The organism is Dolichospermum sp. FACHB-1250 (assembly GCF_014696335.1).
Lineage (GTDB): Bacteria > Cyanobacteriota > Cyanobacteriia > Cyanobacteriales > Nostocaceae > Dolichospermum > Dolichospermum planctonicum.
In genome coordinates, this window is sequence record NZ_JACJPZ010000022.1 from 1 (window position 1) to 57,671 (window position 57,671).

The window sequence follows — 57,671 nt, forward strand, 5'->3', positions numbered from 1 at the left end:
GAAATAGTTGATAAAGTTATTTCTGTTGCTCTCGATTTGATGAATCCTCAACATTTAAAAAATTGGTTCACTAATTGTTGTTACTGTACCTCATAACACCGGGAAGTGCTGTAAATCAGGGATTCGTACCTTAGCCCTACGTCCACTTACCTCAATCATAATCTCTTTATATTTTAATAAATAAAGAGGGACTATTTTAGCCAATTCCAACAATAATCGCATTGATACATCGGAGTAAAAAATTGATTCTGGAGGCATTAAAACTAATTCTCCATCCACTAATTCATAGCGATTTCCAGTACCATCATCATAAGCATAGTAATCTGCAAAGGAAAAATAATTGACTGGTGCTTGAGTAATTTGAACCATAACATAAATATAATTCCATTCCCTTAATACATATTACTACAAAAAATGCAGTATAGTTGATCAATTGATCAATAACATCACCTAAAGCCATAGTCAGACTTTTCCGGGCTTGAGCCTGATTTTCTTGCTCAAGTTTGAATTAAATTGGTACTTTGTCGCTGAATAGCTATAGTCTTGCCACTACCTGCTTCATTATAGATTTTTATAGTATAATCACTGAGGAGGCCTGATAAACTCTGCCAGAACCCCCTTAAATATGTTCAATTTTCATTTTATCAGCTTTTTTCGTCACTTAAAATGGCGCACATTGAAAAAAACTTTTGCCAGGACAATAGAAACAAGACTGTTAGGATTAGCTGCGGAAATAGCCTTTAATACCATGTTATCCCTATTTCCGGCAATTATAGCCTTACTAACAGCAATTGGTTTATTTGCAGAATCTTTACGAAACACATTTATTCAACTAGCGACAGAACTGAGTAAAATTGTCCCCCAAGAAGCTTGGATATTAATTCGTGATTTTACTACTCATGAAATTGCTAATTCTAAAAATAGTAGTTTATTTTCTCTGAGCTTTGTAATTACCCTTTGGACAGCTTCTGGGGCAATTAATACCGCTATGACAGCTTTAGATCAAATTCAACAAATTCACCCCAAAAAAATGCGTCCTTTTTGGCAAGCAAAACTTATATCTCTTGGTTTAACAATCGGGACTATATTATTATTAATGCTGGCTTCTTTTTTAGTATTTATTAGTGATTTACTCCTGGGAATTGTCGTAAATAACAATACTTATTTAATCTTTATATCCCATCTTTGGCAATTTTTACGTTGGCCTTTAGCATTGGCTACAGTTGCAACCGCTTTTGCTTTTGTTTATCGCTATGGACCTAGCAAATGTAAAACAAATACACCACTAATACCAGGAGCAATTTTAGCAGCTATTTTTTGGGCCATAGTTTCTGCAATATTTCGCCTCTATGTTAAGAATTTCGGCAATTATAATAAAGTTTATGGTGCAGTGGGTGCTGTTATTGTTTTAATGTTATGGTTATGGATGAGTGCTTTTGTTCTTTTAGTCGGATACCAATTAAATGTAACTGTCGGTGAAGAAATGAAGAATTAAAAATTGAAAATTAAAACAGAAAAATCTGATTTTAAATTACAGTCAAGCAACAACTATATATTTCTCAAATAAATCTGAAAAATTTCAGTTAGAAAATGAGATAATAGGAAAGTCAATCACCCACCGGAAATCATGAATAATGCCTAATTCTCCTGAACACTTTTCTATCACAACTGATGGTTATGCACCTCGATTAAAACGTTTACGTCAACTTAGTAAAATACTAGATAATATAATTACCATTCCCGGAACACAAGTGGGAATCGGTTTAGATCCAATCATTGGATTACTACCTTTATGTGGTGACGCTCTAGGACTAATATTTTCCTTTTATATTATCATTGAAGCCGCACAATTAGGCCTATCTACAGCCACATTAGGAAGGATGGTCATGAATGTGATTATTGATTCCTTAGTTGGCTCTATTCCCATGTTAGGAGACTTCTTTGATTTTGCCTGGAAAGCTAATAATTATAATATCATTTTATTAGAAGAAGCCCTAAAAGATCCTCACAAAAACAAAAAAGCAAATAACTCCTTTATCCTCCTCTTGATTATCGGCTTATTTCTGATTGCTATTCTCTTAATATCCATCCCCGTGATATTAATAAGAATATTATGGCAAGTTATCACTGGTAGTTAAATTACTCCTACATAAAGTTATGAAAGATTGGTGGCAAGATAATTTTCCTCAAGGGCGGCAAAATCTCACTATTACCGATTCTCAAGGTTATCCAATTCAAATAGCCTATGGTGAAAAAGGTACGGGTAAACCCCTAATTTTATTACATGGTTTAGGCAGTTGGAGTTATAATTGGCGGCTTAGTATTAAGCCATTATCTCAACATTTTCGCGTAATTTGTTGTGATTTTAAAGGTTTTGGTTTTTCCGAAAAGCCATTATCCCGTCGAGAAAAAAATGGACATCAAATTATTGAATTAAAACGCATTATTCAGGGTTTATGTGATGAACCACCTATCATTGTGGCAGAATCAATAGGGGCATTAATTTCCTTGGGATTAGCAGGTGTCAGTCCTCATTTAATCGGACGTTTAGTAGTCATTAATGCTCCTATTTTCACGGAAACATTACCTCATTGGGCTATGGATTTGCTGGCACAAACACCAATAGAAATCATCCATGCAATTGATTATTTACGTCTAGCATATTGGTTTGCACCTTTAGTTAGACAAGTTATGGGAACAGAAAGACGCAAGGTATTATATGATCCCTCATTATTAACCGAAGAAGATATTTATTGGATTACGTACCCATTTATTGAAATTCCGGGAACTGTAGTCAAAGTTGCCGAAGAATTACAAATTGCTGCCAAAGAAATCGAGAATTTCCGCACAAATCAGCCTAATATGTTGAGTAATATTCAAAAAAATCTCAAAAACATTGAATGTCCAACTTTAATTTTATGGGGTGATCAAGATAGTTGGTTTCCTGTTAGTCATGCAGAAAAATTACATCAATATCTCCCCAATTCTCGCTTACAAATTTTGCAGAATTGTTATCATGATGCCTCCACAGGTGCTGCTGATGTTGTCAATGCAGCAATTTTAGGCTTTTTAAAAGATACTAATTAGTAATTACTAATTGACAATGAATAACCAACAACTAATCACTAATCACTTACGGTAAATTCATAGTAAACCTACTTAGAGCCAAATTTGAGATTTGCTTTAAAGCTAACCACATGAAAGTTGGGATAGTTGTACTGTAGCGACTAAATAGTCTCAATGGTTCTTGAATCAAACGATATAACCACTCACAACCTAAATGACGTATCCAATACGGCGCTCTTTTATGACTTTCTGCAAAGACAGGAAATGCCCCACCCAAGCCAATCATTACAGCCTGAATTTTGTTTTTGTGTTGGTTCATCCATAACTCCTGTTTTGGACATCCTAAAGCCACTAAAACTATTCCCGCCTCACTATCATGAATCTTTTTGATAATAGCTTCATCCTCTGCGTGTGTGAGTGGACGAAATGGAAAAGGCTCCATACCAGCAATTTTTACATTTGGAAAGACACGCTCTAACTTCCTTCTCATCTTCTCTAGAGTTACTACATCAGCACCTAAGAAAAAAAGATGAATGTTTCTTAGTGGAGTTAATTTACACAAAGATAAAAGAATATCCATACCAGCAACGCGGTTTTGAGCATGTACACCCATTAGTTTCAACATCCAAACCAGCGGCATTCCGTCAGGAGTCACAATATCCGCACTCTTTAAAACAGAGCAAAACTCTGGATGCCAATAAGCCTCTACAAGCATATGAGTATTCGATACGCAAATAACTTTGCTAACTTTATTCATCGCCCATTCTAATATGATATTTATTTGTACCTCAAAAGGTAAAGCAGTAACAGGAGAGCCAATAATATCAATTTTGGCAGGCTTTCTTGAAACTTCAAATTCCATAGATGAATTTAAGTATTGAATTTCATTTTTTGTAGTTAGCATCTTTTTATTTATATTGTTGAGTTGTAAAAATTTTAGGTTATTCGGTACTTGTTATGCTAAACCGAGAAGTTGAGAGAAGGGAACTCTTAACAGGGAACAGGCATTAATTAAACCAAATTCCTATATATTATCAATAGCAATCGCACCCAAAATAGGAGTAGAAGAGAAATTTAATTGCTCTAATGATTTGGCTAAAACAGAAAGGTTTGTTTTACCTACTCTTATAGCCAAAATACTTGCGTCTGTGTATTTACTCAGCAGATTAGTATCTGCAAAACCTAATAGATGCGATGTATCATATATGATTAAATCAAAATTTTGTTTAAATTGTTCTGTCAAGCTTTGCATCTGAGGAGATGACAGCAAAATTGTGGGATTTGGGGGAATTTCTCCAGTAGTCAATATAAACAAGTTATGCTCTAAAGATGATTTTCCCATATCTTTTGCAGTCGCTTTCGTCACATCATAATTTTTTTCTCCAATACTGCTACTGTTTGTGTGTATAACATTCTCAAAATTTAGTCCTTCAGAAATCAGATTGCTTAATCCTTTTGTATTCGGTAAGTCCAACATTTTATGGATACTAGGATGACGCAAATTTGCATCTACCAACAACACCCGTTTACCCATTGCTGCTGCTGTCTGAGCTAGGTAAAAAGCAATTGTTGATTTACCATCTCCAGGAGCAGCCGAAATAACTGCTAGAGAACGGAGAGAACTATCACCATTTAAAAAAGAAATATTTGTATAAATAGAGCGGAAAGATTCCCAGAAGTTTGAGCTATTCTGTTTTCGATAAAGCTTACCATTCTTTTCAAACCTAATATGAGGAATATTCCCTAATATTGGCAATTTAATTTTATCTTTAACTTCCTCAAAGTCATAAAATACGTTGTTGAGCTTATCTATAATAAAAGCAAATCCTGTGCTTAATAATAAACCTAAAATTGTTCCTAAAATTAAATTTTCTATGGTACTTGGTGCAATATTTTTAGGCTGACTAGGAGGAGTAAGTATCTGCCAAGGTATCTGCTTTTGAGCTGAGTCTATGCGTAATCTTTCCCGTTCCGTTAAAAAGTGATTAAGATTATCAACAGAAATTTTTAATTGCCGTTCTAAATCATCTTTTTGACGAATAATAAAGGGAAAGCGTTTAATTTGTTGCCCCAAAGAACTTTCAGCTTGATTAAGAGATTGGATTTCTGTTTTTAATACCTCAATTTGTTTATTTATCTCAAGAAATTTTTGAATTTCTCGCAGACGAGCCGAATTTGGTGTAACTGAATCTAAGGAATTCATTTTTGTGTTTGACAATTTTATTCCCAAAAGTCGCCGTTTTTCTCTGCCTACTAAATCCAGTAAATTTTGTTTTTGAATCAGCAGGGTTTGAATATTTGGACTATTTTCTGTATATTCAGATGATTTTATAGCAATTGCAGTTTCTCTATCTTGGAGTTGGCTTAATAGCTTCTGGTAATCAGGAGACTCACTCAATATGGAAATAGCCTCTGCTTCATCAGTTTCCAGTCTCAACTGTTTTTGCAGACTAGTATAGAGTGTTTTAGTTCTAGCTAATTGCATTTCTGTATTTAGCCGTTTCTGTACAATTTGGTTAAATTGACTAGCAAGTTCCTGTCCTTGAACTTCAGCATTAATCAGCCCATATTTTTGCCGAAAAATTTGTAGTTGTGACTGAAGATTTTCTACTCTCGTTAGTAGTTGTGGCAATTGTTTTTCAACAAATTTAATTCCCAATTTAGTTTCTGTTTGGCGTTCATCTAAACTGTATTTTAAGTATGATTCAGATACTTGATTTAATACAAACAAAACTTTCTTAGGGTTAGGATCTTGGTAAGTAACTTCTAAAATTTGAGTATTAGGTAGGATTTTGATATTAAGTTCAGGTGCGCTGCTACCTGGGTAATACATCTGGACTTTTTGAGTGATAGGATATATCAGTTTAGGACTTTGTAAAATATTTAACTTAGTTTCATCTATTTTGTTAGAATCACCTCTGTTATACCTGTCGTCTTGGGCTACTTTATCTTCAGCTGTTATCGGTTCAGTTAAAAGTCTAAATTGAGACACATACATTGGAGGTTTATTCAAAGCTAATCCTACACTAGCAAAGGCAAAAGTGGTTGTGCCAATGGCAATTATAATGATTCTGCGACGAATAACCGCCAATAATTTGCCTAAGTTTAATCCACCTTCATTACTCTCTTCTGACTGAACTGTGTCAATGAAAGGTGTAGATTGATGCTGCTGTCTATTTATATGAGACAAATTCTGGAGAGCATAGGTAGTTTTTATCATCTCAAACCTTATATAGTTTCTAATTTATTTTTAACTCGATATTTCAATTAAATATAGGACTTGCAGAGTTAACTGATTTGTAAATTAACACTGTTTTATCAGTTGTAGTGGACAACTTGGCAAAATCTCTGTAAGCTTTCATTTTCCTAAATATATTATTGATAAATTTGTCAGTAGATAAGTTACATATTCTTAGAATATTTATAATTTAACTGTTTTTGGTCAAAAGCTGTAAAGATTGTCTAAACTTAAAGAAAAACGGGAAATTAGATATTGACTTTGATCTTTAACTATCATTTAATTGCTTTCAATCTAGTATTTCTAAATTCAGATACACCACTCGATTAGCATAGTTTTTTACAAAAGTGAGAGATTGAATTATCAAATACATCTACTCAAGTCTAGAAAAGTTGATTTTTCCGATTCATCTGCAAGCCTACAAACCTTTTGCCAATTTGTCTACAATAAACTATGCAACAATGCTAATTTAAAACATAGTCTATTTTCAAAAGAATATAGGTGTAAAAAATTCTCTTTAAATGAGCCAATCAGAAAAAATTAGATAAGAATGTGAATTAAATAAAGTACAACTCTTGATTGAGTTAATCTAATCTTAGATTGCGCTGTCTTTACAAAGAATTGTAAATTAATAAATCCACGTTCCTAAGCTAAAAAAATTAATACCTCAAACAATGTTGAATCAGGAATTGGGCTTTGATGGTCTTTTTGATCTCAGTCCTTGCCATACAACCTTCTTAGGATCTATTTTTTAGTTAATGATCAGGAGGCCAAAGTGCAGAAAAGGTGTGATCGAAATCGGAAACGTTCTAAACGCAGAGCTATCTATTGTCCAATACATAACTGCTATATAGATAGTGTTAGCCAAAAATATGGACTATTTACCGAACAAGCTGGACAACTCCAAAAACGGGGTATTTCTCGTCGAGAAGCCATGATTTTAGTTAATACTAAAACCACGGTTTCTTTACATGGTGAGTGGCTAGAGGCTTTTTGGTGTGAAGAGTGCCAAGAAACAAAATGGTATCATGTCTATAAGCATGAATCTAGATATGAATTATCTCTTGCACCGGCAGAACTTTGGCAACAAGCAACAGGTGTAATTCATCCCCATCTTAATCCTTCTGTGGGAGAGTTTACTTATAGACAATCTCGGATGCTAGGCGATAAAAGTGTTAAAGATTTCCGGGTTATAAATTGATATTTCAAATATTATGAAAGAACCGAATTTTCACCCAGAATTAATAATTGAAGCAGGGCGTACAGAAAAGCAATATTGGCAAGACATCTGGCGTTATCGAGAATTATTTTATTTCCTAGCATGGAGAGATATTTTAGTTAGATATAAACAAACTGTCATTGGTATTATTTGGGCGTTAATTCGTCCTTTTTTGACAATGGTAGTATTTACAGTTGTATTTGGACAATTGGCGAAATTACCCTCAGAAGGTGCGCCCTATCCAATTCTTGTATTTTCCGCTATGTTACCTTGGCAGTTTTTTTCCAATTCTCTTTCGGAGTGCAGTAATAGTTTAATTACTAATGCCAATTTACTTTCTAAAGTCTATTTTCCTCGGTTGGTAGTACCGACCAGTGCGATAGTAGTTAGCTTTGTAGATTTTATGATTTCGGGAATGATTTTATTGGCATTAATGGCATGGTATAACTTTGTTCCTAGTTGGCGGATTTTGACTTTACCATTGTTTATTGGTATCGCTTTTGCTGCTTCTATGGGTGCGGGTTTGTGGTTAGCTTCATTGAATGTGCAGTATCGAGATTTTCGGTTTATTGTCCCTTTTATAGTGCAGTTTGGTTTGTACATTTCACCTGTAGGATTTAGTAGCAGTATAGTTCCTGAACAGTGGAGATTTATCTATTCCTTAAATCCAATGGTAGGAGTAATAGATGGTTTTAGGTGGACAATTTTAGGAGGGGAATCAAAATTATATTTACCAGGTTTTATTCTTTCGATGATGTTAGTAGTTTTACTATTATTGAGTGGAATTTGGTATTTTCGCAAAATGGAACAGACATTTGCTGATGTGATTTAGTTGATAACCTGACGGGATAACTAAATAGTCTAAAAAGATTATCAGATAAAGATTGTAGCAGTTTTTTGTAAAAAAAGATAGATCTACTTTTCTCAATAAGGACTATCTATTGATAATAGCACCTGGATTCTACAAAATTGACGGAAACTAATTTATTTTTTTAAAGATGTCTGATACAGTGATTCGCGTTGAAAATTTAGGTAAAAAATATATTATTGGTCATCAGCAACAGGAACGCTACACAGCACTGCGAGATGTGATTACTAATAAAGTTAAATCTCTCGGTAGTTTGATTAATCCTCAAGCTAAAAAGGAAAATCCCGCTTTTGAAGAGTTTTGGGCTTTAAAGGATGTTTCATTTGAAATTAAACAAGGTGATAGAGTTGGCATTATTGGGCGCAATGGTGCAGGTAAATCAACACTATTAAAGATTTTAAGCCGCATTACAGAACCAACTCAAGGAAGCATCAAAATCAAGGGTAGAGTTGCCAGTTTATTAGAGGTAGGAACAGGGTTTCATCCAGAGTTAACAGGGAGAGAAAATATATTTCTCAATGGGGCAATTTTGGGCATGGGTAAGGAAGAGATTAAACGCAAGTTTGATGAGATAGTTGCGTTTGCGGAGGTGGAGAAGTTTCTGGATACGCCCGTAAAACGGTATTCTTCTGGGATGTATGTGCGGTTGGCGTTTGCGGTGGCGGCACATTTGGAACCAGAGATTTTAATTGTCGATGAGGTTTTGGCGGTGGGGGATGCCCAGTTTCAAAAGAAGTGTTTGGGAAAAATGGAGGATGTGGGGAAGGAGGGAAGGACGGTTTTGTTTGTGAGTCATAATATGGGGGCAATTCTAAGTTTGACAAAGAAATGTCTTTTTTTAGAAAAAGGCTGTCTTGTATTCAATGGTAATAGTGAAGCATCTACAGAGAGATATCTTACTTCTGGATATTTGGGTGGACGTTTATGGAAGAATCCAGCCAGAAAAAATACTCCAATAAGAATTATGGAATGTAGACTTTTAGATGAAAATGGTTCGGTAGATGGTGAGTTAGATGTTCGTAGAGATTTCATTATTGAAACAGTTTATGAAGTATGCAACTCAGTTCGGGCGGCAGTCATTGCATTAAATTTTCATGGAAGTGACGGTTCCCATATTATGTCATTAGAAGATTGTGATCAGGATAATGGTCTTTTAGAATATCGTGAACCAGGTATTTACAAAACTCAAGTCAGAATACCAGGGTTGTGGTTAAATAGTGGACGCTACATTTTAAGATTGGGATCTGGAATCCCTGGGGTTGAGGTATACGAAAGCGTGGAAGCATTAATTTTTAGTCTTGTTGAGACTGGAGATGTAAATACGCGAGGATATCGCAAAGGTTATTTATTACCAATGCTTCCTTGGGAAACAAGAAAAACTGAAGTAGTTGGTAAATTTTAATAATGACTGTTATAGCTTGCATTCCTGCACGTGGAGGCTCAAAAGGAGTCCCTTACAAAAACATTCGTCCTCTAGCTAATAAACCTTTAATCGCCCATTCTATCCTAGATGCACAAGAATCCCATCTAGTCGATCGCATTTACGTTACCACAGACGATGCCGAAATTGCCCAAATTTCAACAGACTATGGTGCAAGTATTATTCACCGACCCCCTGAACTTGCCGACGATACTGCTTCTTCAGAATCGGCTCTTATTCATGCCTTAACAGAGATTGAAAAAGAGGGAATTAACCCAGAACTTATAGTCTTCCTACAATGTACATCCCCTTTACGCACCGGACTAGATATAGATCGCGCTATTGAGCAAATCAGAGTGGAAAACGCTGATTCTCTCCTTTCAGTTTCTCCAACCCATCGCTTTATTTGGCATCAAGTAGATGATGTTTCCCAGTCTATCAACTATGACTATCACCACCGTCCCCGTCGCCAAGATTTAAACCTCCAATATATGGAAAATGGTTCAATTTATATCTTTAAACCCTGGGTTTTAAAAGAATTAAATAACCGATTGGGCGGTAAAGTTTCTCTGTTTGTGATGGATGAAGATCAAAGTTGGGAAATTGATTCGTTAGAGGATTTTCAGTATATAGAGTTTTTAATCAATTACAAACGTAAACCTTAATAGTTCTAAAAAAAAACATGATTAATCTACCTGATTTTTCCAAGGCATTTGAATACGAAAATAACTTCTACCTATCCTGTGATAATAGCAGAATTGCTAAGTTATTAGCTCATTATGAATTATACAAAATGGTGGTAAACATACCAGGAGCAATAGTAGAATGTGGCGTTTTTAAAGGAACATCATTGACAAGGTTCGCCACATTTCGAGATTTATTCAGTAATTCCCACGCTAAAAAAATAATTGGTTTTGATATCTATGGTAAATTTCCTGAAACTGATTTTCAGGAAGACAAAGCACCTAGACAGCTTTTTATTGATAGTGCGGGGGAAGAAAGTATTGATGTAGATCAGCTTACAAAAGTGCTAAAAATTAAGGGAGTTGACAAGAATGTAGAATTAGTGAAGGGAGACATTTTAAAAACAGTCCCCAATTATGTGAATGACCATCCAGAATTAAAAATTTCTCTTCTCAATTTAGATACTGATATATACGAACCTGCCTCTGTAATTTTAGAATTACTGTTTCCTAGAATTGTCAGGGGGTGGGTACTAATTATAGACGATTACGGTGTTTTTCCTGGAGAAACAAAAGCTGTAGATGAGTATTTTCAGGATCAAGATGTGGTGATAAATAAATTTCCATTTTGTATGACACCTTGTTATATTGTGAAAAATTAACTTTTAAAATTTTTTAAAAATTAAAGTATTATGATCATTGACAAAAATTTATTAAAGTACATTGTTTTCGCTGAAGACGATATATTAAATGCCCTGAAAAAAATCAGCGACAACAAAAACCGCATTATTTTCTCGGTGACAGAAGCAGGTGTTTTAGAAGGTGTCCTCACAGACGGAGACTTTCGCCGTTGGTTGGTGCAACAAGAATCTATTAATCTCAATCAACCAGTCTCAAAAATTTCTAACAAAAACTATAAATTTGCTAATTACAATGATGATCCTGTAAAGATTCAATCTTACTTTTCTAATGAAGTTGAATTCATTCCCCTTTTAGACAATAACCGTCATTTAGTTGCAGTTGCTTGTCGGAAGTCAGCAGGTATTCGGATCGGAAATTTTATCATTGATGCCCAATCTCCTACTTTTGTCATTGCGGAAATTGGCAATAATCACAATGGTAGCTTGGAACTTGCTAAACAGTTAATTGATCAAGCGGTAGCGGTAGGTGCAGACTGTGCAAAGTTCCAAATGCGCGATCTCAAATCACTATATCGGAATGCTGGGAATGCTAATGATGCTAGTGAAGATTTAGGGTCACAATATACTCTAGATTTGTTAACTCGTTTCCAATTAACAACCGATGAAATGTTCACGGCCTTTGATTACTGTCAAAGACAGGGAATTTTACCCCTTTGTACACCCTGGGATATTGAGAGTTTATCTGTGCTAGAACAGTATGGAATACAGGCTTATAAAGTGGCCTCGGCTGATTTGACTAACTATGATTTACTCACGGCTTTAGCAAAAACAGGTAAGCCATTAATTTGTTCAACGGGGATGTCGGCTGAAGCTGAGATAATTGACGCAGTGGCATTACTAAATCGGTTAGGTGCGATGTATGTTTTGCTGCACTGTAACTCAACCTATCCAGCCCCCTTTAAAGATGTCAATCTAAACTATATAGACCGTCTAAAAGAAATTGGTAATTGTCCCGTTGGTTATTCCGGCCATGAACGGAGTATTCATGTAGCGATCGCCGCCGTAGCTAAGGGTGCTAAGGTAATAGAAAAACACTTCACCCTAGACAAAACAATGGAAGGTAATGACCACAAAGTGAGTTTATTACCAGATGAATTTCGGCTGATGATTGAAGGAATTCGCCAAGTAGAACAATCTCTGGGTACAAATGGAGAGCGAAACCTCAGTCAAGGGGAATTAATGAACCGAGAAAACTTGGCTAAGAGTTTGGTGATTAACTGCGATTTAGAGGTAGGACAAATCATTACTGAATCCATGATTGATGTAAAAAGTCCCGGAAAAGGTTTACAACCCAATCGGAAGACAGAGTTAATTGGTAAACGTTCCAGGCGATCACTAAAAGCAGGTGATTTTTTTTACCCTAGCGACTTAGAAGTGGAACAAGTCAAAGCAAGAGATTATCGTTTTAAACGACCTTGGGGTGTTCCAGTTCGCTACCATGACTTTAAAACTCTATTGTCACAATCAAATCCTGATTTACTAGAATTTCATCTGAGCTATAAAGATTTAGAAGTTGATATTCACCAGTATATTGATCAAGTCTATGATTTAGATGTAATTGTACACGCTCCAGAGTTGTTTGCAGGCGATCACTTATTGGATCTATCTTCCCAAGACAAAGATTACCGTCAACTATCAATTAAAGAATTACAACGAGTGATCGACATTACTCGACAATTAAAACCGTTTTTCAACCGAGCAAGTCGCCCCTGCATTGTTACCAATGTTGGTGGATTTACAAATGATACTTTATTATCTTTGTCAGTTCGCCAGCAACTATATAAAACACTTGACGATAGTCTATCTCAACTAGATGCAGATGGAGTCGAAATCATCCCTCAAACCATGCCCCCCTTTCCTTGGCATTTTGGAGGACAACGAAATCACAATCTTTTTGTAAATCCGAAAGACATTACTGATTTTTGTCGTCAACATAACTATCGTATTTGCTTAGATATCTCTCATTCCAAACTAGCTTGTACTTATCACAAAACATCATTCAAAGAATTTCTTGAACAAATTGGACCTTACACTGCTCATTTACACATTGCTGATGCTAAAGGTGTTGATGGGGAAGGTTTACAAATCGGTGAAGGTGAAATTGACTTTTATTCCCTAGCAGAAGACCTTGAAAAGTATGCTTCTCAAGCTTCTTTTATTCCTGAAATTTGGCAGGGACATAAAAATGAAGGTGAGGGTTTTTGGATTGCATTAGAGAAGTTAGAGAGACTACTATGAATCTTAAAAGTAAGGCTAAAAAAACAATCAAACAAATAGCATTCTGGACTTTACCTCCAGGATTTCAAGACATTTTCAGATCAATTAGAAATAAAACTATTTCTAACAATAGACACTCACATAAAGAGTATGCTATTACAAAACAAAATCGAGAGCTAAAAAATATTCATCAAGGAAACCGATGTTTTATTTTGGCAACTGGTCCATCAATTAATGATCAGAACTTGAAATTACTAAAAAACGAATTTTGTATTGCTGTTAGTAATTTTTATTTACATCCAGATTTTAGGTTAATTGATCCACAGTACTATTGTATTGCTCCTTGGCATCCACCCCATAACATAGAAAATTATTTACAATTATTAAAAGAAATTGGAGATATATCTAAAAAATGTAGTTTTTTCTTGGGCATAAATGAATATGCCAGAGTCAATCAGAACAATATTTTCTTAGATCATAATGTATATTATCACAATACAAGCGCAATAGAATTAGATAAAGATGTGGATTTATGTCAGCCTGTTTTATCTCCTATGTCTGTCACAATAATGGCTCTACAGTCTGCTATTTTTATGGGGTTTTCTGAGATTTATCTATTAGGATGTGATCATGATTCAATATTAAATTTTTCAGGGAAATTTGCTAATCAACATTTTTATCCAGAAGAAAAAGCAAAACTTATCACTGATATATCTACATTTAAACCTGAGTTGTTAAATTACATTAGACTTTGGAATCAGTATGAAATGCTAAATACAATAGCACAGTCAAAAAATATTAAAATATTTAATGCAACTAAACGTAGTTTGCTTGATGTATTTGATAAAGTTGATTATGAGTCCTTGTTTATTGTTTAGAGTGAAGCATGGAAAAAACTGGCTATGATCGGTAAAAGATCATACTTTCTATCAAAGTACCATTCAACTGGATAAAATTAAAATTATAAAACGACAACTTTAATCACAGTTATACCTACCCTGAACCCAAGAATATGAAACAAATCATCAAAAACATCCCATTTGCAAAAAAAATCTATCGCCTTTTTCAGTCCAAGAAATACGAGGGCAGATTTTCGGGTGAGTGCTATGGCTGCTTTCGAGGTGTATTTTCAACCGTTGAAGAAGCTATAGCATCTGCTCCAAAAACTAAATCAATAGGATATGATAATCTTGATTTGGCTCAAGAATACAAGGATAAATTGTCTACGAACATCGCTTCCTATGACTATCCAGTTTTATTTTGGCTAAGTCAAATCTTTAATCAATCCTCTAACAAACTTACTGTATTTGACTTTGGTGGCAATGTTGGCAATCATTTTTACAGTTATTCCACCATCTTAAAATATCCTGAGGGATTAAATTGGACAGTCTGTGATGTACCTGCAATTGCAAAAGCTGGAGAGAAATTAGCTCAAGACCTAAATTCTTCTCCATCTTTGTCTTTTACAACAGAATTTATAGAAGCTAATGGAAAAAATATTTTTATTGCTTCTGGTTCTTTACAATATGTTGATTCGCTTGCTTGCTTGCCTAGAACAACCACCTAATCACTTATTGATTAATCGCTTACCTTTATATGATGGAAAACAGTTTGTAAGCCTCCAAAATGGCGGAAAAGTATTTTATCCACAGTTTATTTTTAATCGGAAGCAGTTTATTGATTCACTAACTGATATTGGTTATAAGTTAGTTGATATTTGGGAAGATAGAGTTGATAGTTGTATAATCCCGTTTTACCCTGAATATTCTGTTCCTGTTTATTCTGGCTTATATTTCACATTACTGAATTGAGCAATATCTGCACTTATGATCAAACTTTGTATTAAGGCAAACTAAAATATTAATTTATTTAATCGCAAATGAATGATAGAAAAAATTACCCATCAAAACCAGCTACTTGCATTAATCCTATCTCACCGATTCAATCAACCCGGAATTCACTTTTTCACCCCCAATGAACTTTCCCAACAACTGGCTTATATGCGCCACTCCACAGGAAAAGTCATTCAACCTCATGTTCATAATCCTGTAATTCGCCAAGTTAGCTACACACAAGAAGTCCTGTTTATCAAAAGTGGTAAACTCCGCGTAGACTTCTACAACGACCAACAAAAATATTTAGAAAGTCGCGTTCTAGAAACAGGTGATGTTATCCTCTTAGTAACTGGAGGACACGGATTCAAAGTATTAGAAGAAATTGAAATGATTGAAGTTAAACAAGGTCCTTACGTGGGAGAACAGGACAAAACCAGATTTGTGGGTATTACCGCCGAAGAAGCAAAAGTTGTAGAATTTGTGTAGCCATAAAATGAACCCAATTCCCGTTAACCAACCATTATTAAATGGTAACGAAAAGAAATATCTGATTGAGTGTATTGACACAGGTTGGATTTCCTCAGAAGGACTTTTTGTCAAACAACTAGAACAGGAATTTGCCGCCCGTGTTGGTCGCAAATATGGTATTACTGTCAGTAATGGTTCTGTTGCCCTAGATGCTGCTATAGCTGCCCTAAATATTGGACCAGGAGATGAAGTCATTCTCCCCACATTCACCATCATTTCCTGTGCTGCGGCCATTGTCCGTGCTGGTGCTACCCCTGTAGTTGTGGACTCAGATCCCATCACCTGGAATATGGATGTCTGTGATATTGAAGCGAAAATCACCCCCCGCACAAAAGCCATTATGGTGGTTCACATCTACGGCTTACCAGTGGATATGGACTCAGTACTAAATTTAGCCGATAAATATGGATTATACATCATTGAAGATGCCGCCGAGATGCACGGGCAGACCTATAAAAACCGTCCTTGCGGTAGCTTCGGCGACATTAGCACCTTTAGTTTTTATCCCAATAAACACATTACCACTGGTGAAGGAGGAATAATTGTTACCGATAATCCTGAGTTAGCTGAACGCTGTCTATCTCTACGTAACCTCTGCTTTCAACCCCAAAAACGGTTTGTCCATGAAGAATTGGGGTGGAACATGAGAATGAGTAACCTCCAAGCAGCGGTGGGAGTAGCTCAATTAGAACGTTTAGATGAATTTGTTGCCCGTAAACGCTGGATGGGGCAACTGTATACTGAATTATTAGCAGATATACCCAATATTCAACTACCAATACTCAAGACAGACTATGCAGAAAATATTTATTGGGTATATGGTATTGTCCTCAAAGATGAAGTTCCCTTTGATAAACAAATAGCCATGAAAAAGCTGGCTAATCACAAGATTGGGACTCGTCCTTTTTTCTGGTGTATGCACGAGCAACCCGTGTTTAAAAAAATGGGATTATTTGCGGGTATTTCCTGTCCAGTAGCGGAAAATTTGGCGCGGCGAGGTTTTTATATTCCTAGTGGATTAGCATTGACTGAAGAACAAATCATCACTGTTGCTAAAACTGTTAACCAAATCCTGACTGAGACTTATTAAGGAGATGAAATTAATCATGTTAAATTAATCATGTTAATTAATTTCAAATATTCCTCCTGATAACCAAATAAATTTCAAATTCAAAAGCATCATAATTAATTATTCCCAACAATTACAATTAATTCGTTAATATGACTGTTTTTGGTAACTATGCACCCTACTATGACCTACTCTACCGTGATAAAGATTATGTAGGGGAAGCTGAATTTATCCATAGTCTGATTCAAACCCATGCACCAGATAGTAAAAACATTCTAGAACTAGGTTGTGGTACAGGAAATCACGCTACACTGCTGGCAAAAATGGGCTACCATCTTCATGGTGTAGACTTGAGCCAAGAAATGCTACACCTTGCCCATGAACGACTCTCTCAATGTCCGCAGGAATTATCCAAAAGATTGCAATTTACCCATGGTGATATTCGTCAAGTTCGACTTGATCAAAAATTTGATGTTGTCCTGTCTCTATTTCATGTCATTAGCTATCAAACCACTAATGAAGATTTATTAGCTGCATTTACTACAGTGAAAACTCATTTAAAACCAGGGGGGATTTTTGTATTTGATATTTGGTATGGTTCAGCAGTATTAACAGAACTGCCAACGGTGAGAGTTAAACATCTAGAAGATGAATTAATTCAGGTAACTCGCATTGCCGAGCCTGTGATTTATCCGAATGAGAATTGCGTAGATGTGAATTATCATGTCTTTATTAAAGATAAAAATAGTGGTGCTGTTGACGAGCTACGAGAAACCCACACAATGCGCTATCTGTTTAAATCTGAAATAGAATTTCTGTTAAGTGGACTGCAAATGCAGTTAGTTACTTCTCAGGAGTGGCTGACTAACCAACAGCCAGGACTCAAAACCTGGAAGGTTTATTTTGTTGTGAGGAATTAAATGAAAGTCGGTTTGTTTATTAGCAATCAACTCCCAGATGTAGGAGGAGGTTATACTTTTGAAAATCAGTTATTAGAAAGTATATTAAATTTAGCTCCTAAAAGTAGGCATACATTTGTTTTATACATATCCAATCAAAAAATCCCGGATTATATATTATCTTCGCCTGTTCAATCAGTCTCTCTCCATAGCTCATTCAAACAAAGAATGCAATCTAAAATATTCCTGATAACAAAAGCTATATTTCACAAATTAAGACATCCAAGATGTAAATTTCAAATTGAAGAATGGTATGAAAAATACATATTAAATTTATTAAAATTAAATCAAATAGATGTAACTTTATCTCTTGTACCAGGATGCCCTACAGTCAATTATCCCTATATAACTACTGTTTGGGATTTACAACACAGATTACAGCCCTATTTTCCAGAAGTGAGTATATCTGAACAAGAATGGGGGCAATGGGACTGGCGAGAAAATTTTCATTCCAAAATATTGAGACGTGCTACATTTATTATTACTGGAACAGAAGTAGGCAAAGCAGAAATTGAAAAGTTTTATCAGATTCCTAGTGAAAGAATTAAAGTTATTCCTTTTTTTACCCCCAAATTCCCATCAGAAGGGAGTCTGATAGATCAAGAGATTCTAAAAAAATATAATCTACCTAGTCAATACTTATTTTACCCCGCTCAATTTTGGCCACATAAAAATCATATTGGTTTATTACTAGCGATTAAATTGTTAAAAGAAAAGTACAATTTAGAGTTTTCATTAGTCTTTGTCGGCTCTGATAAAGGCAATCAGTCTCATGTCAAAGAAATGGTGCAAGAACTTGATTTATCACAACAAGTACATTTTCTGGGTTTTGTCTCTCAAGAGGATATAGCACCCCTGTATCGTCATGCTTTTGCTCTCACCTTTATGTCATTCTTTGGTCCTGATAACTTACCACCATTAGAAGCTATGGCTTTGGGATGTCCTGTAATTGCATCTAATGTGTCAGGTGCAAAAGAACAACTAGGAGATGCTGCTTTACTGGTTAATCCTAAACAGCCAGAAGAAATTGCTGAGGCTATTAAATATTTATCGGAAGATTCTATTCTCCGTCAAAGTTTGATAGAACGTGGCTGGGAAAAAGCATACAAGTGGACACCAAAGGATTATGTGCAAGAGATTTTTTCAGTTATTGATGATTTTGAGGCAATTAGACATTGTTGGAAGTAGTTTTAGTAAGAATATTATTAGTTAGAAACTATAGATGATGTTTGTTCTCAATGCCTAAGTTATAAGAATATCCCAGGAGATATAATGCTATTACAAAAATATCCTAAGCTTTCCATAATAACGCCTTCGTTTAATCAAGCCGAATTTTTAGAAGCTACGATTCAAAGTGTTCTTTCTCAAAATTATCCCAATTTAGAATATATCATTATTGATGGAGGATCGAATGATGGTAGCGTAGAAATTATAAAAAAATATGAAAAGCAGTTAGCTTTTTGGTGTAGCGAACCTGATGATGGTCAATATCATGCAATCAACAAGGGATTTTCACATTCTACTGGTGAAATCATGGCATGGATCAACAGCGATGATATGTACTGCCCTTGGGCATTTAGGACAGTAGCAAGTATTATATCTGAGTTGCCACAAATTGAGTGGCTAACAAGCCTTCAGCCAGGAGGTTGGGATTGGCATGGCTTTTGTCAGGGATTTGCTTTATATCCTGGGTTTTCCAAAACAGCATTTTTGGATGGTTATTACATTGGCTATGGCAGGAAAAGCGCAGGATGGATACAACAGGAGTCTACCTTCTGGCAACGTAGTTTATGGGAAAAAGCCGGTGGTTATGTTAATACCGATTTAAAACTCGCTAGTGACTTTGAACTTTGGTCTCGCTTCTTCATTTATGCAGAATTATATGGAACAAATTCACCATTAGGTGGAATTCGTCATCAATCAAAACAGAAAAGTCGCAAAATCGAAGAGTACGCCAATGAAGCAGAAAAGTCATTATCTACCATGAGAGATGGATTAGGGTATTCTACCAATATATGGAGGAACATAATTTATCATTTTGATATTCATCAAACCCCAAAATTGAAAAAAGTAATGCGATCATTGATCGGCTACACAGGTAAAAAGATAGTGAGGCAAAGAGCAGATTTACAAGATTCTTATTGGTATATAAAAGAATATAAGTTTATTTGAATTTAGTAGTCGGTCAAGAGCTTGCTGCTTAATAAACGTACTTTTTTCTGTTGGGAAATATTGCAACCTCGCTCGTTTCAGGAAATCAGCAATCTTACGCTTCAATAAGTTTTTGCTGTAAAAATTGAAAATATATCTAACTTTTGAATATTTGCAAACTGAGATAATCGCTGGGAAGAAAAAAATACCCTCCCCACACAAAATAGTTTCTACCCATGCCCATTTCTTTGTAATCTGTCATGAAAGATTTTATCTATCTTGTCCAAGGTAAAGCTGAGTTGATGAAAAATTACTTGCATCTATCAGAAAACCCAAATGCTGACGTTATCTTTTTAACCTATGATCAGCCCATTGAAACAGTAATAAATCAAGCCATTGAAGAATCAATATTTTTCCCCAAATCTACCTGGGCAGAAGGAAGAAACAAGCTACTGGAAATGGCTTTGAATAAAGGAGAATATCTCTACTATATATTTTGTGATGACGATATAAAATTCATCAAAGGAAGCTGGGAAACATTTGAAAAACAGCTATTGCAATACAAACCAGCGATCGCTGTCCCGATAAATCGCAAAACATTCCAGACTCCCCTCAAAGGAATGAAATCTCAATGCTTTTTAACTAATGATGAACAACTAATGGCATTTCATCAAGATGTAGTCAAAGATTTTATTCTGTTACCCTATCAAAATCAATTCGATAGTATCTATTGGTGGATTTCTTGCGAAATTCAAGAGGTGCTAATTCAAAATTTTTATTGTTCTGATATAATTCAATTTAACAACATTTTTATATCTAACGACTCAGGCGAAAACTATGTCAGACCTGAATCAGAGTCAGATCATAAAATGCTATATCAGCTTGTTGATGATTGGCTTTCTGATCAGTTTCTCTCTAAGTATAAGCATATGCCATATCCAAAAAGGATATTTATACTTGTACGAACATTCAGTTATTATTTTCATCGTTTAATTGCGACTCCTAAATACTCAGTTAGTGTCAATAAGCTTAAAGAATTATTGTCAACCGATTCAGAACTATATAAGCAGACTATAAATTTAAGAGAGAAATTTACTCACCTGAAATAATGGCAGGGTAGTAATCAGAAGAGAGAAAAAATGTCTTTATGCAAAGTCAGAGTTCTAACCTATAAACGACCAAACTTAATCAAACGAGGATAGTCCTATAAAATTAGTGATACTAAAAAATTAATGCAATCATCCATATCTGTATGTATCCCAACATATCAAAGACCTAAGTTTCTTCAAGAAGCTTTGTATTCAGTATTTGCACAAACTCTCCAACCAATCGAGATCGTCATAGGTGATGACTCTCATGATAACATAACTGAGAACCTAGTTTTAGATATTAAGAATAAATGCAAAATTCCTATTTCTTATACTAGGCATTCTCCTTCTCTAGGTCAGGCAGGAAATATCAACTTTATATATGAGATAGCAAAAGGAGATAAAATAGTTCTTCTTCATGATGATGACTTACTACTACCAAATTCCCTAGAAGACTTAAATAGTTGCTGGGATATTCATCCCAATTTAGTCGCAGCTTATGGCAAGCAGTATTTTATTTCCGAGGAAGGTACTATTGACCATAATCTTAGCTCTAAGCTTAATCAATTCTACTTTCGTACTAGCGATAAATCTGGATTACAAAAATCTTCCATAGAGGCTGCCTTACTGCACCAGTTCCCCAACGATTGTTTTATGATTCTGGCATCTGCCGCTAAGGCTATAAAATGGCGTTCTTATGAAGAAGTAGGAAATGGAGGAGAATTTGATTTTAGTTTACGACTGGGCTTTGCATACTCGAATTTCTTTTTCTTGGACAAACATACTGCTAAGTATCGAATGACTAAAAATTCAATGTCTAGCAATATCAATGATGATTCCACTGCACAATCTTTCCATATAATTCTCAATACTGATTTTCCAGAAGAACTATCTTGCTCTAAAGACTATGAACTTAAAAAAGAAGCCTCAACTGCAATCATTCAGCTGATTAATGTGGGGAATAAGAAGCAAGCTTTAGATATTTATTTTAGCCAATACTATCCATTGTCTAAAAGATTGAGTTTAGGTGGAATTCGTAGGTTGATGAAATTATTTTTACCGCCCGCAATTGCTAAATTAATTTAGAAAACTATTAGCCAATTAGTAATATGCAGGTTCAACTATTTATTAGTATCATCATCAATAACTATAACTACGATCGCTTTCTCCCACAAGCAATCAATAGCGCCATTAACCAAACCTATCCTCATACTGAAATTATTGTTGTTGATGATGGTTCAACTGACAATTCCCGTGATACTATTGCTGGATATGGTCAACGCATCATTCCCATTTTCCAACCCAATGGCAAACAAGCTGCGGCTTTTAATAGCGGATTTGCTAAAAGTCAGGGTGATATCATTATTTTTCTTGATTCCGACGATTATTTATTTCCTCACGCCGTTGCACAAATCGTTTCTGTTTGGAAACCAGAACTTTCTAAAGTCCACTATCGTTTAACAGTTGTTGATAAGATTGGCAAATCTCTTGGCTACTCTTGTCCCCAAGGATCTGCCCCTCTTTCCACTGGAGATGTGTGGAAAGTCCTCTTAGATAAGGGTGAATATGTTAGCACTCCCACTAGTGGTAATGCCCTGAATCGGCAGGTTCTGGAAAAGCTTTTTCCCATTCCTGATGAATATAAACTCACAGCAAATGACTATTTATCTTTCCAAGTTCCTTTTTATGGTGATGTAGCAGCAATAGAAGAACCATTAGGCACTTACAGAATTCATGATACAAATCAGTGGGCATTGGCAACTGTCACCGCTGCTCGATTTCAACGCTTTGTGCGCCATGACTTACAAAACTTTTCCCTGTTAACTCAGAAAGCCAAAGCATTAGGTTATGAAGTTCCTACTGATTTAGAACAACGCTCACTTGGACGTTTATGGTCGCGGATTATTTCTTTACGCTTAGATCCTCAAAACCATCCAGTTTCGAGCGATCGCCCACTCAATTTAATTTACTACGGAATTCGCTGTCTATGGAAATACTCAGACTTTAATTGGCAAAAGCGACTTTTCTACAGCCTCTGGTTTATCTGGGTGGGATTGATGCCATTACCTCTAGCTGAACCAATAATTACATGGTTGTTTGCGCCCCAACATCGTCCAAAGTTAGTTGATTGGACTGTGACTAAAATCCGGGCGCTGATTGCCTAAAAAACTTAGTTAAATAAACTCCTAACTTGTTTCTTGAGTTGCTATTGTCTATTTTGGAGATATTTAATGTTAAAACTTAATCTTGGCTGTGGTTTTCATACTCCGAGTGGTTGGTTAGCCGACGAAGTGCTTGATCAACTTTATGTCTATGTCACCTACAATTCCCCCACAGATGGGGTCTTAAAGCGGATAATAGCACCATTCATTCAATTAGACTCTCTGGCAAACAAGACTGGATGGTTATATAGGGGATAAAAGTTATAATGACCAATTCTTCATCCATACGCATACTTTTTGTGAGTCACACCTACGTTGTCGGTATCAACCAGGGCAAATTGAATGCTATAGCTTCCCTCTCTTCAAGACGCTGTGCGAACTCCGTAGGCATTGCAGAAATTGATGATATTGAAGTAGGTCTTCTGACTCCAAGTAACTGGAAGGCTTTAGAATGGAATCGCCACATCCCCCTGGAAACACCCTACCCTCATATCCGCACCTACTCCGCTCCTGTTTTATTTAGTGGTCGTGGAGGCGCACATATCTATCCACCCTGGAAAATCTGGCAAGTGCTGAATGTTTTTCGCCCCGATATTGTCCAGGTTGAGGAGGAAGTATTTTCTCTATGTGCTTATCAATTTGCCCTCTGGAGTAGATTTACAGGTAAACCCCTGGTTATTTTTGGTTGGGAAAATATTGATCGGCAACTATCCCTTCCCCGTCGCTGGATCTGTCAATTTGTTCTTAATACTGCTAGTGCAATTATCTCAGGTAATCACGATGGGGCGGAAATTATGTGCCGTTGGGGTTACAAGGGTTTATTAACCGTGATGCCGCAAATGGGTGTTGATCCTGAATTTTTTGCCCCTTGCCCACACCGGATCACTAGAGGCGATAGCGAAGCGCTGCTGCAAGCAGTTCGCCCATTCCAGATTGGATTTCTGGGACGATTAACCCACAGTAAGGGAATAGACCTGATTTTTGCTGCTGCTCACCAGTTGCGGGAACAGGGTTTCAACTTCCGCATCCTGATCTGTGGATCTGGTCAACATGAAGCGGAACTAAACCAGATATCCCAAGAACAAGAGGTGGCAGATTGGGTAATCTGGCAGGGCGCTGTCCGTCATGAACAAGCACCAGAGATGATTAGTCAGTTTGATGTCCTAGTGTTACCTTCCCGTACCACTCCTGAATGGAAAGAGCAATTTGGTCACGTCCTAATTGAAGCTATGGCAATGGGAGTTCCCGTAGTTGGTTCTAACAGTGGGGAAATTCCCAATGTCATTGGACGAGAAGATTTAATTTTTCGAGAAGAAAATACTCAGGAATTGGCCGCCATATTAGCACGTCTGATTAGTGAACCCCAGTGGTGTCAAGAGATTAGTAATTATTGTATTCATCGCGTCAATCAACTTTACTCCCATGAACGGATTGCTTCTCGTCTAAATATTTTATGGCAGAAAGTATTGGGGCAAAAAAACAGTGAACTTGTTCTGAATTAAGAGGTGAAATAAATGCCACAGTATGTCTTTTGGGAGATAGATCATCAATGCGGTTAGTGATCGTTCGTAGAGAACCTGGTGTTGCTCTGAGTATGGATGTCTATGCTGACAATTTAGTTACCGAATTAAAGGCAATCCGTCCAAATTGGGAAATTATCGAAGTTGCACCCCAACCTTGGAGCAAAAGCCAAGAAAACCTGTGGCACTCTGGCACTGGTATCCGCAAGTTTTATGAACGCTATTGGCATCATCCCCAACAAGTTTGTCAGCTAGAAGGAGACATTTATCACATTATTGATCATACCAATGCTCATGTTGCTTATTGGTTGAAAAAGAAAGGCAAACCTATTATTATTACCTGTCATGACTTAGTGCAGTTTGTCTATCCAGAAATTCTCAAAGGACAATCCCGTTTTCCCGCTTTCAGTATGGCATCCTGGCAATTTTCAGTTAAAGGAATGTGTTATGCTAATTGTGTCATTGCTGTTTCCTCAAATACAGCTAAGGATGTTCATAAAAGGCTGGATATTGAATTAGAGAAAATTTTGGTAGTTCCTAATGGAGTTGAAGCATCGTTTCAGCGATTACCATCAGAGGAAATAAAATATTTTCGGCAAAAATATCAGAGATCCCCTGAAGAAATCTGTTTACTTAATGTTGGTTCAACTCACCAAAGAAAGAACATTATTACTGTGTTGAAAGTGCTAAAAACTCTAAAACAGAGCGGACTATCAGTGAGTCTTTGGCGTTGTGGTGGTAAATTCACACCCAAGCAAATAGACTTTATTAAAGAACATAATCTTGGGCAAGATATTCTGGATTTTGGTATTGCTGATAAAAACATTCTCATTCAACTTTACAATGCAGCCGATGTTCTCTTAGCACCATCACTTTATGAAGGTTTTGGTTTGACAGTTATCGAGGCAATGGCGTGCGGATTGCCCGTAATTACTTCTAACGTTTCATCCATCCCAGAAGTAGCTGAGAATGCTGCTATCATGCTTAATCCCATGGATATTAAAAGTATGGCTTCTGCTATCTATCATCTTCACATTAATCCTGTCTACCGCAAGCAATTAATAGATCAAGGGCTACTTAGATCAAAATCTTTAACATGGAAAAGGACATCTGAACAAATAGCTTTAAATTATGAAAAAATAATTGGCTTTTTTCCGCAAAGGTTAACTGAAACAATTTTCTAACTTTGTATTACCAGTCTAGATAAAACTTAATGGGTCAGGTTTACATTTTTATCAATAAATTGACTGCATTTAAAGGTTATCAAAATAGCTGATTAGGATTATAAACAAAATTAGGAGTAGAGATAATTTTATGATGAAACTACCTAGACTAAAGATGGTTAACCGAGATGATTGGTTAGTGGATGCCTGTCGTAAAAAACGGGTATTACATATTGGGTGTACTGATTACCCAATTACCACATACTTATGGTTTTTCAGGATATGAATATGTTCATCCTGATCATAGTGCTTATTATTCAGTCGCAACCTTGTCTTGCTTATTGTCTCGTTATGGACTAAATGCCAAAGAAATTTATATGTTTCAATGGCATAACCCAACAATCAAAAATAGGTTAGTAAATACATTCTTATGGCCTATTTTGTACTTATCTGGAGGACGTTTATGTGATGAAATTGCCTTAGTTATTGACTAGTATTACCAACTGTCAAAATCTCAAATCCTGAAAATTGTATCAATGATTACTAGCCTGCCAAATATGGATTTATCAAATCATAAAATATATTTTCAAAAATCAGAAAATTAAGGTTCTGAGGTATTCAATATCATGTATTTGCAGTCACCTACAAGTAAGAAACAGAAAAAAAATGGAGTAATTGATAATACCAGCTTAATTATCTTGGCCTTTTCTGTAGTTTTTTACTCTCGCATTTTTTGTGCAATTACTCATGCTCCCTCAATTCTTAACCTTGCTCACTTCGTAGTTGTTCCCTTTGTTTTAGGAGTTATATTATTCACAAGTCGCTCAAAAGATCACAAACAGATTGCAATTGCCTATTCTTTCTTATTGGGAATTTTCATTTTTCTCGTCGGAGTATTGGCTAGTGCTTTATGGAATAACACAGGCTTAATTAATGCCATTGTCTCTTTCATGATGCTTTGCGAACCCTTCATTTTCCTCTTGTCCATCGCGTGTATTCCCATGTCGGCTAAATCTGTTACACGCATCAAAAATTGGTTGATCTGGTCTGTTTTAATTAACTTTGTTCTCGCTGCTGTCCAAAAACCCCTAATTGATGCCGGAAAACTCTATGCTAACGGATTTAATGGCACCGATGGATGTGGTGGAGTCTTTTTCGTTTCCGGTGCGGGAAATTATGTATCGGCTTCGGTATCAGTTGTCTTTGCTCTTTACTTCTTCACTAATGAAAAAACTTTTCCATTATGGATGAGAATCGTGGCTATTATCGCCGCTTTCTGGCAGATTCTATTTTCTGACTCCAAACAAATTGTACTTGCTTATTTGATTGCCTGGGTTCTTTTAATCTTGGTGAATTCAAAGGATTTTGGTAAAACTATCAAACTTCTGAGTGCGATCGCTATCTTCGGATTTGGATTTGTTTGGTGTGTACAAAACTTAGAGGCATTTGCCGCATTTACATCTTGGGCGCGACCGGAACTTTATGGAGCAGATGGTTATGCTTGGTATACAAAATTTTACTCAGTGCGTTCCATTTTATCTCATTACCAATCCCCTCTAGATTGGTTATTTGGTCTAGGTCCAGGGCATACTGTCAGCCGCCTTGGTGTATGGTTTCTTAAAGATTATTCGTCTATACTCGGACCACTAGGTGCTACCACCAATCCAATTGGTCGGGAAGGAATGGAATTTTGTGTTAGTTCTTGGCTTTGTTCTGGTTCAAGTCTCTTCAGCCCCATTTTTGGCTGGGCTGGAATATGGGGAGATTTAGGACTTTTGGGTCTAGGAGCATACCTATTCCTATCCTATTTAGCTTGGCAACACTTTCGTTTAAATGATTCTTTAAAAGTTACTTTACTGGCTGTTTTTGTCATGGGTTTTATTTTTACTCAAATGGAAGAACCAGGCTTCATGCTTTCTATCGCTTTTATTCTAGGACTAGCATGGCAAGAACGACAATTGAAGAAAAAAATACAGACAGTCAGGAGAGAGAAAGAATTTCCCAATTACCAATTACCAATTACCAATTCCCTATGAAGATTTTAATGTCTGCTTACTCCTGTGAACCAGGTATGGGTTCTGAGCCTGGTGTGGGTTGGAATATTGCCCGCGAAGTTGCCAAATATCATGAAGTATGGGTACTTACCCGACCCGATGAGAGTCAGGATATTATTAACGCAGAATTGGCACGCCACCCCATTCCCAATCTTCACTTTGTTTACTTTACTCTCCCGTTCTGGCAGGATAGTAGACGCTGGGGACAGTCTGGGGGAATGCAGCTTCACTATTACCTCTGGCAAATTCAAGCCTATTTTGTCGCCCGTGACTTACATCAGAAAATTGGCTTTGACTTGATCCACCATGTCACCTTTGTTAAGTATTCCAGTCCTTGCTTCCTGTCACTCCTACCCATTCCCCTGGTTTGGGGTCCTGTAGGCGGTGGAGAATCAGCACCAGCGAGCTTTTGGCAGGATTTTAGCTTAAATGGCAAAATTTATGAAATTGCTCGTAGTGTTGCTCGCCGGCTAGGAGAGCAAGACCCATTTGTCCGTCTTACTGCTCAAAGAAGTGCTGTGGTCCGAGCCACAACTAAGGATACAGCCCAGCGCCTCTATAAAATGGGTGTGAAGTATATGCAGATTTTGCCGGAATCAGGGTTATCAGCAGCAGACATAGAGCATCTAAATCAATATGAAATCCCTAATGAGCCAATAGTGAAATTTATCAGTATGGGTAGACTGTTACACTGGAAAGGGTTTCATCTGGGACTACGTGCTTTTGCTCAAGCAAATCTACCAAATACAGAATACTGGATTGTGGGAGATGGACCACAATGGCATCAACTCCAAACTTTAGCATCACATTTAGGAATTGCTAAAAAAGTTAAATTTTGGGGTAGGTTGCCCCGTGAAAAGGCTTTAGATTTGTTAAAGGACTGTCATCTACTAATTCATCCCAGCTTACATGATTCTGGCGGGTGGGTGTGTATGGAAGCAATGGCAGCGGGTCGTCCCGTTATCTGTCTAGATTTAGGCGGACCTGCTGTTCAAGTTACTGAGGAAACTGGCTTTAAGATTGCTGCTGATGAACCATATCAAACTGTCCGTGACTTAGCGGCCGCAATGATTTATTTAGTTCAAAATCCAGAACTCATAGTTAGTATGGGTCAGGCTGGCCGGAAATTAGTCAATGAAAACTACAGTTGGCAAGTTGTCGGAGAACGGTTGCACAAACTTTATTTAGAGGTTGTCACCAGAAAAGTTTCAAAAAACTCAAGTTGGACTCAAGTTTTTTGAAACTACTTTTAAGTAATTAATTTTTCGGACTTTGACAATATGCACATACTAATTCCCGCTTTACATAGGCCTACAAAACCAACAGGTGTTTGCCGATATGCTGCAAATCTGGCTCAATGTCTGGCTGATAGTCCAGAGGTTAATAAAGTGACCTTAATTGTCGGAGTATGGCAAAAAGATTACTTTGAACTATTCTTTAATTCCCACAAAATTCAGTTAATTAGTATAGAGATTCAAAATAGTTCATTGGCAAGAAATCTCTGGTTTTTATTTGGTTTACCAAAATTAGCAAAACATTTTAGTCCTGATATTGTTCATTTATCATTCCCATTTCCTTTTATACGTCCACTTTTTTCTTGTCCTGTTGTTGCGACAATACACGATTTGTATCCTTATGAAAAACCAGAGGTTTTTGGATATCCAAATGTTATCTTTAATCGGTTTTTTTTAAAACAATGTATAGAAAGTAGTGATAGTCTTACCTGTGTTTCTAAATCCACACTCAGCAGTCTTAAATCATACTTTCCAAATATTCAATTAATCAAACCCATGAGTGTTATTTATAATTATGTAGATTTTAGTGCTGTTATTGCTGAACCACCTACTAAGTTAGATATTAGTAATAATGATTCTTTTTTGTTATGTGTTGCACAACACCGAAAAAACAAAAACATAGATTTGTTAATTCAAGCTTTTTATTTTTTGTATAAGAATGAATCTCTAAAAAATGATACCAAACTAATTATTGTTGGTAATACAGGACCAGAAACAGAGAGGTTTTTCAAGCTAATTCATGATCTCTCTCTTCAAGATCAGGTGATATTTATTCATGCAATTAAAGATAACGAATTATGTGGGTTGTATCAAAAATGTCAACTTTTTATTGCTGCTTCCTCTCAGGAAGGATTTTGTTTGCCTTTAGCGGAAGCTCTATACTTTTCTTCTCAGGTAGTTTGTTCTGATATTCCCATATTTAGAGAAATTTGTGGTTTTAACTGTTGTTATTTTGATCTTCAAGGTAATGCTGTTAAAAATCTCTCACAAGCCATTATTTCTACTTTAGAACTGCCTTTAAATAGAACTACTGATAATTTTCATTTTTCTAAATTAGATATAGCAGATCAATATCTAAAATTTTACAGTAACACTTATCGGCTCAACAAGTAGCGGTAGTAGAGGAAAATAAGTGAAATAATGAATCCCTTAATTTTATTTTTTATATTATTTTTTATACTGCATAAAAATACATTTTTTTAGGACTTACGGACAAGTTACGGAATAAACGAACAGAGAACCCAGAGAAATGGGGGTTTAGGGAGAGATATTTTGCGTAAGTCCTGTTTTTATCAAAAATTTAAGTTTTAATACTTAATCATTAAACCCTTATTAAAAATAATTCTTGTAATTCTTGAAAAGGCTCATACTACATTGTGAAGTGCGGAATGTGGGTTTTTAGTCTAAAGTCCACTAACCACTATAAATAAAAAGAGAGTGGGAGAAGGCATACCAAAAGCCTAAAATCTCCCACTCTACATTTACTGCTGTAGCGTTCAGGAATATATAAATACTGCCAGTTATTTAGGGGGGTTGATATAATAAAGACAGTATTTATAGGGGGTGAGTAGATTCCCATTGCAGTAAATGTCAAACCTGATTATTGTTATTATTTTTGAGCCAATAAATGCCAAATTAATTATCTACAAATCATTGTTATTTATGCTTAAAAAATGTTACCATAAACTATGGTGTTGCCTAAAAAAAATCAATATGTAATAGCCTTTAATAACCACAACATTGAATTTCTTTATCTGGAATCAATGTAACTTAGGTAATTAAAACTTGGTTGCCAAGTTGGCACTTTCTCAAAAGTCTTATATTTTCAGGTTTTTAGCGGTGTGTTGAGATATATTCAACAAGTCTCTGACTGATTCCACATTGGTAATGGGGGGTATGGGATTTTCTCAGGTGGCAAAAAAAAATTATAGCGGATTTTTGCTGTCAGATGATGAAGAGGAGGAATTTCTGGATTTATGACGTTTTTGGGGGTGCAATTTTTGACTGTTGCGAGTGCGTTGAGTGGTTTTTTGTGTCTCTATTGAACTTTGAAGTGAGTAAAAAATTACAAAAGAACCCGCAGCACAACAAACAGCGATCGCTATTACCAACCATGGAGGGATAGAATTACTAGAATCGGAAAATGTGGCAATAGGGTATTTGTGAATAGATAAAAATGGGGCTTCTTCCTGTGCTTTCTGTGGCACATAGCCAACATAACTCAATTGCTGATAGGCAAAAATCGTCATTCCTATAGGAATGAGAAATAAGCTAAAGAACCAGATCCAAGGGTATTTTATCACTATATTTCCTATAGTTTTTATCCATCACCTTAATCTTAATCACACAAATCATAGTCAAAACAAGAGGAAAATAAATATTTCCCCTTGCTAGTCTTTGTTAATTAACTGGAGAATGTCTTTCAATTGCTAGTTCAATCAATTGATCTACTAATTGGGCAAATGGTATACCAGTATTAGCCCAGAGTTGGGGATACATACTTGTGGAGGTAAACCCTGGTAAGGTATTAATTTCATTGATGAAAATTTCTCCCGTAGTTTCCACATAGAAAAAGTCTACTCTAGATAAACCAGCAGCATCAACAGCAGCAAAAGCTTGTAAGGCCATTTCTTGAATTTGCTGTGCTACTAACTCTGGTAAATTTGCGGGAATGAATAAATCCGCTTTACCAGGTGTATATTTAGTTTCGTAGTCGTAAAAATCACTATCAAAAGTAATTTCACCTATGACTGACGCTTTCGGGTTATCATTACCTAAAACGGCACATTCAACCTCTCTAGCGACAACTCCAGCTTCAACGATAATGCGTCTATCATAAGTAGCAGCATTATCTAATGCTACCTCTAATTCTTGACGCGATCGCACTTTAGCAATTCCCACTGATGAACCTAGATTAGCAGGTTTGACAAAACAAGGATAGCCCAATGTGGCCTCAATTTCATCACACAATTTCGGAAATACACAAGGATTTGACCAAATTTCCGCTCTGGTGACAGTTTTATATTTTACTTGAGGTAATCCCGCTTGAGCAAAAGCCATTTTCATGGCAATTTTGTCCATTCCCGTTGCTGAACCCAATACCCCAGAACCGACAAAGGGAACTTGTGTTAAGGTTAATAAACCCTGTATTGTACCATCTTCTCCATTCGGACCATGAAGAATGGGAAACCAAAGCTCAACTTGTGCGGTTTCGGGTGGGAATTGCCATAAATTAGGGGTTGTAGATAGGATTTCTTGGGGAACACCAGATTCTAGAACTTGTTGGGCCATAACTCCAGATTGCCAAACTCCATCTTTTTGGATATAAAAAGGCAAAATTTCGTATTTATTAGCATTTGCTTCTAATTTTAGACCTTGAGCGATCGCCCTTGCAGAAATTATTGAAACTTCATGTTCCCCGGAACGTCCACCAAATAGCAAACCCACCCGTAGCTTATTCATTTTCTTATATATCTCCAAAACCCGCAATTTCCATTATTACCAAAGAAGAGCCACTGTTAATTAACCCCCCCGTCATGGATCTCTACCTCATCTATATTATCTTTTATAGATATTTATTCGCATTCGCGCTCATGATAACAGATTTTAAATCAATTGTCAACTCTCCTAAGTAGGGGAAACGCAGCTAAATTGTACAATCCTAATATAACTAAATCTTGTGGTGCGGGCATCCTGCCCGCTAAATTATACAAATTAAATGCAGTACAGCTTAATACTTTGTTCTCTATTGGAGGCAGAGCCTCAAAGTCTACTTCCCAGCCGGAGGCTGGGAAGTAGTAAATAAAGCTGTGTGACAACTAATAAAAATCTTGACTCTCACAAAAAAATCCAGGTTCAGTGGCAAAGTGAATATATTTGTGTTACCCTAGTACAGTTGTCAAAAATTCCGCACATCCAGGAATTCGGGTGTTTCTTAATTTGAGAAATGCACCTGGGTGGAGGTTTAACCCGAATAGGAGTAACAAAATATGCCAGTAGTTTCCTTGGCTCAATTGATGGAGTCTGGTGTTCACTTCGGTCATCAAACCCGACGTTGGAACCCGAAAATGGCTCCTTATATCTACACCTCACGCAATGGTGTACATATCATAGACTTGGTGCAAACAGCCCAGTTGATGGATAACGCGTATAATTATATGCGAACCCAATCAGAGCAAGGTAAAAAATTCCTGTTTGTGGGAACTAAGCGCCAAGCAGCGGGAATTATTGCTCAAGAGGCTCTGCGTTGTGGTTCTCACTATATTAACCAACGTTGGTTGGGGGGAATGCTGACGAATTGGGCAACAATTAAAACCAGAGCAGAACGTCTCAAAGATTTAGAACGGAGAGAAGAAACCGGCGCACTGGATTTATTACCCAAGAAAGAAGCTTCCATGCTACGTCGGGAAATGACGAAGCTACAAAAATACCTAGGCGGTATTAAGAATATGCGGAAAGTCCCGGATATTGTGATTATTGTTGACCAGAAACGGGAATATAACGCAGTTCAAGAATGCGAAAAATTGGGTATTCCCATTGTGTCTATGTTGGATACAAACTGTGACCCAGACGTAGTTGATATTCCTATCCCAGCCAATGATGACGCAATTAGATCCATTAAGCTAATTGTTGGTAAATTAGCAGATGCTATTTATGAAGGTCGTCACGGTCAGCTAGAAGTGGAAGAAGATTACGACGATTACGAAGATTACACTGACGAATACGACGAAAGTGATGTCACTGAGTCATCAGACGAAGAATAAACATCTGTAATCAGGATTTAAAGATTCTAAGATGAGTCCTGATCATCTTAGAATCTTAATTAATATTTGTATCTGTCAAGTTAGGAATTGAGGCAACATGGCGGAAATATCTGCAAAACTCGTCCAAGAGCTACGCCAAAAAACCGGTGCTGGCATGATGGACTGCAAAAAGGCGCTGAAGGAAAATGATGGTAATATCGAGGCGGCCACAACCTGGCTACGGCAAAAAGGTATTGCTAAAGCCGACAAAGGTAGTGATCGTATTGCCGCAGAAGGTCTGGTAGACACCTATATTCAGCCCGGTGGTCAGGTAGGTGTACTCATAGAGGTAAACTGTCAAACGGACTTTGTTGCCCGAAATGAGGCTTTTAAAGCCCTAGTGAAGAACTTGGCTCAACAAGCTGCAACTGCTGATAGTATTGAGTCTTTATTGGCTCAACCCTATACTGAGAAGCCCAGCGCCACTGTTGAGGAATTCATCAAAGAAACCATTGCTACTCTTGGTGAAAATATCCAGGTACGCCGCTTTGTCTCTTTTGCCCCAGCACAAGTCACACCCGGAATAGCAGACAGCTATATTCATACTGGTGGTCGTGTTGGTGTATTAGTGGAATTAACCGCTGAAACTGCTTCAGCAGTTGCTAATGAAGAATTCCAAGGCTTGGCCAAAAATGCTGCCATGCAAGTTGCCGCTTGTCCCAATGTGGAATATGTTAGCGTGGACAAAATTCCTGCCGAACTTGTCCAAAAGGAAAAAGACATTGAAATGGGTAAGGACGACTTGGCTAACAAACCAGAGAACATTAGGGAAAAGATTGTTCAAGGCAGAATTGAAAAGCGCTTGAAAGAAATGACTTTACTAGATCAACCTTATATTCGTGATCAGAGTATTTTGGTAGAAGATTTGGTGAAGCAAGTACAATCTCAAGTTGGTGGAGAAGTTCAAGTAAATCGCTTTGTCCGCTATGTCCTGGGTGAAGGCATTGAAAAGAAAGAAATTAGCTTTGCTGAGGAAGTTGCCGCCCAAATGGGTGCTAAGTAATTTAATCAGTATTCAGTAGTCATTAGTCAGTTGCTAAGAATATATACTTAATGGGTTGCTGTTGATGATAGACTTTTAGTTCTGATTCATGACTATTTGTATTTACAGGTCAGGGAGAATGCGCTGGCCTGTATTTTATTAAGTAATGATTATTTTCTCAGAAATACCTATATTTGTAGTAGGGGGCAATTAATTGATCGTTGACAACGGACAAAAGACAAAGGACTATTACCAGTCTAAAATTATGACGAGAGCAATTGAACGGATAGAAAAAGACATTATTGCATTAAAAGAGGCGACCAGAGCGATCGCTCAACAACTGAATTTAGCTTATGCTAGATATATAAATACCTTGGGACTGGCTTTACAAAAACAATTGATTTTAGCCAGTTATTACCTGTGTACCCAAGGATATCCTGATGAATTTCTTAACTTATCACTAAATCAGCGGCAAAAATTACAACAAGGTATTCGTAAATTAAGTCAACAAGCCGCTCAGGAATTAATTAGTTATATTCAGCCCCCAGAAGTTACCCAAACAGAAGTAGTTTTAGAAACTGAGGAAGAAGAAGAAAAGGACGAACAAGAAGAAAAGGAACAACAGCCTCAAGCTTTAGATCCTTCTAATCCTATAGAACTGGTAGAATGGCAACAAGAGGTAGAAGAAGGAATTGAAGAAACTTTAAAAAAAGTCTCCCAAGGGGCTAATATTCTCATCCAAAAAACAGGGGTTTTACCCAAAAAACTACCAGAACCGATTTTAACCGCTGCAACTGCTGCCTCAGAATCTTCTAGTGATATGATGCCCAGTCTTCCCAATATATTAAACTTAGTTATAGAAATTAGTGATCAGGAAGATTCGGAAGATTCTATCACTCAGATTATGGCTATTCACTTGCGACTGGGAGAAATAGAATTTGCTGATGTGACACTATTGACAGAGCGCAAGAGAATTCGTAATATCTTAATGCAACTGAGTAAAGTAGGAAAAGAGTATCAAAAAAGACAAAAAGAACTGAAAATTGCTGAAGCTGAAGCTGCTTGGCGTGCTAGTTGGTTCGAGGATTAGTCAGCCTTTAGGGGAATTAAAAATGTAAACTTAAAAGTTAAAAAATATATGAGAATATCTATGAAGAAAGTCTATTTTTCAAGCCTCGATAATCTCTTAACTAATAACTAATAACCAACAAGTAATAACTAATAACTAATAACCAATGACCAACAACTAATGACCAATGACTAATAAAACACCTGATTGGATAAGATTGCATAAAGCCTTAGCATTTGAAGCGGAAAATGGCTTTATAGATTTACTAGGTAAGCAACACCGCTTTAGTGAATTTTTGAGTTTGACCTTTGGTAAATTTCCTCCAGGTTTACCCCAAAAAGAACGTTCTCGTTGGCAAGAAATAGCAATACAATTTGCCAATTATCCAAATTTGGCATTAGCAGAAAAAAAGGATTTAGTAGCAGAAGTTAGAAAATATCTGAATCAACTAGAAGAAGAATTAGAAACAAAAACTCCCCCCAAAATTTACGAACTTAAAAATCAAAATCCCACCACTCCAATTGTTGCCGAAGTCAGTAAAAAACCAGTTCCCAAAATTGATCAAAAACTCAGCATTTTACCAGAAATCGGTATTAAAAAAGCTGAAAGTTTAGCCCGATTAGATTTACATACCGTCCGTGATTTATTATTTTATTATCCTCGTGATCATATTGATTATGGCCGTCAGGTAAATATTAGTGAATTAACGGGAGGGGAAACAGTAACTATCATAGCGACGGTAAAACGGTTTAATTTCTTTACCAGTCCTAAAAATAAAAAATTATCAATTTTAGAATTAATTCTCAAAGATAATACAGGACAAATTAAAGTTAGCAGATTTTTTGCAGGTGCGCGTTTTACTAGTCGTGGTTGGCAGGAAACCTTAAAACGCAACTATCCCGTAGGTAGTATGTTGGCAGCTTGTGGATTAGTCAAAGGCAGTAAATATGGATTAACTTTGGATAACCCAGAATTGGAAGTTTTAGCAAATCCTGGAGATCCTATTGATTCTTTAACTATTGGGCGAGTTGTGCCTATTTATAGCTTAACTGAAGGGGTAGTAGCTAATACTGTCAGACAGGCTGTAATGGCGGCTTTAACAGCAGTAGTTAATTTAAAAGATCCTTTGCCTAAAGGTTTACGAGAAAAATATGATTTAATGGAATTAAAAGAAGCTATTCCTAATATTCATTTTCCTAAAGATAGTGACTCTTTAAAAACTGCTCGTCGTCGCTTAGTATTTGATGAATTTTTCTATTTACAAGTTGGTTTGTTACAACGTCAAAAACAAGCTAAAGCAATTCAAACTGGTGCTGTTCTTACACCCAAGGGAAAATTATTAGAAAAATTTCAGAAAATTCTCCCCTTTAAATTTACCGGCGCACAGCAACGAGTTATTAATGAAATTCTCACCGATTTACAAAAACCTACACCCATGAATCGTTTAGTTCAAGGTGATGTTGGTTCAGGTAAAACTGTTGTTGCTGTTATGGCTATTTTAGCTGCAATTCAATCAGGTTATCAAGCGGCGTTAATGGCTCCCACGGAAGTATTAGCAGAACAGCATTATCGTAAGTTAGTTAGTTGGTTTAACCTGCTACATTTGCCTGTTGAATTATTAACAGGTTCGACAAAAATAGCTAAAAGACGAGAAATTCATTCTCAATTAGAAACCGGTGAATTACCTTTATTAGTTGGGACTCATGCCTTAATTCAAGATAAAGTTAATTTTCAAAGATTGGGTTTAGTGGTAATAGATGAACAGCATCGTTTTGGGGTACAACAAAGGGCAAAATTACAACAAAAAGGCGAACAACCTCATGTTTTAACAATGACCGCTACTCCTATTCCTCGCACTTTGGCATTAACAGTACATGGAGATTTAGATGTTAGTCAAATTGATGAATTACCACCAGGAAGACAACAAATTAAAACCACTTTATTGACTGGTCATCAAAGAACCCAAGCTTATGATTTAATCCGTCGAGAAGTTGCCCAAGGTAGACAGGTTTATGTAGTTTTGCCTTTGGTAGAAGAGTCGGAAAAATTAGATTTGCGTTCCGCTGTAGAGGAACATCAAAAATTACAAGAAAGCGTTTTTCCTGATTTTCAAGTTGGGTTATTACATGGACGCATGACTTCAGCGGAAAAAGAGGAAGCTATTCACAAATTCCGCGATAATGAAACTCAAATTATCGTTTCTACCACTGTAATTGAGGTGGGGGTAGATGTGCCTAATGCTACGGTAATGTTGATTGAACACGCGGAAAGATTCGGTTTATCACAATTACACCAATTACGGGGGCGTGTAGGAAGGGGTGCAGCGCAATCTTACTGCTTATTAATGAGTAGTTCCAGAAGTGCAGATGCCCAACAACGTTTAAAAGTATTGGAACAGTCTCAAGATGGGTTTTTTATCTCTGAAATGGATATGCGGTTTCGCGGTCCGGGGGAAGTGATGGGAACTCGCCAATCAGGTGTAGCAGATTTTACCTTAGCTAGTTTGGTGGAAGATGAGGATGTTTTGCTGTTAGCACGACAAGCAGCGGAAAAAGTGATTGATATTGATGCAAGTTTAGCCCGTTGGCCATTAATGCAGGATGAGTTAAAGTATAGGTATGGGCGGTTAATGGGTGGCGCGATTTTGACTTGATTTAGTAAGTTCAAATCATTATTTTAATTTGTGTATTGACATACTCACCGACCTAAAGGCACGATGATTTTTGACACTTCACAGAAAAAAGTAAAGTTCTCTGGTGTCGTTTCTTGTTGTTTTTCTTTTCTATACATTTTAATTGACTTTGGTGCAGGGATTTTTACTTATTTTATCCTTTTTTCTCCCACTTTATTCACTTTTTATCCTCCTGTATCTCTTCCTTTGTCTAGCTTTTCAGCTTATTCAGCAAGCCCTATTTAGCATAATTTAAAAATTGAAAAAATTAAAAAAAAATTGAAAAATTAGTGATCTTTTCTTGATCAGATCAAGAAAAGATCACTTTTCTTTTCTTCTTTACCCCCGACTTTGAAAACCCGCTGCCAAGGAGGGGGTGAGGGAGGGGTTAACCACGGCTAATTTTAGAAAGTGAAAGTGGTCCGTAAAGTACCAACGTATTCGGCGCTGTTCCTGTCGTTATGCTCAGGATTCAAGATGACTATTACACCTGGAGTAACAAGGATATTATCAGAAAGCTTCACTTTGTAAAGACCTTCTATATGATAAGAAGTGTTAGCATCTCTGGTAACATCTTTACCACCGGTCAATTTAGGTGATTGACCGACGATTAAACCCAAAGTATTACCTTCTCTAATGAAGTCTTTGATACCCAAAGTACCAGCCCAGTACCAGATTTCTCCACTCCTGGTAGTACCGGATAAAGTGCTGGCAGCGGTATAACCACCCCAGCCACCTAGGGTGATATTCTTTGTGGGTTGGAGCGTAGCTTGTATACCGTAGTTACTTGCCTCTGCCGCAACATTTGTTCCAAAGGGATTATTTGCCTTACCGCTGCCAGTAGAACCTAAGAGATTGGTTTTTAGACCAATTCCGCGCTGATAAGTGTGAGCGTAGGTCAAACCAATGTTGATAGCTGGGTTAGGCTTCAAAGCTAACTGACCGAAAATAGTATTATCACCGTTGAATAGCCCATTACCAGGAGCAGGATTATTAGCCAGAGTCCTGTCGTTACTTCCATCTTTCAGTGCTTGAGCCATATAAGCTGCACTCAAGCCCAATTTACCATTAGGATTGATGTTAACAGTAATACCTGCTCCGTCACCTGCTTGACGATAAATGGGGCTGAAACGTCCGTAGCGAGATAAGGCACCTGAACCACTGCTTCTAAAGTCAGGGTTGAAAACATTGACGTTCTCGTTTAACTCAGCACCAGTAGCATCAATTTTGACACGAATGTTGTCTTTTAAATTGAAAGCGTAGTTGAGTTTGTCAATAGTTACGGCGTTCTTGTCCTCTGCACTACCGTCATAACCCAAACGGGTCATGTTAGTACCAGTGATATCTTTATTATTGATAATATTCCGACCTTGCAAACGAGTTTGCAATTGGTCTGTACCAGTGAAACTGCTGTTCAAACTCAACCGCACCCGGTCAGATAAGGTTGAGCTGTTGCCTAACTTTTGATTCGGTGTGTTACCAGATTGAACCGCTACCTTATCCCCAAAGGCTTGGGAGACGCTGAAAATAGCTTCCCCAGATAGTTTGGTGGTGGTAGAAAATTGATTAGCTTCTAGTTCGCCGGTACGAGCTTCTAAAGCATCTACTTGACCGCGCAGAGTTGCCAATTCAGTAGAAAATTCTTCTTGTAACCGCTGTAAAGTGGCTAAATCCTGCTTACTTACCATTTCAGCAGTAGCAGTAGCAATAAGTTCATTAACGCGGTCTAAGCAGGAATTTAAACCAGCGGCAAATTCATAACGAGTTAAAGAGCGATTACCACGGAAAGTACCGTTGGGATAACCAGCCGCACAACCATAACGTTCAACTAAGGATTGTAAAGCTTGAAACGCCCAATCTGTGGGCTGTACGTCGGAAAATTTAGAAACAGATGTTACTTGACTCAGGTTGTTGGACTCTTGGGACAACTCAGCAACACTTGTCACTTTACCATTAACTTCACCAGCAAAGGCACTGTTACCGGCCAGTAAGGTTAAGGCCACAGCAGGGCTAACTTTGAGGATATTCCAGAAAGCTTTTTTCATAAATTTTAATTTCTCTCACACCTAAACGAACTAAGTTTATGGTAAAGTCCCTCTTCAGGAAGTTACACATAAGTTTTATGATTTGATTCTACATCATAAATAACACTTAACACAACTGAACATCAAAATTTTTATACGAAGTTATAATTTTTGTATTTTTTCATCTTATGATTATGATTGGGTAAACACAGGGTTATGAACCAGACTTTATTGTCAAAAATAGTCTATAACATGGGGGGGGTGAAAATCAAATCCGTAACCGATAATTATCAAGCGTTGGGTGCGTCAAGCGTTGGGTACGTTACTAATCGCTAACACACCGGACGTGATGTATAAGATTTTGGTGCGTTACTAATCGCTAACACACCCTACGTAAATTAATTTCTGCCCGAAATCCAATTTAACAACGTTGACCAGTTACAATATATGTAACTCGTTGGGCAATGTTGGTAGCGTGATCTGCCATGCGTTCTAAACACCGAATTGCTAAGGTTAAGAGTAAAATTGGTTCAATTACTCCCGGAAAATCCTGAATGTGGGCAAAAGTTTGATAAAGATGCTCATAAGCATTGTCTACAGCATCATCTAACTGATTCATCCGTTGTCCACCAGTTTCGTCCAAATCGGCTAAAGCGACTAAGCACGTTGCTAACATTGCTTGGGCGTGTTGAGACATAATAGCAATCTTTGGTAAAGAACTATGGGGGGGATAGGGAAAGATTTTAATGGCAATATCTGCTAGATCTTTGGCATAATCCCCAATGCGTTCTAAATCACGGACTAATTGCATAAAAGCACTTAAACACCGTAAATCCTGTTCCGTGGGTGATTGATGGGTGATAATGGTGGTGCAGTCTGATTCTATTTGCCGATAAAAGCGGTCAATTTTTTTATCTAGTCGGGGTATTTGTTCCGCTGCCATTAAGTCGCGGTTAAATAGGGCTTGGTGACAGAGCCGAAATGATTGTTCTACTAAAGCACCCATACGTAATAAATCCCGCTCTAAACGCCTAATGGAACGTTTTATTTGGGGTGTTTCATGATTTGCTGTATAAAGTACAGTTTCCACGCTGATCATATTAAAAAAAGTATATATTGTCTTAACTATAGTCAAGACTGAGGTGAATTTGTGATCATTTGCGGAAATTGAACTTGTATCCAAGCACCACCAGTGTCTGGATGGTTCATGGCCTGAATTGAACCACCATGGGCAATAACTATTTGCTGGACAATGGCCAAACCTAAACCACTACCAGCAATTCCCGTGGGAGAATTTACTTTATTGACTGGTGAACGATAACGAGCTTTATCCCCTCGATAAAACCGTTCAAATACATGAGGTAAGTCACTAATAGCAAAACCAATACCGGAATCAATAATATTGATTTCCATTATATCACCATTATCAGTAGAAATTATTTTAGTCTCAATGCGAATAGTTGTCGCAGGGGGACTATATTTAATGCTATTATCTAGTAAGTTGACAAATACTTGATAAAGTCGGGATTTATCTCCTTGAATTTCAATACTTTCTAAACCAGAATAGGCTATACTTAGAGATTGAAGTTGGGCAATTGGTTCTAGGGTTTGCCATGCTGAGGCGATAAGCGATCGCATTTCCACCATTTCTAAATTTAACTGCATGGAGGGGTTATTTTCTATTTGTGTCAGTTCTAACCAACTTTGTACTAAATTAATTAGTCGGTCAACTTCTTGCATCAGCCTATTAACCCAACGATCTAAGGGTGGTTCTAACCGAGTTAAAAGGGTTTCCACTACTAGACGAATTGCAGTCAGGGGTGTTCTCAGTTCGTGAGCTAAATCGGAAAAAGAGCGATCGCGTTCTTGCTTGATATCTAACACCGGCTGGCAATTTTCCAAAAATACGCCTACTTGTCCGGTTGGTAAAGGTAAAGTAGAAGCCCGTAGGAACATAGACTTTAATTGTGTCATCACCTTAGCATCTTCACAAGGGGGATGAAAAACCCATTCTTGTACCTGCGGTTTTTGCCAATCACGAGTTTGTTCAATTAACTGATCTAATTCGTAGGATCTGACCAGTTCTAATAATAACCGGACTTGTCCTGGTTGCCATCTTTGGAGATATAATATTTCCCGTGCTTGCTGGTTACACCACAGGAGTTGGTTCTCTTCGTCTACCTGTAAATATCCCAGGGGTGCAAAATCCAGCAATTCCTGATAGGTAGATAGGGACTGCTGTAGATATTGTCGCTGTCTATTGACTATGGCAATTTCCTGACGTAAGCGAGGTCTCAGCAGCAGTTTGATATTCGTCATTTTCTGGGAAGGAGAATTGAACGGTTGCAGTAATCGCTCTAGATACCAGTTCAGATGAACTAGTTGCCAAACCCAAAAACCAAGGCCGACAGCTAAACCCAGTAAAAATCCCAGTAAGAACATGGAAGTTGTTAGTTGGTGTATTATCACTCAAAGCTAACAACTATCTTGACCAATTACCCAAATCTGTAACCAAAACCTCTCACAGTAACAATACATTCTGGATGACTGGGATCTATTTCTAATTTTTCTCGTAACCAGCGGATATGAACATCAACGGTTTTACTATCCCCAACAAAATCAGGTCCCCACACCTGATCTAGTAATTGCTCCCGTGACCATACCCGACGGGTATAATTCATAAAGAGTTCTAACAGCCGAAACTCTTTAGGAGACAAATTTACCTCCTCTCCACGCACCATAACCCGACACTCTCGAGCATTTAAAGTTATATCTTTGTGCTTGAGGATAGGGATTTGTGGTAGTATGCTTAAACGTTGGCGACGAAGTAACGCCCGACACCGCGCTACTAATTCCCGCATACTAAATGGTTTGGTGAGATAGTCGTCAGCACCGACTTCTAACCCTAGCACTCGGTCGGTTTCACTACCTTTAGCACTGAGCATTAAAATCGGCACTGAGTTACCTTGATGACGTAAAAAACGGCAAATATCGAGACCATTGATCTGGGGCAACATTAAATCTAATATCACTAAGTCTAAAGATAATTCCTCGGAATTATGTTCATAACTTTTGAGATATTCTACCGCTGCCCGGCCATCACTAGCTGTGATGATATCATATCCTTCCGCCTCTAAGGACACAACTATCATTTCTCGAATCAATTCTTCATCTTCGACTATGAAGATACGGCTGGTTTTTCCAATGTCCGCTTTCGCAGAATATTTAGCTAATTCGCTGGTATACATTAATTTTTTAAGTGTATAACAAAGCCTAGTATATGGGAAATCATGCCCAGAAGATATTGATTTTAATTTTTTCTATTTGGTTTATTTGTAAATTTTTGTAGCAGTAATTTTCCTTTGTCAGTCCAAATTATCATCCTTTTGTAGTCAGGGCTTTAGTTAATGTCCGGGATTGAAGTATCTGAATTAACTATGTATGCTACCATCAGGCATAATCGCACCTGTTAAGAATGTTTCGCTCATATCTGTAGCATTTAAATTTGCACCTGTTAAATTAACTTCGCACAAATTAGCCTCGCTTAAATCAGCACCGCTCAAGTCTGCTCCTTGTAAGTCTGCTTTCCACATTCTCACACCCCCCATTTTCGCACCACTCAAGTTTGCACCCCGGAGATTTGCAGCAGAAATTGAGGCCATGTGTAAATTAGCATCACATAAATTAGCACCACTTAACAATGCCCCGCTGAGGTCGGATTCGTTTAAATGTGCCATTTCCAATGTAGCTTGAGTTAAATCAGAACCACAGAGAATAATTTCAGATAAGTGCGCTCCTTTTAACTTTGCTCCTTGTAAATTGGCTTTACTCAAATTAGCTCCACTTAAAAAAGCATCTGTCAGATTTGCTCCTCTTAAATCTGCTCTACCAAAGTCCACACCACCCAAGTTGACTCCTTCTAGGTTTGCTCCTTTTAATACAATGCCATTAAAACTTCTTTCTCCTGTCGCGTATCTAGCTAAAAGTTCTTGAACATTCATATATAGACCTTGATAAAGGGAACAGGGAAATTAGTATACATCTTTGATTATCAATTAAATGATACAATATAACAGCTAACCTTAATGCTTCTGTATTCATGAATAATAGCAGTTTAAAACTAGGCAAATATCTAACTTTAGAAGAATTTTGTACCTGCACTCAAACTTATCATAAATACGCCCAAAATATCAACCCCTATCCACAAAATCTACCGGAAGTAATTCCGGCTTTACAGGATTTAAACAAATTTATCATTGACCCAATTATAGATTATTTTGGTAGAGATAAATTTGATCTTACCTACGGTTTTTGTTCTTCAGACTTAAAAAAGTATCTTGAGAAAAAAGACCCAGTTACAGGTCAAAAAAATGGGCGTGTAGCCCCAAATCTTGACCAACATATTAGTCATGAAATTAACAAGAATGGTCAATATTACTGTCAAAGATTAGGTGCGGCTTGTGATTTTTTGATTAGAGACTTACCCAGCACAGAATTAGTACAATGGATATTACAAAGTAAACTACCTTTTGATTCCCTATATTTTTATAGTAACTATCAACCAATTCACATTAGTTATGGACAACAACATAAACGGGATATTTGGACATTTAATAACTTAGGAACACCGACAAAAAAAGGAATTGAAACCTGGATAAAACTAGCAAAACAAACAAAACAAACTTAAAGAAACCTCTATTCCTCCTCTGTGCGACTCTCGGAGCGTGCGTGAGTAACATTCTTCTTTTTTTGTCGAGTTTTCAAAGCTGCTTTAAGTGCTTTTAACTTATAAGCATCCGCATCCTTGCACCAACTTAACCTATAACCGTTAATAACAGTGCAATTTTCTTTTAAGCATTTTTTCCAACCAGAAAGATGACTAATACTGTGCCAATTATCCAAAAGTCCTCTATTTTCTTCTTGACGAGTTAATTTAGCAAATTTCTCATATTGGGGATAATCGGGAGTGACTAAAGTATCTATTTGGTGTAGTATTGGTGGGTCATCTTCTAGATCATAATCTTGATAAGTAACTTGCAAGTCTCTTAAATCAATTGTCATCACTTTTGATAACACTGGGTGGGGGTTGGTATCAAAATCAGGGTAAAATAAATAGGATATTTTCGGTGTTTTTAGATGGAATTTAATCACATTTGCGGATTCTAATCTGCCAATGGTACGACTAGCGCAGCCTTCATAAAGCCGTAATAAGGGGTCTATTGCTTGTAATGCGGAAATATGTACCAAAAGGGAATTAGGAAGTTTTTTACCTACTTTGCTTTCTTGACAACGTTTAATGATTAGTTCTGTATTTCCTAAACTACGTAACATTTGATCAGCGTCTAAACAAGCTTGTTTATAACTACTATATAAACCAATTATGTCCTCCTTTACCGCTGGTGCTAATTGTCCTAATCTGGGACGACGGCTAAAATTACACAGTGCTAAATAAACCATTAGATCTTGACGGCGTTTGTCAGCGATCGCTTGCCATTCTTCTGAGTCAGTTGCCTGTATAATGACATTAAAAGCCCGGCGTAAACTCCCAAATTCCTGAGCAATTTCCGCCTCTTGGGGTAATTCACCTTTAATCGGAAGTCTTCCCCGTTCTGTGATAAAATTCATCAGGGGAGTCAATAATTCTTGGTATTCCTGAAACTGTTTCACACAATTACGTATTCTAGGGGTAGTAGCACGAGACCGGAAACGAGAAACCCGAAATAACTCCGCGTTAGCTTCATCTCGAAAGACAAAATAAATACCCAAGTCCACGGGAATAGCATCCACTCCTAACACTTGGTCAATGTAAATTTTTAATTCTTCTTGTTCATAATATTTCTGAAATGTGTTACGATTAGTGATCACTCCGTCGCCATAGGCAATGACACCGCGTTTAATGTCGGCTATCAACACCTGAGCGGCTACTAACAGTACCCTTTGAGTGAGTTCCCAGGCTTGAATTAGGGCTTCCCGGCGCTCGCTAGTATTTTCAATGACATTGATCACAAAACCAATATTAACAATATCCGCAGCCATGCGGGGTGTGTCTGGGGAATAGTACGGGTCCCAGCCAGAACTTATATAACCTTGTTCAGCCATACGAGTCACATCTCCACCATGTCCACAACCGTAGTCAAAAAAGGTGGTTTCTGGACTAAATAAGCCAGATTCCAGGGCTAAACGGACGGGACGGGATAAATCAGGACGGATAATTGCGGCTTTGTGACGCTCTATTTTTGGGACTATGGTTGTGGCTACAGAACGGCTTTCCCGTTGAATTAAGTGATGTCCCTGAATTTCCACTCCAAAAATTTGTAGCCTTTGTTCCCAACCTAACTTAGTACCAATGCCTTTAGTATGATTAAGTAGACCTAAAGCTACTTGAGTGCGAGTTAAGGCGGCGAACTCTGCATACAAAGGATATTCTGGGGTAACAAAAGTTTCTTTGCGGTGTAAAATGGGGGGATTTTCCGAATCGCTGTAATCCCGATAACCAACCTCTAGAGTTGCTAAATCCACCTGAATACTATAGTGTAAAGATGGATGAGGGTCTGTATCAAAATCAGGATAAAATAAATAGGAAATTTTCGGTTTATTGGTGCTAAATTTAACTATAGTTGCTGACTGAACTTGAGGTAAAGCCCTACGAACGCAACCTTCATATTCTTGCAGCCAAGGGTCAAGAGTATGTAATGCTAAAACATGAATGTAAAAAGCATCAGGTAAAATTTTGCCAAAGGGACTATTTTGGCAATATTGAATTATGTTACCGAGTTCAAGAGGATAAAACTTGGAGAGGTTTTCCTCAAGGGTATGGGTGATATTGTCAGGTTCAAACATGAATCTGTCATCTTGTAAAAATAGAGATAACCTGATTAAAATTACTTTAGTACAAAAAGCTGAAAATGGGAATAAAAAACGTAATAACTTAGACAAAAACCGATCAAAGCCTGATTTCTCTCCGTCCTCTGTGTCCTCTGTGTCCTAGTAGGTTCGTTCTTATATTCATCAAATATAGCAAAAAGAGCGAAAAGGCCAGAAACAAAAATTTGAGATGAGTAAAGTTTTGTTAATTCATATAAATTGACAATTCTTGATTAAAATTAAGATATTTGTCTAATTATTAAATTTTTAATAATACTTATATCTAGTTGTGGATTTATGCAGTCACTTAATATGAGAATTGTGTAATCTGAAAACAACTAACTAATGATTAAATAGAGGTCTAATGACTCCCACAATCATGCGTCAGCTTTGGTCTATAATTGAAGCTACCCACACAGTAACGCTTTTGCAGCTTGATGATGATAGTTTAGTGCAGTGGTTGGTAAAACAAATCACTAATCAAGCCTTCTTAGATGCCAGTGAGATTGATTTCCTCTGTGATTATATTCAATCTCGGCTGAGTCTGATTCGTGATTTAGCTTATGAACGTCAACAAACATGATTAAGTGTCTATGCTATTTATTTAATTACTGATGGTAAATAACCCTCTACTAAGCAGTCAGAACCAACAATTCGCCAACTTACCCGTTCCAGAGGTAAAGCTTGAGTCATACTGGTTAAACCTAAATCTCCTACAGGTGTGGGAGCATGATTTCCACCAATAATTTTGGGGGCGATAAATGCCATAATTTTTTGGACTGCGCCTTGAGCGATCGCATTAGCTGCTAAAATACCACCACATTCCCATAGCACGCTACAAAAACCGCGCTCATATAAATGAGTCATAACTTGTTCTGGAGTCAGTGATCTAAATTCCAATACCTCCACCCCTTTTTCCCGCAGCATATTTTGAAAAGTCTGTGAGCTACCAACCTCCGTAAAAACTAAAGTTGGAGCTTCCCGAGTATCCCACAAGCGAGCTTGTTCTGGTAAATTCAGACTTCGACTCATCACTACTCGCAGGGGATTGTGAGCATTACTGTTATGACTAGTTAAATAAGGGTTATCTTGTATCACAGTGTTTCCACCGACAACAACAGCATCACAAGCGGCTCTGAGGCGATGAACCTCCGTGCGGGCATCTTGATTTGTTACCCAAGTACTATGACCGGAAGTAGTAGCAATTTTGCCATCTAAGGTCATAGCATATTTCAAAATCCCTAAAGGCCGCTGATAGAGAATACGATGAATAAACCCTTCATTTAATCGCCGACAAGCTGCTTCTTCCACGCCGACGACAACTTCTATACCAGCGGCACGTAATCGCGCCATACCGCCACCAGCGACTAGGGGATTAGGATCAACCATTCCCACCACCACCTTAGACACTCCAGCATTAATTAATGCTTCTGAACAGGGGGGAGTGCGTCCATAGTGGTTGCAGGGTTCAAGACTGACATAAATAGTGCTGCCTCGCGCTCGTTCTCCCGCTGCTCTGAGAGCAAAAACTTCTGCATGAGGTTCACCTGCACGGGGATGAAACCCTTCCCCCACAACCTCCCCATTTTGAACAACTACCGCCCCGACTAAGGGATTTGGTGAAGTCTGCCCCAAGGCCATAGCAGCTAGTTCCAGACAGCGTAGCATCATCGCAGAATCAAAGTCATTAGCGATTATTTCTGTGACTACAGGCTGTTCTACAAGAGGATCTTCAGGAAAAGATAGGGATGTTGGCGAGATTTCCGGGTGCTTATCCATTGGACTTATGAGTTACGAATTAATTTTATCTGCTGCCACCAGCGATTAAGAGGATAATAAACTACCGGTGCCCACAAACTGCTAAGAATTGCCGATGCTAGGGTAACACGCTGGTAATAGATCCAAATGCTGGCTACATGACGATTTCCTGCCAAAGACAACTGCACAGCAAAAATAGTATCTGCGACCACAGCCATCCCAAATACAATTAAAGCAATAGAAATAAAGTCTTCTTGAATAAACCGCTGCTTTTGGATTAGTGCCGTTAACATCCCTATTATTCCCAAACCCAAGGCATGAGTTGGATCTGGTGATGTCATTGCGTCTTGCAATAGCCCCAAAATAATACCTGATAGTATGCCAGATAATACTGAGCGATTTACACTCCAAGATACCACCCAAATTAGTAGCCAGTTAGGAGCTATGCCTAATAACTCCATACCGGGGAGGCGAGTTGGCAACATTAGTAAACATAACAGCACTGTCCCGAATGTGATCATCCAATCTATAAATTGACACCACCAAGGATGCCATTGGACTAATGGCGGAATCAAAAAACGGGATTTTCGGGCTGGTGTTGCTGCTTTTTTGTTCCTTTCTCCAGGAAATCCGGGTATTTTCATCGTTTCGGTGATTGGTGATTATCTTTTATCAGCAGATATTGAAGCATTCCCAAGATTTGAAAAAAGCTTAGAGCAGCAATTACAAGAAGCTGAAATACAAAAGTCAAACTCCATAACCTAACTTTAACCACAAAATGTTAAATCTAGTAACGTTGAATGATAAAAAAACAACGTGAAAGCACAAGTATTTAGAGGCGTAAATCAATTATCTTACGAAGAAGTCCCAGTTCCCACACTGGAAGCAGATGAAGTTTTGGTGCAGGTGCGGGTTGTCGGTTTGTGTCAGTCAGATATTAAAAAGATTCGCTATCCTTTGTATGAACCGCCACGCATATTTGGACATGAAACTGCTGGAACTATTGCGGCTGTTGGTTCTCAGGTGCAAGGGTGGCAAGTAGGACAACGGGTAGCGGTGATGCACCATATACCATGTATGCGTTGCGCCTATTGCTTAAATGATAATTTTTCCATGTGCGATGTTTATAAAAATATCTCCACTAGCGCGGGTTTTAACCCCAGTGGCGGCGGTTTTGCTGAGTATGTCAAAGTTCCAGCCCACATTGTGGAAAATGGTGGCTTAATTCCCATTCCTGATCATATCAGTTTTGAAGAAGCTAGTTTTGTTGAACCTACTAATTGCTGTTTAAAAGCTGTTAAAAAAGCTCAAATTGCACCTGGACAAACTGTACTGGTCACTGGTGCAGGTCCCATTGGTTTAATGTTTATGATGTTGGTGAAGTTCTTTGGGGCTAAAGCGATCGCTACAGACCTCTTACCTTCTAGAATTGAAAAAGCTCTAGCAGTAGGCGCACAAGCAGCTTTTGATGCCCGTGATCCTAATTTAACTGCGAAAGTTCAAGCTTTGACTGGGGGTATGGGTGTCGATGTCACTTTATTAGCTGTTCCTAGCGATAAAGCGTTTTTTCAAGCTTTGGACTGTACTCGCAAAGGTGGAAAAATCCTATTTTTTGCGGAATTTCCTGATGAGTTGACTATTCCCATTAATCCTAATATCCTCTATCGTCGAGAAATCGATTTAATGGGTAGTTATAGTTCATCCTACCGTTTACAAAGTCTATCTGCGGATATTGTCTTTAATCGCCGCATTGATGTTAAAGCTTTAATTAGCGATCGCTATCCCCTACAAGATCTACCACAAGCCGTAGACCAAGCGATCGCCCCGACAGCAGAAACTTATAAAATCTTAATCTATCCCTAAGAAAACCAGGGGAGAGGGGGTTTGAAACTGAAAGCATTTATGAAGTTTTATATCATTTCTTAATTTTGTAGTTTACACTACAGATTTTTATGTAATCTTGTAGATTATAAGCAGCATAGAAGAAATGTAATCATATTTATTTAAGATTCTGTAGTTTACACTACAGATTTTTGTGTTATCATCAGATTGCAGGAAGTAGGAAATTATTTCTTAGTAAATAAATACAGGGAGGTAGTGTCATGTCTATTCAAGAAAAAGCTCGTCAATTGATGGTGCGTCAACATCAGCAAGCTAAAAACCGTCAACAATCCATGTTGATGCGTGCTGCACAAGAACTTGGTTTGCATGAAGGAATGTCTCACTATTGGAATCCCATTCAAGGTAAGATGGATGCAACTACGCAGACCCTTTATGGACGTAGCCAAGCGACTATGAGTTAAGAGAAAAAGAAAGCCACCCCAGAGGGTGGCTAAAAAATTTACTACTTGTACGTTAGTAATTGTTGTAATTAGCAATCGTAATACAAGAAGAATTCATAAGGATGTGGACGCAATTGCATTTGCTTAACTTCGTTAGCGACCTTGTAATCAATCCAGTTCTGAATGAAATCTTCAGAGAAAACGCCAGTTTCAGTTAAGAAAGCGTGATCATTTTCCAAAGCTTCCAAAGCCAATTCTAAAGAACCGGGAGTAGAAGGAATCTTAGATAATTCTTCTGGGGAAAGTTCATAGATATTTTTATCTAAGGGTTCACCAGGATGAATTTCGTTTTTGATACCGTCAATACCAGCACAAAGCATAGCCGCAAAAGCCAAGTAAGGGTTAGAAGTAGCGTCTGGACAACGAAATTCTAAGCGCTTGGCTTTGGGGTTATTTCCAGAAAGAGGAATGCGGACGGAAGCCGAACGATTACCTTGGGAGTAAGCTAAGTTTACAGGTGCTTCATAACCGGGTACGAGGCGTTTGTAAGAGTTGGTGGTGGGGTTAGTGATTGCCAATAATGCTGGAGCGTGTTTGAGAATACCACCAATGTAGTAAAGTCCCACTTCACTCATACCAGCGTACTTGTCACCCGCAAAGAGAGGTTGACCATTTTTCCAGATAGACTGGTGACAGTGCATACCAGAACCATTATCACCAAAAATGGGTTTAGGCATGAAGGTGACAGTTTTGCCATATTTTCTAGCAACGTTCTTAATGACATATTTGTAAGTCATTAACCAGTCAGCAGCTTCAATTAACTTACCAAAACGGAAACCAAGTTCGCACTGACCACCGGTAGCCACTTCATGGTGTTGTTTTTCAATAGGTACACCACAATCTTTCATGATCAACAGCATTTCTGTCCGCATATCTTGAAAGCTGTCTGTGGGTGGTACAGGGAAGTAACCTTCCTTAACGCGGGTTTTGTAACCCAGGTTAGGTTTTTCTTCTCTACCAGTATTCCAACGACCTTCTACAGAATCCACGTAGTAGTAACCTGAGTTGGTGGTTTGGTCGTAGCGGACATCGTCAAAAATGAAAAATTCAGCTTCAGGACCAAAGAAAGCTGTATCACCAATTCCCGTAGAAGCTAAGTAGTCTATGGCTTTTTGAGCAATAACACGAGGACAACGGTTATACCACTGGCCTGTACGAGGTTCTTTAATACTACAAATGATACTTAGAGTTGGTTCTTTCATGAAGGGATCGATCCAAGCGGTATTAGGATCGAGTACCATTGTCATGTCAGATTCTTCGATACCCTTCCAACCCCGAATACTAGAACCGTCGAAAGGAACACCGTCAGAGAATGAACTTTCATCAATTTGGTCTTGGTACATGGTCAAATGCTGCCAAGTTCCCAGTGTATCAATGAATTTCAGATCAATCATCTGAATTTTTTCGTCTTGAATCCGCTTCAAGATTTCTTTTGGGGTTGCCATTTTTACTTTACTCCTTCTGTAGCCAATTACCTAATATAAACCCAAACCATGATAAGACGTTCTCACCCTGTTACGCTAAACCAAGTTGTCACACACCACCTGAAATATCGTAAATAGTTAACTTGACATGATTTTGTCATGTTAGTTACAGATTGTCTGGATTACAGGTTATGTTAACCTTTCTTTCGTAATTTGTACAAAACTATAAACTTTATCATCAGGGGTCAACTTTGGCATAAAATCCTTAAGTAGCAGATGGATAGTTTTGTGCCAAAGTCTATTTTATGCGAATTGGCACTAAATTTTATTGGTGCGTAATTGCAGCCAATTTAATATCAAACCATAAATAGTTGACAATTGGGAGAAAAAAAATGCGCGATGCCGTTACAACTTTAATTAAGAATTATGACGTAACCGGTCGTTATTTTGACCGGAACGCCATTGATAGTCTCAAATCTTACTTTGAGAGTGGAACAGCCAGAATACAAGCCGCAGCCGCAATTAATGCTAATGCAGCCGCAATTGTTAAACAAGCTGGTGCAAAGTTATTTGCACAGTTACCAGAATTAATCCGTCCCGGTGGTAATGCTTATACAACTCGTCGTTTTGCGGCTTGTTTACGGGATATGGACTATTATCTGCGCTATGCTACTTATGCGTTAGTTGCGGGTAATATGAATGTACTTGACGAGCGTGTGTTACAAGGACTACGGGAAACTTACAATTCCTTGGGTGTACCCATTGGTTCAACAGTGCAAGGTATCCAAATTATGAAGGATCTTGTTAAGGAACAAGTAGCAGTTGCAGGTATTACCAATGCTGCTTTTGTGGATGAGCCTTTTGATTATATCACTCGTGAGTTGAGTGAGATTGATATTTAAGACTTAATTAATTGTTAGGGGTAATTCATATTACCCCTAGATTTTATTTCTCGCAAAGGTACAAAGTCGCAGAGTTAAAGATCTTCAATTTTTTAACAATTTTTTAATGTTATGATTTCATAATCAAACCTCCGTGTGATCTGCTTCTGGAGTGGTTCGTTCAATAAAATAATTTATTGGCAGTCCATTTTGATATAAAAATGATTTATAATATGAACGCTGTACAACTGGTATAACCAAAAACATCAATTCTTCTATTTTTTACTATTAAAATTGTATGAAACCAGAAATCATTGAATTAATGAAAACTGTTCTGCATATATTACAAGTAAATATGCGGTGGATGACATGGAATTTATTTTTAGCTTTTATTCCCTTAGCTTTAAGTGTTTGGTTATTTCGCAATAAACGTAGTCGTTCTTGGTTGCGTTGGCCAGTATCCCTGACTTTTTACGCTTTTTTACCAAACGCACCTTATTTATTAACTGATGTTATTCACTTAATACATGATATTCGCACAGTCCAGTCAATATGGATGATTACATTAGTCTTAATTCCTGTTTATTTTGTGGTAATTTTCTCCGGTTTTGCTGCCTATGTCATATCATTAATCAACCTGGGTTATTATTTACATCGCATTGATAAAAGTAAATGGATTTTTCCAGTTGAGTTAATTACTCACGCTCTTTGTGCTGTGGGTATTTATTGGGGAAGATTTTTGCGTTTTAATAGTTGGGATTTTGTCACTCAACCAGATGAAATAATTACAAAAGGTGTGGAGGAACTTCTTGGTAAACAACCATTAATTATCATTATACTCACTTTTATCATTCTTTGCGGTTTACATTGGTTGTTGAAAAAAATTATTTTGAATTTTGTTGATAAAGGTTTTGATCCACGTGATAAAGTTCAGGTTCGTCATATTCACAGGTTTTAATTCAGATGATAAAATTCATCGTTTTAATTAGATAATATTTTAGATGAATAAAAGATGACTATAATCTGCAATTCGGGGATTTTGTAAGCATTAAAGAAGGTAACATTGGTTAAACAAAGATTAGATACATTATTAGTTGATTTGGGATTGTCTTCTTCTCGTCAACAAGCACAAAGACTTATTCAAGCTGGAGAAGTAACTGTAAATCAACAAATAATTGATAAGGTGGGAACTGAGGTTGATATTACCGCAGAAATTCAAGTTAAAGAACGTCCTCTTTTTGTTTCCCGTGGTGGAGAAAAATTGGCTAAAGCTTTAGCACAATTTGCGATTTCTGTAAGGGGAAGAATTTGTTTAGATGGGGGAATTTCTACCGGAGGTTTTACAGATTGTTTGTTAAAATCTGGTGCGAAACAAGTTTATGGAATTGATGTCGGTTATGGACAAGTTGACTGGAAAATCAGAAATGATCAAAGGGTAATTTTAAGGGAACGCACGAATTTACGTCAATTACAACCACAGGAATTATATACTGAAAATGCTATATTTCCTGATTTGGTGGTTGTTGATGTTTCGTTTATTTCTCTCACTAAAATTTTACCTGCTGTTTGGGGATTAACACAACCTTCCAGAGAGGCTGTATTGCTGGTAAAACCTCAATTTGAAGTTGGGAGGTCTCGCATAGGGAAAAAAGGCGTTGTGCGTGATTCTGATGACCAAGCAGATGCAATTTTTCAGGTCATGCAAAAAGCTTTAGAATTAGGTTGGAAATATAAAGGTTTAACTTATTCTCCCATAACTGGACCTGCGGGAAATATTGAATATCTTTTGTGGTTAAAAATGGAAAGCGATATTATACCACCAACCTTAGCTACTATTCAAGACATTACTAAACAAGTAATTCAGGAGTTCATCAAAAAATAATCAGTAATTAAACTTTACAGTCTTTCTGTAAATATAATTATTAATTATGCAAGTTTATCCATTACTAATGTAACGCTATACATTCATAATGTAATGTCATCAAGTAAAAATAAATTTTAAAAAACTAATAATGCAATGTTTTTACCAACTAATGCAAGGTTAAACAATAGCATTGTTGTAAATTATATAAAAATCTCAATAAACTCATTTAGTATATAAATCTCCAACTTTTTCGATAAGTCGGAGATCTAAATATCTATTTTTTTTTGAAGTGTAGCTATTTAAATTAAATATCGTAAATTAAACACTCCAAAGCGTCTGGATACATTTCACAATAGTCTTCTAAGCTTGTTTTTCGATGTTTTGCTTGTTTTTGATGGGCTTTCTCTATTTGCAATTCTTCAACAATATCCCAAGCTACTGCACAATTAACAGAATTATTACCATTTTCTTCACAAGTTGTTCTGGCTTTAACAATAGCTTCAATAATTGCTTCTTCAATGGGTTTTTTACCATTAATAACTTCGTTTAGGAATGTCATGATCAGATTACTTTTGTTGAGGAAAATAAAGGTTAATTAAGAACTTTAATGATTACTAATGAATAATTTTTATTTACATTTAAATAATAAAACGCAAATAAATATAGGAATTCTGTTTAATTTTTGAAAAGATATGTAGGCTATGCTTAACATAGCGTAACACATTAAACTTTTGATATTTTATTCAAAAATAAAATAGTAATCCTATGCAATTATTCAAAGTTAGTAAACTCTTTTTAAGATTAACAATTCAAATATCTATTTTTAGTTAATTTATATACTTTTTTATCTTATGATGATATAATCCTGACTTACTTATTCACAAGTAATAATTTATCAATGCTAAAATATTAAATAATTAAAATATTTGACAGTAGCTTTGCGTCGTTGTTGTCAATTTTATTTTTGGTAGTAAATATTGCAATAGTGTGAAGATATCAACCATGGTTTATTTGTTATTTTTGAGTTGTCATTTTAGAAGATTATAACTCTACTACATCAGTCCTCTTTTTATACTCTTTTTTAGTGAAGCTATGATGACAAGGATAATTTATTTTTTGGAAGTCCCTGAGAAAAATTTTGTGTAGATGATATTTATCATATCAAAACTGGTTAAAATAAAAGAAACATTGATTGCAGTTTTAGGATGATACCAGAATCAAATATTGAAGATGTTCAAGAACCAATTTCCAGCGCACCACCAGAAGTAAAGCAAATTATTGAAAGAGTATGGAGATTAGAAAAAAGTAGATTAGATAGAAAAAGCAAAGGCCATATTAATGATGATATTCTCGCAATTGTTAAGGAAGCAGTGCAATGAGGCTAACTTCTATTAAATTATGTAATTTTCGTTCGTTTTATGGGAAAACTCCAGAGATAATTTTAGCTAATGGAGATATTCGCAATACAACGATGATTTATGGTAGTAATGGAGCAGGTAAAACTAGTATTTTGAATGGGTTTACTTGGGTTTTATATGAGAAATTTAGTGCTGCTTTTGCGTCAACCGAACAGTTAGTAAATAAACGGGCGATCGCAGAATCTGAACCTGGTCAACCTGTAGAATGTTCAGTAGAAATTGGTTGGGAACATGAAAATATTCGCTATCGTGCTAAACGTGGTTGTCGAGTCTATAAAAACCAAAGTGATTTAATAGAAACTGGTAAAACTCAGTTAACTATGTGGTTAGCTGGAG

General features: G+C 37.1%; 54 protein-coding genes (1 of these 54 running past the window's edge). 39 read left to right on the forward strand and 15 right to left on the reverse strand.

Annotated features, from left to right (window positions below; all coding sequences use genetic code 11):
- Nucleotides 1-90 precede the first annotated feature (90 nt).
- Complete coding sequence (locus tag H6F39_RS09740) at nt 91-369, reverse strand: Uma2 family endonuclease (RefSeq protein WP_242028631.1); 279 nt, start codon at nt 367-369, stop codon at nt 91-93.
- Nucleotides 370-625: 256 nt separating this feature from the next.
- Between H6F39_RS09740 and H6F39_RS09745 the strand changes: the two genes are divergently transcribed.
- From H6F39_RS09745 to H6F39_RS09755, 3 genes are all read left to right on the forward strand, one after another.
- Nucleotides 626-1,495 (forward strand): YihY/virulence factor BrkB family protein, encoded by an 870-nt coding sequence (locus tag H6F39_RS09745; protein ID WP_137907165.1) that lies wholly within the window; start codon nt 626-628, stop codon nt 1,493-1,495.
- 139 nt (nt 1,496-1,634) lie between these two features.
- A complete protein-coding gene (locus H6F39_RS09750) occupies nt 1,635-2,138 on the forward strand; it encodes a DUF4112 domain-containing protein (RefSeq protein WP_137907166.1) in 504 nt (167 codons plus the stop codon).
- A gap of 19 nt (nt 2,139-2,157) precedes the next feature.
- Nucleotides 2,158-3,087: an alpha/beta fold hydrolase gene (locus H6F39_RS09755; RefSeq protein ID WP_137907167.1), complete on the forward strand. Its 930-nt coding sequence runs from the start codon at nt 2,158-2,160 to the stop codon at nt 3,085-3,087.
- A gap of 46 nt (nt 3,088-3,133) precedes the next feature.
- Here the strand turns inward: H6F39_RS09755 and H6F39_RS09760 are convergent, their stop codons facing one another.
- Both H6F39_RS09760 and H6F39_RS09765 read right to left on the reverse strand, forming a co-directional pair.
- Complete coding sequence (locus H6F39_RS09760) at nt 3,134-3,928, reverse strand: WecB/TagA/CpsF family glycosyltransferase (protein WP_137907229.1); 795 nt, start codon at nt 3,926-3,928, stop codon at nt 3,134-3,136.
- Nucleotides 3,929-4,090: 162 nt separating this feature from the next.
- Complete coding sequence (locus H6F39_RS09765) at nt 4,091-6,286, reverse strand: tyrosine-protein kinase domain-containing protein (RefSeq protein ID WP_137907168.1); 2,196 nt, start codon at nt 6,284-6,286, stop codon at nt 4,091-4,093.
- A gap of 793 nt (nt 6,287-7,079) precedes the next feature.
- On the opposite strand from H6F39_RS09765, the gene H6F39_RS09770 reads away from it, so the two are divergent.
- The 23 genes from H6F39_RS09770 (at nt 7,080) to H6F39_RS09880 (ending at nt 30,349) form a co-directional block, all read left to right on the forward strand.
- The gene (locus H6F39_RS09770; RefSeq protein WP_137907169.1) at nt 7,080-7,505 is read left to right on the forward strand and encodes a hypothetical protein; all 426 of its coding nucleotides are present in this window, start codon (nt 7,080-7,082) and stop codon (nt 7,503-7,505) included.
- Nucleotides 7,506-7,518: 13 nt separating this feature from the next.
- On the forward strand, nt 7,519-8,355 hold the full coding sequence (locus H6F39_RS09775) for an ABC transporter permease (protein WP_137907170.1): 837 nt from the start codon (nt 7,519-7,521) through the stop codon (nt 8,353-8,355).
- A 166-nt stretch (nt 8,356-8,521) separates the two neighbouring features.
- On the forward strand, nt 8,522-9,793 hold the full coding sequence (locus H6F39_RS20695) for an ABC transporter ATP-binding protein (protein ID WP_137907171.1): 1,272 nt from the start codon (nt 8,522-8,524) through the stop codon (nt 9,791-9,793).
- 2 nt (nt 9,794-9,795) lie between these two features.
- The gene (locus H6F39_RS09785) at nt 9,796-10,476 is read left to right on the forward strand and encodes a cytidylyltransferase domain-containing protein (protein WP_190396627.1); all 681 of its coding nucleotides are present in this window, start codon (nt 9,796-9,798) and stop codon (nt 10,474-10,476) included.
- 17 nt (nt 10,477-10,493) lie between these two features.
- A complete protein-coding gene (locus H6F39_RS09790; protein ID WP_190371234.1) occupies nt 10,494-11,156 on the forward strand; it encodes a TylF/MycF/NovP-related O-methyltransferase in 663 nt (220 codons plus the stop codon).
- A 30-nt stretch (nt 11,157-11,186) separates the two neighbouring features.
- A complete protein-coding gene (locus H6F39_RS09795; protein ID WP_190371233.1) occupies nt 11,187-13,433 on the forward strand; it encodes an N-acetylneuraminate synthase family protein in 2,247 nt (748 codons plus the stop codon).
- Nucleotides 13,430-14,290 carry a 6-hydroxymethylpterin diphosphokinase MptE-like protein gene (locus H6F39_RS09800; protein ID WP_190371232.1) on the forward strand — a complete coding sequence of 287 codons (861 nt, stop codon included), beginning with the start codon at nt 13,430-13,432 and terminating at the stop codon, nt 14,288-14,290. Before H6F39_RS09795 ends, H6F39_RS09800 begins: the two co-directional genes overlap by 4 nt.
- A gap of 134 nt (nt 14,291-14,424) precedes the next feature.
- The gene (locus tag H6F39_RS09805; RefSeq protein WP_190371231.1) at nt 14,425-14,979 is read left to right on the forward strand and encodes a methyltransferase, TIGR04325 family; all 555 of its coding nucleotides are present in this window, start codon (nt 14,425-14,427) and stop codon (nt 14,977-14,979) included.
- A gap of 316 nt (nt 14,980-15,295) precedes the next feature.
- A complete protein-coding gene (locus tag H6F39_RS09810; RefSeq protein ID WP_137907177.1) occupies nt 15,296-15,733 on the forward strand; it encodes a hypothetical protein in 438 nt (145 codons plus the stop codon).
- Between the two features lie 7 nt (nt 15,734-15,740).
- Entirely contained in the window at nt 15,741-16,865 is a 1,125-nt protein-coding gene (locus H6F39_RS09815) for a DegT/DnrJ/EryC1/StrS aminotransferase family protein (RefSeq protein ID WP_190396628.1), read from the forward strand.
- A 131-nt stretch (nt 16,866-16,996) separates the two neighbouring features.
- Nucleotides 16,997-17,764, forward strand: coding sequence for a class I SAM-dependent methyltransferase (locus tag H6F39_RS09820; RefSeq protein WP_137907179.1), 768 nt, complete (start codon nt 16,997-16,999; stop codon nt 17,762-17,764).
- Between the two features lie 207 nt (nt 17,765-17,971).
- The gene (locus H6F39_RS09825; protein ID WP_228036457.1) at nt 17,972-18,991 is read left to right on the forward strand and encodes a glycosyltransferase family 1 protein; all 1,020 of its coding nucleotides are present in this window, start codon (nt 17,972-17,974) and stop codon (nt 18,989-18,991) included.
- Between the two features lie 84 nt (nt 18,992-19,075).
- Nucleotides 19,076-19,975, forward strand: coding sequence for a glycosyltransferase family 2 protein (locus H6F39_RS09830; protein WP_137907181.1), 900 nt, complete (start codon nt 19,076-19,078; stop codon nt 19,973-19,975).
- Nucleotides 19,976-20,214: 239 nt separating this feature from the next.
- Nucleotides 20,215-21,063, forward strand: a complete 849-nt coding sequence (locus H6F39_RS09835; RefSeq protein WP_190371228.1) for a hypothetical protein — start codon at nt 20,215-20,217, stop codon at nt 21,061-21,063.
- A gap of 123 nt (nt 21,064-21,186) precedes the next feature.
- On the forward strand, nt 21,187-22,128 hold the full coding sequence (locus H6F39_RS09840) for a glycosyltransferase family 2 protein (protein ID WP_137907183.1): 942 nt from the start codon (nt 21,187-21,189) through the stop codon (nt 22,126-22,128).
- Between the two features lie 23 nt (nt 22,129-22,151).
- Nucleotides 22,152-23,207 (forward strand): glycosyltransferase family 2 protein, encoded by a 1,056-nt coding sequence (locus tag H6F39_RS09845; protein WP_190396629.1) that lies wholly within the window; start codon nt 22,152-22,154, stop codon nt 23,205-23,207.
- A gap of 66 nt (nt 23,208-23,273) precedes the next feature.
- Nucleotides 23,274-23,462, forward strand: coding sequence for a hypothetical protein (locus H6F39_RS09850; protein ID WP_137907185.1), 189 nt, complete (start codon nt 23,274-23,276; stop codon nt 23,460-23,462).
- Nucleotides 23,463-23,470: 8 nt separating this feature from the next.
- On the forward strand, nt 23,471-24,706 hold the full coding sequence (locus H6F39_RS09855; protein WP_190371227.1) for a glycosyltransferase: 1,236 nt from the start codon (nt 23,471-23,473) through the stop codon (nt 24,704-24,706).
- Nucleotides 24,707-24,753: 47 nt separating this feature from the next.
- Nucleotides 24,754-25,908: a glycosyltransferase family 1 protein gene (locus tag H6F39_RS09860; protein ID WP_190396630.1), complete on the forward strand. Its 1,155-nt coding sequence runs from the start codon at nt 24,754-24,756 to the stop codon at nt 25,906-25,908.
- 212 nt (nt 25,909-26,120) lie between these two features.
- Nucleotides 26,121-26,381 carry a hypothetical protein gene (locus H6F39_RS09865; RefSeq protein WP_137907188.1) on the forward strand — a complete coding sequence of 87 codons (261 nt, stop codon included), beginning with the start codon at nt 26,121-26,123 and terminating at the stop codon, nt 26,379-26,381.
- Nucleotides 26,382-26,513: 132 nt separating this feature from the next.
- Nucleotides 26,514-27,923: a hypothetical protein gene (locus H6F39_RS09870; protein ID WP_190396632.1), complete on the forward strand. Its 1,410-nt coding sequence runs from the start codon at nt 26,514-26,516 to the stop codon at nt 27,921-27,923.
- Nucleotides 27,920-29,182, forward strand: coding sequence for a glycosyltransferase family 4 protein (locus H6F39_RS09875; RefSeq protein WP_137907230.1), 1,263 nt, complete (start codon nt 27,920-27,922; stop codon nt 29,180-29,182). The genes H6F39_RS09870 and H6F39_RS09875 overlap by 4 nt, the downstream gene beginning before the upstream one ends.
- Before the next feature lie 39 nt (nt 29,183-29,221).
- Entirely contained in the window at nt 29,222-30,349 is a 1,128-nt protein-coding gene (locus H6F39_RS09880; RefSeq protein WP_190396633.1) for a glycosyltransferase family 1 protein, read from the forward strand.
- 812 nt (nt 30,350-31,161) lie between these two features.
- On the opposite strand, the gene H6F39_RS09885 is transcribed toward H6F39_RS09880, so the two are convergent.
- Nucleotides 31,162-31,539, reverse strand: coding sequence for a hypothetical protein (locus H6F39_RS09885; protein ID WP_137907191.1), 378 nt, complete (start codon nt 31,537-31,539; stop codon nt 31,162-31,164).
- A gap of 97 nt (nt 31,540-31,636) precedes the next feature.
- Complete coding sequence (locus tag H6F39_RS09890) at nt 31,637-32,698, reverse strand: D-alanine--D-alanine ligase family protein (protein ID WP_137907192.1); 1,062 nt, start codon at nt 32,696-32,698, stop codon at nt 31,637-31,639.
- A 527-nt stretch (nt 32,699-33,225) separates the two neighbouring features.
- Here H6F39_RS09890 and rpsB point away from each other — a divergent pair.
- The 4 genes from rpsB (at nt 33,226) to recG (ending at nt 38,742) form a co-directional block, all read left to right on the forward strand.
- Nucleotides 33,226-33,999 carry a 30S ribosomal protein S2 gene (rpsB, locus tag H6F39_RS09895; RefSeq protein ID WP_137907193.1) on the forward strand — a complete coding sequence of 258 codons (774 nt, stop codon included), beginning with the start codon at nt 33,226-33,228 and terminating at the stop codon, nt 33,997-33,999.
- A 97-nt stretch (nt 34,000-34,096) separates the two neighbouring features.
- Nucleotides 34,097-35,041 (forward strand): translation elongation factor Ts, encoded by a 945-nt coding sequence (gene tsf / locus H6F39_RS09900; protein WP_137907194.1) that lies wholly within the window; start codon nt 34,097-34,099, stop codon nt 35,039-35,041.
- 244 nt (nt 35,042-35,285) lie between these two features.
- Nucleotides 35,286-36,110: a hypothetical protein gene (locus tag H6F39_RS09905; RefSeq protein WP_137907195.1), complete on the forward strand. Its 825-nt coding sequence runs from the start codon at nt 35,286-35,288 to the stop codon at nt 36,108-36,110.
- A 166-nt stretch (nt 36,111-36,276) separates the two neighbouring features.
- Nucleotides 36,277-38,742, forward strand: coding sequence for an ATP-dependent DNA helicase RecG (gene recG, locus H6F39_RS09910; RefSeq protein WP_190396634.1), 2,466 nt, complete (start codon nt 36,277-36,279; stop codon nt 38,740-38,742).
- 422 nt (nt 38,743-39,164) lie between these two features.
- Here the strand turns inward: recG and H6F39_RS09915 are convergent, their stop codons facing one another.
- From H6F39_RS09915 to H6F39_RS09935, 5 genes are all read right to left on the reverse strand, one after another.
- The gene (locus tag H6F39_RS09915; RefSeq protein ID WP_190396635.1) at nt 39,165-40,805 is read right to left on the reverse strand and encodes an iron uptake porin; all 1,641 of its coding nucleotides are present in this window, start codon (nt 40,803-40,805) and stop codon (nt 39,165-39,167) included.
- Between the two features lie 400 nt (nt 40,806-41,205).
- Nucleotides 41,206-41,883, reverse strand: a complete 678-nt coding sequence (gene phoU / locus H6F39_RS09920) for a phosphate signaling complex protein PhoU (RefSeq protein WP_199290900.1) — start codon at nt 41,881-41,883, stop codon at nt 41,206-41,208.
- Between the two features lie 32 nt (nt 41,884-41,915).
- On the reverse strand, nt 41,916-43,226 hold the full coding sequence (locus H6F39_RS09925) for a cell wall metabolism sensor histidine kinase WalK (protein WP_137907198.1): 1,311 nt from the start codon (nt 43,224-43,226) through the stop codon (nt 41,916-41,918).
- 53 nt (nt 43,227-43,279) lie between these two features.
- Nucleotides 43,280-44,032 (reverse strand): winged helix-turn-helix domain-containing protein, encoded by a 753-nt coding sequence (locus tag H6F39_RS09930; protein ID WP_137907199.1) that lies wholly within the window; start codon nt 44,030-44,032, stop codon nt 43,280-43,282.
- 183 nt (nt 44,033-44,215) lie between these two features.
- Complete coding sequence (locus H6F39_RS09935) at nt 44,216-44,785, reverse strand: pentapeptide repeat-containing protein (protein WP_190371219.1); 570 nt, start codon at nt 44,783-44,785, stop codon at nt 44,216-44,218.
- Between the two features lie 98 nt (nt 44,786-44,883).
- Between H6F39_RS09935 and H6F39_RS09940 the strand changes: the two genes are divergently transcribed.
- Nucleotides 44,884-45,471, forward strand: a complete 588-nt coding sequence (locus H6F39_RS09940; RefSeq protein ID WP_190396636.1) for a hypothetical protein — start codon at nt 44,884-44,886, stop codon at nt 45,469-45,471.
- Nucleotides 45,472-45,479: 8 nt separating this feature from the next.
- Here H6F39_RS09940 and H6F39_RS09945 read toward each other — a convergent pair whose 3' ends face one another.
- Nucleotides 45,480-47,624: a DNA phosphorothioation-associated putative methyltransferase gene (locus H6F39_RS09945; RefSeq protein ID WP_137907202.1), complete on the reverse strand. Its 2,145-nt coding sequence runs from the start codon at nt 47,622-47,624 to the stop codon at nt 45,480-45,482.
- A 388-nt stretch (nt 47,625-48,012) separates the two neighbouring features.
- Here H6F39_RS09945 and H6F39_RS09950 point away from each other — a divergent pair, with 388 nt between their 5' ends.
- A complete protein-coding gene (locus H6F39_RS09950; protein ID WP_028085144.1) occupies nt 48,013-48,231 on the forward strand; it encodes a hypothetical protein in 219 nt (72 codons plus the stop codon).
- A gap of 17 nt (nt 48,232-48,248) precedes the next feature.
- On the opposite strand, the gene ribD is transcribed toward H6F39_RS09950, so the two are convergent.
- Nucleotides 48,249-49,427 (reverse strand): bifunctional diaminohydroxyphosphoribosylaminopyrimidine deaminase/5-amino-6-(5-phosphoribosylamino)uracil reductase RibD, encoded by a 1,179-nt coding sequence (gene ribD / locus H6F39_RS09955; RefSeq protein ID WP_137907203.1) that lies wholly within the window; start codon nt 49,425-49,427, stop codon nt 48,249-48,251.
- Nucleotides 49,428-49,432: 5 nt separating this feature from the next.
- Complete coding sequence (gene mreD / locus H6F39_RS09960; protein WP_137907204.1) at nt 49,433-50,050, reverse strand: rod shape-determining protein MreD; 618 nt, start codon at nt 50,048-50,050, stop codon at nt 49,433-49,435.
- A 172-nt stretch (nt 50,051-50,222) separates the two neighbouring features.
- On the opposite strand from mreD, the gene H6F39_RS09965 reads away from it, so the two are divergent.
- Nucleotides 50,223-51,269, forward strand: a complete 1,047-nt coding sequence (locus H6F39_RS09965) for an alcohol dehydrogenase catalytic domain-containing protein (RefSeq protein ID WP_190396637.1) — start codon at nt 50,223-50,225, stop codon at nt 51,267-51,269.
- 239 nt (nt 51,270-51,508) lie between these two features.
- The gene (locus H6F39_RS09970) at nt 51,509-51,709 is read left to right on the forward strand and encodes a hypothetical protein (protein ID WP_190396638.1); all 201 of its coding nucleotides are present in this window, start codon (nt 51,509-51,511) and stop codon (nt 51,707-51,709) included.
- Nucleotides 51,710-51,777: 68 nt separating this feature from the next.
- On the opposite strand, the gene glnA is transcribed toward H6F39_RS09970, so the two are convergent.
- Nucleotides 51,778-53,193, reverse strand: a complete 1,416-nt coding sequence (gene glnA, locus H6F39_RS09975; protein ID WP_190396639.1) for a type I glutamate--ammonia ligase — start codon at nt 53,191-53,193, stop codon at nt 51,778-51,780.
- 371 nt (nt 53,194-53,564) lie between these two features.
- Between glnA and apcB the strand changes: the two genes are divergently transcribed.
- The 3 genes from apcB (at nt 53,565) to H6F39_RS09990 (ending at nt 55,935) form a co-directional block, all read left to right on the forward strand.
- Entirely contained in the window at nt 53,565-54,074 is a 510-nt protein-coding gene (gene apcB, locus H6F39_RS09980; protein WP_137907208.1) for an allophycocyanin subunit beta, read from the forward strand.
- 277 nt (nt 54,075-54,351) lie between these two features.
- Nucleotides 54,352-55,011: a DUF1361 domain-containing protein gene (locus H6F39_RS09985; protein WP_190371214.1), complete on the forward strand. Its 660-nt coding sequence runs from the start codon at nt 54,352-54,354 to the stop codon at nt 55,009-55,011.
- A gap of 105 nt (nt 55,012-55,116) precedes the next feature.
- Complete coding sequence (locus H6F39_RS09990) at nt 55,117-55,935, forward strand: TlyA family RNA methyltransferase (RefSeq protein ID WP_137907210.1); 819 nt, start codon at nt 55,117-55,119, stop codon at nt 55,933-55,935.
- A gap of 286 nt (nt 55,936-56,221) precedes the next feature.
- Here the strand turns inward: H6F39_RS09990 and H6F39_RS09995 are convergent, their stop codons facing one another.
- On the reverse strand, nt 56,222-56,476 hold the full coding sequence (locus H6F39_RS09995) for a Calvin cycle protein CP12 (protein WP_137907211.1): 255 nt from the start codon (nt 56,474-56,476) through the stop codon (nt 56,222-56,224).
- 646 nt (nt 56,477-57,122) lie between these two features.
- Between H6F39_RS09995 and H6F39_RS10000 the strand changes: the two genes are divergently transcribed.
- Together H6F39_RS10000 and H6F39_RS10005 are read left to right on the forward strand one after the other, a co-directional pair.
- Nucleotides 57,123-57,296, forward strand: a complete 174-nt coding sequence (locus tag H6F39_RS10000) for a hypothetical protein (RefSeq protein WP_162501174.1) — start codon at nt 57,123-57,125, stop codon at nt 57,294-57,296.
- Nucleotides 57,293-57,671, forward strand: partial view of an AAA family ATPase gene (locus H6F39_RS10005; protein ID WP_190371213.1) — the start only. Its footprint extends 1,694 nt past the window's final position; 379 of the gene's 2,073 nt are visible here — the first part of the coding sequence; its start codon is at nt 57,293-57,295; its stop codon lies off the right edge, out of view. Before H6F39_RS10000 ends, H6F39_RS10005 begins: the two co-directional genes overlap by 4 nt.

Excerpts from the sequence above, each read along its gene's own strand:
- H6F39_RS09740 (WP_242028631.1), bottom strand. The coding sequence starts at position 369 with ATGGTTCAAATTACTCAAGCACCAGTCAATTATTTTTCCTTTGCAGAT.
- H6F39_RS09745 (WP_137907165.1), top strand. The coding sequence starts at position 626 with ATGTTCAATTTTCATTTTATCAGCTTTTTTCGTCACTTAAAATGGCGC.
- H6F39_RS09750 (WP_137907166.1), top strand. The coding sequence starts at position 1,635 with ATGCCTAATTCTCCTGAACACTTTTCTATCACAACTGATGGTTATGCA.
- H6F39_RS09755 (WP_137907167.1), top strand. The coding sequence starts at position 2,158 with ATGAAAGATTGGTGGCAAGATAATTTTCCTCAAGGGCGGCAAAATCTC.
- H6F39_RS09760 (WP_137907229.1), bottom strand. The coding sequence starts at position 3,928 with ATGGAATTTGAAGTTTCAAGAAAGCCTGCCAAAATTGATATTATTGGC.
- H6F39_RS09765 (WP_137907168.1), bottom strand. The coding sequence starts at position 6,286 with ATGATAAAAACTACCTATGCTCTCCAGAATTTGTCTCATATAAATAGA.
- H6F39_RS09775 (WP_137907170.1), top strand. The coding sequence starts at position 7,519 with ATGAAAGAACCGAATTTTCACCCAGAATTAATAATTGAAGCAGGGCGT.
- H6F39_RS20695 (WP_137907171.1), top strand. The coding sequence starts at position 8,522 with ATGTCTGATACAGTGATTCGCGTTGAAAATTTAGGTAAAAAATATATT.
- H6F39_RS09785 (WP_190396627.1), top strand. The coding sequence starts at position 9,796 with ATGACTGTTATAGCTTGCATTCCTGCACGTGGAGGCTCAAAAGGAGTC.
- H6F39_RS09790 (WP_190371234.1), top strand. The coding sequence starts at position 10,494 with ATGATTAATCTACCTGATTTTTCCAAGGCATTTGAATACGAAAATAAC.
- H6F39_RS09795 (WP_190371233.1), top strand. The coding sequence starts at position 11,187 with ATGATCATTGACAAAAATTTATTAAAGTACATTGTTTTCGCTGAAGAC.
- H6F39_RS09800 (WP_190371232.1), top strand. The coding sequence starts at position 13,430 with ATGAATCTTAAAAGTAAGGCTAAAAAAACAATCAAACAAATAGCATTC.
- H6F39_RS09805 (WP_190371231.1), top strand. The coding sequence starts at position 14,425 with ATGAAACAAATCATCAAAAACATCCCATTTGCAAAAAAAATCTATCGC.
- H6F39_RS09810 (WP_137907177.1), top strand. The coding sequence starts at position 15,296 with ATGATAGAAAAAATTACCCATCAAAACCAGCTACTTGCATTAATCCTA.
- H6F39_RS09815 (WP_190396628.1), top strand. The coding sequence starts at position 15,741 with ATGAACCCAATTCCCGTTAACCAACCATTATTAAATGGTAACGAAAAG.
- H6F39_RS09820 (WP_137907179.1), top strand. The coding sequence starts at position 16,997 with ATGACTGTTTTTGGTAACTATGCACCCTACTATGACCTACTCTACCGT.
- H6F39_RS09825 (WP_228036457.1), top strand. The coding sequence starts at position 17,972 with ATGCAATCTAAAATATTCCTGATAACAAAAGCTATATTTCACAAATTA.
- H6F39_RS09830 (WP_137907181.1), top strand. The coding sequence starts at position 19,076 with ATGCTATTACAAAAATATCCTAAGCTTTCCATAATAACGCCTTCGTTT.
- H6F39_RS09835 (WP_190371228.1), top strand. The coding sequence starts at position 20,215 with ATGAAAGATTTTATCTATCTTGTCCAAGGTAAAGCTGAGTTGATGAAA.
- H6F39_RS09840 (WP_137907183.1), top strand. The coding sequence starts at position 21,187 with ATGCAATCATCCATATCTGTATGTATCCCAACATATCAAAGACCTAAG.
- H6F39_RS09845 (WP_190396629.1), top strand. The coding sequence starts at position 22,152 with ATGCAGGTTCAACTATTTATTAGTATCATCATCAATAACTATAACTAC.
- H6F39_RS09850 (WP_137907185.1), top strand. The coding sequence starts at position 23,274 with ATGTTAAAACTTAATCTTGGCTGTGGTTTTCATACTCCGAGTGGTTGG.
- H6F39_RS09855 (WP_190371227.1), top strand. The coding sequence starts at position 23,471 with ATGACCAATTCTTCATCCATACGCATACTTTTTGTGAGTCACACCTAC.
- H6F39_RS09860 (WP_190396630.1), top strand. The coding sequence starts at position 24,754 with ATGCGGTTAGTGATCGTTCGTAGAGAACCTGGTGTTGCTCTGAGTATG.
- H6F39_RS09870 (WP_190396632.1), top strand. The coding sequence starts at position 26,514 with ATGTATTTGCAGTCACCTACAAGTAAGAAACAGAAAAAAAATGGAGTA.
- H6F39_RS09875 (WP_137907230.1), top strand. The coding sequence starts at position 27,920 with ATGAAGATTTTAATGTCTGCTTACTCCTGTGAACCAGGTATGGGTTCT.
- H6F39_RS09880 (WP_190396633.1), top strand. The coding sequence starts at position 29,222 with ATGCACATACTAATTCCCGCTTTACATAGGCCTACAAAACCAACAGGT.
- H6F39_RS09890 (WP_137907192.1), bottom strand. The coding sequence starts at position 32,698 with ATGAATAAGCTACGGGTGGGTTTGCTATTTGGTGGACGTTCCGGGGAA.
- rpsB (WP_137907193.1), top strand. The coding sequence starts at position 33,226 with ATGCCAGTAGTTTCCTTGGCTCAATTGATGGAGTCTGGTGTTCACTTC.
- tsf (WP_137907194.1), top strand. The coding sequence starts at position 34,097 with ATGGCGGAAATATCTGCAAAACTCGTCCAAGAGCTACGCCAAAAAACC.
- H6F39_RS09905 (WP_137907195.1), top strand. The coding sequence starts at position 35,286 with ATGACGAGAGCAATTGAACGGATAGAAAAAGACATTATTGCATTAAAA.
- recG (WP_190396634.1), top strand. The coding sequence starts at position 36,277 with ATGACTAATAAAACACCTGATTGGATAAGATTGCATAAAGCCTTAGCA.
- H6F39_RS09915 (WP_190396635.1), bottom strand. The coding sequence starts at position 40,805 with ATGAAAAAAGCTTTCTGGAATATCCTCAAAGTTAGCCCTGCTGTGGCC.
- phoU (WP_199290900.1), bottom strand. The coding sequence starts at position 41,883 with ATGATCAGCGTGGAAACTGTACTTTATACAGCAAATCATGAAACACCC.
- H6F39_RS09925 (WP_137907198.1), bottom strand. The coding sequence starts at position 43,226 with ATGTTCTTACTGGGATTTTTACTGGGTTTAGCTGTCGGCCTTGGTTTT.
- H6F39_RS09930 (WP_137907199.1), bottom strand. The coding sequence starts at position 44,032 with ATGTATACCAGCGAATTAGCTAAATATTCTGCGAAAGCGGACATTGGA.
- H6F39_RS09935 (WP_190371219.1), bottom strand. The coding sequence starts at position 44,785 with ATGAATGTTCAAGAACTTTTAGCTAGATACGCGACAGGAGAAAGAAGT.
- H6F39_RS09940 (WP_190396636.1), top strand. The coding sequence starts at position 44,884 with ATGAATAATAGCAGTTTAAAACTAGGCAAATATCTAACTTTAGAAGAA.
- H6F39_RS09945 (WP_137907202.1), bottom strand. The coding sequence starts at position 47,624 with ATGTTTGAACCTGACAATATCACCCATACCCTTGAGGAAAACCTCTCC.
- H6F39_RS09950 (WP_028085144.1), top strand. The coding sequence starts at position 48,013 with ATGACTCCCACAATCATGCGTCAGCTTTGGTCTATAATTGAAGCTACC.
- ribD (WP_137907203.1), bottom strand. The coding sequence starts at position 49,427 with ATGGATAAGCACCCGGAAATCTCGCCAACATCCCTATCTTTTCCTGAA.
- mreD (WP_137907204.1), bottom strand. The coding sequence starts at position 50,050 with ATGAAAATACCCGGATTTCCTGGAGAAAGGAACAAAAAAGCAGCAACA.
- H6F39_RS09970 (WP_190396638.1), top strand. The coding sequence starts at position 51,509 with ATGTCTATTCAAGAAAAAGCTCGTCAATTGATGGTGCGTCAACATCAG.
- glnA (WP_190396639.1), bottom strand. The coding sequence starts at position 53,193 with ATGGCAACCCCAAAAGAAATCTTGAAGCGGATTCAAGACGAAAAAATT.
- apcB (WP_137907208.1), top strand. The coding sequence starts at position 53,565 with ATGCGCGATGCCGTTACAACTTTAATTAAGAATTATGACGTAACCGGT.
- H6F39_RS09985 (WP_190371214.1), top strand. The coding sequence starts at position 54,352 with ATGAAACCAGAAATCATTGAATTAATGAAAACTGTTCTGCATATATTA.
- H6F39_RS09995 (WP_137907211.1), bottom strand. The coding sequence starts at position 56,476 with ATGACATTCCTAAACGAAGTTATTAATGGTAAAAAACCCATTGAAGAA.
- H6F39_RS10000 (WP_162501174.1), top strand. The coding sequence starts at position 57,123 with ATGATACCAGAATCAAATATTGAAGATGTTCAAGAACCAATTTCCAGC.